Here is a 55936-nt window from a genome sequence, read left to right on the forward strand (position 1 = left end):
GCGAACGCGAAGACCCGGGCGGAGATCACCCGGACCGACGCGAGCGTGGATCAGGTGGCCCGTTGCCTGCAGATCGCGGAGAAGCTGGGCAAGGAGCCGGGGCTGTGCATGGGTAACTCGGTGTCCTTGACCCGCCCGGTCGAGACCGGGCAGGCCAAGTAGAGAGCACCGGGCAAGAACGGGTCAGCGCACCCGGACCCGGACCGAGTCGAGGGCGGGCGTCTGGTTGGCGCGCTGCATCATCGGGATGCGGTGCGAGCCGTCGCCCGCCCAGGACGAGCACTGGAAGGTGCCGGACTGGGCGAGCCCGGGCACCTGGATGGTGATGGTGTCGGGGGCGTTGTTGCCACGACCGTCCTCGGTGGCCACGAAGAAGCCGGGGACCGGGTCGGGCGCGGGCGCCTGGTTGGTGCTGTCCAGGATCCGGCAGGCGGTGTGGAAGTGGCCGCGGGTGATGCCGTTCTGCAGCACCGAGCTCTCCACGTAGTAGCCGCCCTGGCCAGCCGCGAGGAACCGGTCCCGGATCAGGTTGCGGGTGCTGACCTTGATCTGGAACGGCTGGTTGCGGTTGACCTGGCTGGGCGCCGAGGTGATCAGCAGCGTGGCGTTGCGGTTGGCGTTGGCGACCTCACCGAACTCGGTGGAGACGCACTTGTTGCCGGTCTGGAAACCGTCGTGCGCCGGCAGGTTCGACGTGTCGCACGTGTCGGTCAGGATGCCCAGGTTGTTGCCGGGCTCGGCGGCCGCCGGGGTGGTCACCACCGGGACCGCGCCACCGTTCTGGTTGAGCGAGCAGGTCGCCAGGCCGGCCGCGTTCAGGTCGGGGCGGGCGGCGTTGCGGGAGATCGCCGTCTCGATCCGGCTGATCGCGGCGAGCCGCTTGTCCTTCAGCGGGCCGAGGATCGCGTTCTGGATGAACTGCGGCCCGCCCTGCCCGACGGTGGCGGCGATCCGGTTGTTCGCCTCGTTGATCTGCTGGTCGAGCAGCTTGAGGTTGTTGTCGACCTCGGCCTGAGCCTGCGCCGGAACATTGACCTTGATGTAGACCTGCGGACAGTTGACGGTCGGAACGGCGGCCTCGGCAGCCGACGCGATACCGATCCCGGCACTCACCATGGTGGCGGCGAGTCCGGCGGTGATGACAAGTTTCCGGCGCATGACCTGCTACTTCCCGATACGCGATGGGCTGCTTCTCCCCTCCATACGGGAACGCTCCCAGGCTGGATCAAAATCGGTCGGAAATTTCATGCCGCGAGTGCCTCGGTGGGTGCCAGCCGGGCCGCCCGGATCGCCGGGTAGAGACCGGCGACCGCCCCGATCAGCAGGGTCGCGCCCAGACCGCCGGCCACCGCCCACAGTGGTACGACGGCCGGCCAGCCCTGTGCCGCCGCGTAGATCAGGGTGACCCCGAACCCGGCCAGCACCCCACCGGCCCCGCCGATCACCGACAGCAGCAGCGACTCGGCGACGAACTGGACCCGGATCTGCCCGCGGGTGGCGCCCAGGGTGTGGTCGCGCTGATCGTGGTGAGCGCCGCCGCGATCGCGCTGGGCTGGCTGATCGCCGGGCGGATGCTGCAGCCGCTGCACCAGATCACCGCGACCGCCCGGCGCATCGCCGAATCCCCGGCCGCCGACCGTGGGCTGCAGGAACGCATCGCCCTGCACGGGCCGAACGACGAACTCAAACAGCTCGCCGATACGTTCGACCTGATGCTGTCCCGGCTCGACCAGTCCCTCGACGCCCAGCGCCGGTTCATCGCCAACGCCTCGCACGAGCTGCGCACCCCGCTCACCCTCAACCGGACGCTGCTGGAGGTGGCTCTCGAACCCGAGACGGCCTCCCCTGAGGTACGCCAACTCGGGTCGACGTTGCTGGCCATCAACGACCGGCACGGCCGCCTGATCGACGGACTGCTGCTGCTCGCGCGTTCGGACCGGGAGGTGACCGAGCGGTCGTACGTCGATCTGGCCGACATCGTCGACCACGTAGCCGTCGCCGACGTCGTGCAGGTGCGCACCGAACCCGCCGAGGCGGCCGTCCTCGGTGACCCGGTGCTGCTGGAACGGCTGGTGCAGAACCTGGTGGAGAACGGGATCCGGCACAACGTCCCGGACGGCTGGGTGCAGGTCACCTCGCGTACCCGGCCGGACGGCTGGGTCGAGTTGCGGGTCGCCAACTCCGGGCCGGTGGTGCCCCGGTACGAGGTGCCCGGCCTGTTCGAACCGTTCCGCCGCTACCGCACCGACCGCCTGGCCGGGCCGGGCGCCGGTCTGGGCCTGTCCATCGTCCGGGCCGTGGTCGGCGCCCACCGGGGCCGGTTGCAGGCCGACGCCCGGGACGAGGGTGGCCTGGTCATCACGGTGCTGCTGCCGGCCGCCGGCTGAAAACCGCTGCTGCCCGCCGCAGGCTGAAAACCGCTGTCGCCGGGCGGCCCGGAACTGCGACGATCGCCGGCATGGCGCAACCGGGCGGAGTGCGGATCGGCTGGGCGGACCTTCCCGGCCCGGTCCAGCGGGACATCGAGCAGATCATCGGCGGTGGGCCGATCGTGGCCGCCGACTCCCAGGCCGGCGGGTTCTCCCCCGGCACCGCCGACCGGGTCCGCACCGCCGCCGGGGCACGGGCCTTCGTCAAGGCGGTCACCCCGGCGCTGAACGAGCAGTCCGCCGAGCTGGCCCGGCAGGAGCTGCGGATCACCGCCGCGCTGCCCCGGCACACCGCGGTGGCCCGGGTGCTGGGCGGTTTCGACACCGGCGACTGGGTGGTCCTGGTCCTGGAGGACATCGAGGGCAGTCATCCGGCGGTCCCCTGGGTGGTGCCGGACATCAAGGCCGCCGCGACCGCGTTGCGGGGCCTGGCCGGGGTGCTCACCCCGGCGCCGGTGGCCGGTTTGCCGACGGTGGTGGAGAAGTACGGCGAGGAGTTCTCCCGCTGGGACGACCTGGCCGCCGACGTGCCGGACGACCTCGACCCGTGGGCGGTGGCGCACCTGGACCAGCTGCGGGCCGCCGCCGGACGGGGCGTGGCCGCGCTGTCCACCGGCGCCACCCTGGTGCACGGCGATCTGCGCGCCGACAACATCCTGGTCCGGGCGGACGGCAGCCTGGTCCTGGTCGACTGGCCGCACGCCTGCGTCGGCCCGGCCTGGACCGATGCGGTGCTCCTGGCGATCAACGTGATCGTGCACGGCGGTGATCCGGCCCCGCTGCTCGACGGCGTCGACCCCGGCATCGTGACAGGCGTGCTGGCCGGGGCGACCGCCCTGTTCCAGCACCGCTGCCGGCAGCCACCCCCGCCCGGCCTGCCCACGGTCCGCGCCTTCCAGCGTTTCCAGGCCGACGCCCTGCTCCCCTGGGTGCGCGGCGCCCTGTCACGCGGCTGAACCACACCCGGCACTGTGCCGTAACAGTTACGGGGTTGACCGGTAGATGGGACCTCAAGCACACCGCACCGGGCCCGGCACGCAGGAGGACTAAGGTCTGATTTGCAATTGGCGGCCCGGGCGCCCAACCGAATCATGGAACGGAAGATGATGACCGACCAGCCCAAGGTGCGAGTCCTGCTCCTGGAGAGCATCCACCCCGACGCGGTTACCCGCCTCGAGGAGGACGGTTTCCACGTCGAGTCCCTGCGCAACGCCCTCGACGAGGTCGAGCTCGTGGAGCGCATCTCCGGAGTCCACCTGCTCGGTATCCGGTCCAAGACACAGGTGACGGCGAAGGTCCTGGAGGCCGCCGACAAGCTCGTCGGCATCGGCGCGTTCTGCATCGGCACCGACCAGATCGACCTGGCCGCGGCGTCGGCCGGCGGTGTCGCGGTCTTCAACGCCCCGTTCTCCAACACCCGCTCGGTGGTGGAGCTGGCGATCGCCGAGATCATCGCGCTGACCCGGCGGCTCACCGAGAAGAACGCCTCGATGCACGAGGGTGTCTGGGACAAGTCGGCCGACGGCGCCCACGAGATCCGCGGCCGCCGCCTCGGCATCGTCGGTTACGGCAACATCGGCACCCAGCTGTCGGTCCTCGCGGAGAACCTGGGCATGTCGGTCTCCTTCTACGACACCGCCGACAAGCTGGCGCTGAGCAACGCGCACCGCTGCGCCAGCCTGGACGAGCTGCTGGAGTCCAGCGACATCGTCACCCTGCACGTCGACGGCCGTCCCGGCAACGCGGGTTTCTTCGGCGCCGAGCAGTTCGCCAAGATGCAGGCCGGCAGCCTCTTCCTGAACCTGTCCCGCGGCCTGATCGTCGACCACCTGGCCCTGCGCGACGCGCTGAAGAGCGGCCGGCTGGCCGGTGCCGCCGTCGACGTGTTCCCGAAGGAGCCGAAGGGCCGCGGCGACGAGTTCCTGTCCGAGCTGCGTGGCCTGCCGAACGTGATCCTCACCCCGCACATCGGCGGTTCGACCGAGGAGGCCCAGTCCGACATCGGCGGCTTCGTGGCGAACAAGCTGGCCAAGTTCGTGACCGAGGGCAACACCACGCTGAGTGTCAACCTGCCCGGCGTGACCCTGCCCGACCTGCCCGGCATGCACCGCATCGTGCACATGCACAAGAACACCCCGGGTGTGCTGGCCCAGGTCAACCGGATCCTCGCCGAGCACAACGTCAACGTCGAGGGCCAGATGCTGAGCACCCGCGGTGAGTACGGGTACCTGATCACCGACATCGCCCGCGGTTACCCCGACGTGGTGCTGGACCAGCTCCGTTCCATGGAGCAGACCGTCCGCCTGCGTGTCCTGAACTGATCTTTCGATCCGAAAAGGGGCCCCTCGTCGAGGGGCCCCTTTTCGGATGAGATCAGGACGGCGCCGAGGTCTCCACCTTCAGCAGGGTGACCGGCGCGACCGCGTCCACGTCGTAACGGTTCCCGCTGGTCCAGTCCTTGGGCGTCAGGGTCGATCCGGGCGGCACATCCTTCAGCGTCTTGGAGCCGGCGGTCACCGACGACGCGCCGCCGCCCACCTTGATCCGCACCGGGCTGCCGGTGGGCGCCCGCAGGATCAGCTCCTCGATCCCGCCGGTGATCCGCATCGGCACCGTGCCGGTGGCCTGCGCCAGGTTCATCTCGGCCCGCCGGGTGCCGCCGACCAGCTCGATGCCCTTGATCCGGCCCTGGGTGAGGTCGACGATCCGCTCGGCGGAGTAGCCGGAGAACCGGATGGTCCACCGCACCTTCGCGGACAGCACCACCTCGATCTCGCCACCGCTTCCGGCGGCGTCCCGGTTCAGGTCCACCCGCAGCCGCTCGTCCTGCACGTCGGCGCTGGGCCGGACCCCGCTGCCCTCGGGCGAGCTGACCCGGTACAGGTCGTCGCCGAGGTCGTCGATCCGCAGCCGCACCCGGTCGGTGGCGGCCATCAGCTCGAACGTCGCGATGTTCACGTCGTTGATCGGCCCGCTGACGACCTGCTGGTTCCCACCACCGCCGCCGAGCATGCCGGCGATCTGGCTGTTCTCGCCGGAGTAGTAGATGACGCCGGTGACCGCGACGACGGCCAGCGCCACGATGCCGAGCAGCGCCATGCCCGCGGTGACCACCCGGGACTGCCGGCGAGGCGGCGGGCCGGCCGGCGGCTGCGGCGAGTCGCCGAACACCACCGGTCCCCCGGGCTGTCCGGGCGCGCCGGTGGGTGCCTGCCACGACCCGCTCGGGTCGTTGCCGTCGGTCCACAGTGGGGCCGGTGCCGCCGAGGGCGAGCCGGCGTCGAACGTCGAGGACGGCCACGGCACTCCGGCGCCGGACGGGCCACCCGAGGAGGGGTACGCGCCGGCCGGTGAGCCGGGCGAGAAGGACGCGGCCGGGGACCAGCCGTCGGCGCCGCCGGTCCCGTTGCCGGACTTGCGGACGATCGGCAGCTCCTCCGAGGCGGGCTCGGCCCGGCGGCGCAGCTCGCCGGTACCGGACTCGAGTGATCCGCGCCCGGTCCGCCGGCCGGTGTCGGCCCCGTCCTCGTCGGCGAAGGAGGAGATGTTGCCGGTGGTGCTCCGCCGGGCCGGGAAGGCGCCGGAGGCCGCGGTCAGCGACCCCAGTCCGCCACCGGCACGGCCGCGCGGCTTCGGCATGTTCCCGGTGTCGTCGCTGACCCGCCGGATGCTGCCGGTGTCCTCGGCACGGCGCGAGGCCTCTTCGGTGAGACGCCGCAGAGTGCCGGTGTCGTCGCTGACCCGGCGCATGCCGCCGGTGTCCTCGGCGGCGCCGGCTCGCCGCACTCTGGCGGTGTCGTCGCTGTCCCTCGGCATGCTCCCGGTATCGCTGACCCGCGGCATGCTCCCGGTGTCCTCGCCACCACGGCCGCGGCCCGGCCGGGCCCCGCCGATCGGCCCGTCGCTGAACCCGAACGAGACACGTCCCGGCCCGGCGGGCGAGGCCGGCCCGAACTCGGGCGGCGACGACACCGGTTTGGGCCCCGCCGGAGGCGCCGACGACGGCCGCGCGACCGGACTGGAAAGTGCGGAAGGTGAAGAAAGAGATGAAGAGGCAGAAGACGCGGATGGTGCGACGGGTGAGGAAAGCGCCCCGTCCCCCGGCTGATCTCCTCCGCCGAACCAGGCGACCGGCTCCCCGCCGACATCCGGTCGATTGGCCTGCGGCCGGCGTCGCGGCAGCCGTCCGCCCGGCGGTTGTTCGCCTGGTTCGGACGTGTCGCCGACAGCGGCGGTACGGTCCACGTTTCCTCCCTGCAGCGCACCCACGGTGTGTCCCCCGGGAGGAGTACGTAAGGAACTGCTTCCCGGATGAGTGATCGGAGATTTACCGCGGGTCAGGCCGGACCAATCCGCGCCGGGTGGCGATGGCGACCGCCTCCAGTTGGCTGTGCGCCCCCAGTTTGGCGAGCACCGCCTTCTGATATCCGCGGCAGGTGTGCACGCTGATGCCCAGCCGGCGGGCCACCGCGCGGGCGTCCAGACCGGCCGCCATCAGCTGCAGGACCTCGTCCTCGCGGGCGGTGAGACCACCCGGGGCCAGCACGTTCCCCCGCTGGCCGGCGACCGGTGGGGTGGTGCTGCGCAGCAGCCGGGCGAGGATGTCGGTGGAGACGGTCATGCTGCCGCGGTGGGCGGTGCGCAGAGCATTGAGAACGTCACCGAGAGCGCCGTTCTTGGAGATGAAGCCGGCGGCCCCGGCGGTGGTCGCCCGCCGGACGAGGGTCTGGTCCTCGCTGGCCGTGAGGATCACCACACGGGAGTCGGGCTGGCGCACCCGGATCAGCTCGGCGATCGCGATGCCGTCGGCATCGGACAGTTCCGGGTCCATGACGATCACGTGGGGCGACAACTCGGCCGCGAGGCGTATCGCCTCGGCGCCGGTGCCGGCGTACCCCACACAGTGCAGATCGGGCTGACCTGCCAGAGCGTGTCCCAGGAGTTCGGCGAAGGTCTGGTGACCGTCGACGACGAGCACAGTGATCGTCTCGCCGCTGTTCATACGCCACCCTTTCTTCTCCCGCCCACGACGGGCTCCGCGCAGTCTAAGGATTACCCGACGAACTGCCTTCCCTACCAACAGGCTGCCCACCGGAACGGCCGACGGCCGGTTGCCTCCGAGTGGACGTGATGACCAGTCGTTCGGCCGAGACACCCCCTCGCTTTGGGTCTTGTCGGCACTGTCCACCGGGCAGCACAGTTCTCGATCATGCACGACATCCAGCTCTTCGGCCGCCTTGAGGTCCGCACCCGTGGCATTCGCCTGACCGGTGACGACCTCGGTGGCGCGCGTCCCCGGCAGCTCCTGGCACTGCTGGCCCTGCGGGGCGAGTGGTCGCTTGTGGAGCTGGCCGGCACGCTGGGTGTTCCCGCCGACACGGTGAAGCACGATCTGGGCATTCTCCGCGAGCACCTGGAGCCGGGCGTACGCCGCCGGGACTCGGTGGTCGCCACCGGGCGGGGCCGGGCCCGGCTGCTCGCCGACCGGGTGCACGTGGACACGGCCACCTTCGATCAGCTGCTCGCCACCGCTGCCGGCCGTCCCGCCGCCCGGGCCGCCCGCCCGCTGGCCGCCGCCGCCTTCCTGGCGTCCCGGCCGCTGCTGGAGGACGAGGACGCCCCGTGGGCGGCCGAGGCCCGCGCCGAGTACCGCGCGAAACTGATCATGGCGGGTGACCCTCAGCCGATCGGCTGAGCCCCGCGACAATCGTGGGGTGCTGCCCACTGCCCTGACTCCGGTGCCGTTCGCCCCGGAGATCTCCCTGTTCCTCGTCACCGCGCCGGTCGGGCTCTTCGAAGTGACCGGCGGTGACTTCCACAGCGATCAACCGCCGCCGTTCTGGGCCTTCGCCTGGGCCGGCGGTCAGGCGCTGGCCCGCCACCTGCTGGACGATCCGTCGCTGGTGGCCGGCCGGCGGGTGCTGGACGTGGCGACCGGCTCGGGGGTAGCCGCGGTCGCCGCCGCGCACTGCGGCGCCTCGGCGGTCGCCTGCACCGACGTCGACCCGGCCGCTGTCGAGGCGGCCCATCGCAACGCCTCCGCCAACGGCCTGTCGCTGGCCGCCCGGGTCGACGACCCCGACGTGGTGCTGGCCGGCGACGTCTTCTACAGCCCGATCGTGGCCCCGAAGATGGTCGCCACCCTGCGCGGCTTCCGGAAGAACGGCGCGACCGTGCTGGTCGGCGACCCGGGCCGGGGCTTCTTCCCTGAGCGCCTGTTCGAGCTGGTCACCGAGTACACCGTGCCGGTCCCGGCCCATCTGGAGGAGACCGAGGCGCTGCCCACCGGCGTCTGGCGGATGAAGTAGCAATCCAGATGCATTCATCAAGCAACAAGTTGTACGCTACACGCATATCTGACCGGAGGCCCATCGTGCACGAACAGCAATCCACCCGGCTGGCCGAGGAAATCACGCGGTTGGTCCGGATGGGGGCGCGATTCCGGGGCATGCTCAAGACCGGGGACCTCGGTGCCGAGTTCTCCGCGTTGATGCTGCTACCGCCGTTGCGATCGATGGGCCCGATGCGAGTCACCGACCTGGCCGAGATCAAAGGGGCGGATCCGTCGACGGTCAGCCGTCAGGCCGCCCAGTTGGTGAAGGCGGGGCTGGCCCGCCGGGAGGCGGATCCGGCGGACGGCCGCGCCTCCCGGCTGGCCGTGACCGAGGCCGGGGTGGCCGCGTGCGAGCGCGTCCGCACGGCCCGGGTGGCGATGCTGTCCCAGGTGCTGGCGGACTGGCCGGCCGACCGGGTCGGCGCGTTCACCGATCTTTTCGAAGAGTTCAACGACGCGGTCGAGGCGCACCTGCGCTCCGACCCACCCCCACGGGAGACTTCGTGAGCCACCCAGCCCCACCGGCGCACGCGCCGGTGGAATTCACCCACCGCCAAATCCTGACGATCCTCGGCGGCCTGATGATGGGCATGTTCCTCGCCGCGCTGGATCAGACGATCATGGCGACCGCGACCCGGACCATCGCCGACGACCTGAACGGCTTCAATCTGCAGGCCTGGGCCACCACGGCATTCCTGATCACGTCGACGATCGCCACCCCGCTGTACGGCAAACTGTCCGACATCTACGGCCGGCGTCCGTTCTTCCTGCTCGCCATCGGCATCTTCATCGTCGGCTCGCTGCTCTGCGGCTTCTCCGACAACATGTGGCAGCTGGCCGCCTTCCGGGCCATCCAGGGTCTCGGCGCCGGCGGTCTGATGTCGCTCGCGCTGGCCATCATCGGTGACATCGTCCCGCCCCGTGAGCGCGCCAAGTACCAGGGCTTCTTCCTCGCCGTCTTCGGCACCGCGAGTGTGCTCGGCCCGATCATGGGCGGTTTCTTCGCGGGCGCCGACGAATTGCTCTGGACCGACGGCTGGCGCTGGGTGTTCTTCATCAACGTGCCGATCGGCCTGGCCGCGATGGCCGTGGTCGCCAGGGTGCTGCACCTGCCGCACCACCGGGTCGACCACCGGATCGACTGGCCCGGCGCGGTCACCCTGGTCGTCGCCCTGGTGCCGCTGCTGACCGTGGCCGAGCAGGGCCGGGAGTGGGGCTGGGACTCGACCCGCTCGATCGCCTGTTTTGTGGTCGGCGCGATCGGCCTGGTCGGTTTCGTGCTGGCCGAGCGGGCGTACAAGGACGAGGCCCTGCTGCCGTTGACCCTGCTCGGCAAGCGGACCGTGGCGGTGGGGGTGACCGCCAGCACGATCCTCGGCATGGCGATGTTCGGTGGCCTGATGACCGTGCCGCTCTACCTGCAGATCGTGAAGGGCTCGACGGCCACCGAGGCCGGCCTGCAGATGATCCCGTTCGTGCTGGGCATCATGACCGGCTCGATCATTTCCGGTCAGCTGATCTCGCGTACCGGCAGATACCGGATCTTCCCCATCGTCGGCAGCGTCTTCATGGTGGCCGCGCTCTTCCTGTTCTCGCTGATCGGCGCGGACACCCCGCTGTGGCAGACCATGCTGGTGATGGTCCTGATGGGTCTCGGCCTGGGCGGCAACATGCAGCCGATGATCACCGCCGTGCAGAACGCGGTGTCACCCCGGCAGATCGGCACGGCCACCGGCGCGGTCACGTTCTTCCGCTCGATGGGCGGCACGCTGGGCACCGCGGTGTTCCTGTCGGTGCTGTTCAACGTGCTGCCGGCCAACATCGAGAAGGCGTACACGACGGCCCAGGCGACTCCGGCGTTCCAGCAGGCGCTGGCCGCCGATCCGGCCCAGGCGCAGATCCTGTCCACGGCCACCAGCGGCGCCGGCCTGTCCGACACGTCGTTCCTGACCAAGCTCTCCGACGCGGTCTCGCACCCGTTCAAGGTCGGTTTCGCCGACAGCGTGCACGTGGTCTACCTGATCGCCTTCTTCATCATGATCATCGGCCTGATCGTGGTCTTCTTCCTGCCCGAGATCCCACTGGCCCAGCGGTCCGCCCAACAGGCCAGAGCCGCCGAGGCGGCCGAGGGCCAGATCTAAGGGCCGATTGCGGGGGTACGGGGAACCGGGCCCCGTGGTTTCTCCGTGGGGCGAAGTAGCGTGGCGGCATGGCTGTTGTGAAGATCAACGCGATTGAGGTTCCCGAGGGCGCCGGCCCCGAGCTGGAGAAGCGGTTCGCCGCCCGCCACGGCGCGGTGGAGAACTCGCCCGGTTTCCTCGGCTTCGAGCTGCTGCGCCCGGTGGCCGGCGAGACCCGCTACTTCGTCTACACCCGTTGGGAGACCGAGGAGGACTTCCAGAACTGGTCGAACGGCCGCGCCAAGGAGGCCCACGCCGGCGAGCGGGCCAAGCCGGTCGCCAGCGGCGCCAGCCTCCTGGAGTTCGAGGTCATCCAGTCGGTCGACAAGCCGAGCTGAATCCGGCACGCCCCACGGCGAGGCGGCGGGCGGAGAGATCCCCGCTTCCTCGCCGTTCCCGTGCCCGCGGGTGGGTCACTCGGCGTTGCGGGCGGCGGCCGTCACCAGGCGGGCGGCGATGGTGCCCCGGTCCAGGCCCAGGCGCTGGGCGCTCTCCTGGAGGACGGCGTAGGCCTCCTGCACACCGCAGCCGCGCTGGGCGATGATCACGCCGACCGCCCGGTCCACCTCGGCGCCCTCGGTCAGGGCCTCGCGCCGGCGCAGTTCGCCGAGGAGCACCTCGGCCTGCCCGGCCAGGGCCATCGCGGTGACCATCACCTCCGGGTCCAGGTCGCCGGGCCGGTCGGGGTAGACGCTCACCGCTCCGACCGCGGTGCGCCGCACGTCCAGCGGGATGGCGGCGACCGCGCGCAGGCCGTCGGCGCGGGCCGCGTCCCACAGCTCCGGCCACCGCTGGTCGGCGGCGAGATCGGCGGCGGTGACCACGGTGCGGGTGCGGGCGGCTTCGAGGCCGGGGCCGCTGCTGTCCGCGTACTGCAACCGGTCGAAGGTCTCGCCCGCCGGCCCGGCGGCGGCCTCGGTGAGCGGTCCGCCCTCGCCGATCAGCACGACGGAGCAGCGCACCACCCCGGGCAGGGCGGCGGTGGCGGCGGCGAGCCGGTCCAGAGCCTGAGTGAGGGAGTCCGCGGCGAGCAGGCGGACGGTGAGCTCGTGCAGGTGCCCGGCGATCTCCACGGGGTGCGGCCCGGCGGCGGGGCCGGGCGGGGCGGCGTGCCGGGCGGGACCACCGCGCTGACCGGAGCGCCGGCCGGAACCCTTGCCGGAGCGTTTGCCGGAGCGACGGGGAATGACCGGTGAGGTGGCGCCGTCTTCAGGGGTGCGCCGGGTCAGCCGGGCGCCACGCTGCGCGGCCGGGACTCGCCGTTTCGGGGCAGACACCCGACGGATATTGCCACGTCTATCCGCAATCATGCGCGATCATGTGCCCCGATCGGGGGGTGTTGACCGGATAAACCTCGATCCGCGACATTCACCACGTTGCGGAAAGTACTGCGCCGCCCCTCGGAGACTCCCGAGAGGCGGCGCGAATGCCGGTGTGCAGGTCGCCTCGCGGCGAGTGGCTCAACACGGCTCCAGCCGAACGGTATTCCGTGCAGGCGTTGAGTGAGGCCCGGGGACACTGGGCACACCGGCATTCGTTCACAACCGTCGGCACCGGCCCACGATTCCGTAAGGCCTTGTGACGTGAGTTACACCATGCGTGATGCCCTGATCAGGACGGATCGAACCCGCCGGTACGCTCAGGGCATGAAGGGGCTGTGGACTCCGGCGTGGATGGCCCGCCATCTGCTCGCGCTCGCGATGACCGCGACCTGCCTCGCGCTGGGGTGGTGGCAGTTCAGCCGCGCCGCCGACGGCAATTCGATCAGCTATGGCTACATGTTCCAGTGGCCGGTCTTCGGCGGTTTTGTGGTCTTCATCTGGGTCCGCGAGATGCAGCTGGCCCGCCGTAAGGCCGCCGGGCAGCCGGTGACCGAGCCCGAGCCGGCGCTCCGGGCCGGCGCCGTCGAGCCGGGCGCGCCGGTGACCCTGGGCCGCCCGGTCCGGGTCGCGGTCGCCCGCCCGGAGGAGACCCCCGATCCCGAGCTGGACGCCTACAACGACTACCTGGCCTGGCTCGCCGCCCACCCGGGTGCCGGGCCGTCCGACTATCCGGGCCGCGTCCCCCACAAATAAAGCAAGAAGGAGTCACCGACCGTGCAGGGAGCCCTCACCCGCTACCGGATCATCGCCTGGATCGTCGGCGTGGTCCTGATCGCCCTCGTCGTCGTGGGCATGCCGTTGAAGTACGGCCCCACCGACAACCCGATCGTGGTCGAGACGGTGGGCCCGTTCCACGGTTTCCTCTACATGGTGTATCTGGTGCTCACGTTCGACCTGTCGCGTCGTGCGAAGTGGGATTTCGGCCGGATGATCCTGGTGATGCTGGCCGGCACGATCCCCTTCTTCTCGTTCTGGGCCGAGCGTCAGGTGACCCGGAAGTGGATCCCGGTAACCGAGCCGGCACTGAGCGAATAGTCCGGAACATGAGTCCGGAATAACGCTCCGGGGGCGACAGATAACGGGCCGTTATCTGGATTAAACACGCAAGACCGGCCATTGGTAAAAATCACTCGCCAAGGTCTTGATTTCTTTTCTTCCGTCGATAGGTTAATGCGGTTGGTCCGGTCCGCAGCCACAACCCCTCGGGTGGCGCCGGCCAACGCCGCCGATCAATACTTGGCGATCCGCCGTCCTGACCCCCGGGGCGGCGGTCGTTTCGTGATCCGGGCCGGGACAGCCGACGTGGACAGGGCCTCTCTTCCAGCCTCACCGTCCCGCCGACCCGGTGGGCGGCCAGCGGAAGAAAGGCCCCTGACCCAGTGCCACACCCCCGAAACAGGTTCCGGGCGCTCGTGGTCGCGATGACGGCGTTCGCGATCACCGTCTCGGGCGGGACGGCTGCACACGCCGCTCCGACCGAGAAAGAGCTCAAGAAGAAGATCGAGGTGGCCTCGGAGAAACTCGAGGACATCTCGGAGCAGTTCAACAAGGTTCGCCTGGACATCAAGAAGACCAAGGCCGACAGCGTCAAGCTGGAGGCCTCCCTGAAGCCGGCCCAGGCCGCCCTCGACGAGGCCAAGGCCAAGGTGGGCACCATCGCCACCACCGAGTACATGCAGGGTCGCACCGGCCCGCTGACCGTGATCGTGAGCGGTGACTCGGAGAACCTGATGGAGCGCCTGGCGTTCCTGGAGCAGATCCAGCGCACCAACCAGCAGGACATCGACACCTTCAGCGAGACCACCCAGTCGTTCGCCGACCGTAAGGCGGCGCTGGCGAGCACGCTGAAGAAGCAGCAGGCCCAGTCCACCGAGCTGGCGGCGACCGAGAAGAAGTACAAGACCGATCTCGCCGATCTGTACGAGATGCGGGAGACCGTCTACGGCAGCCCCACCGAGGGTGGCAGCGGCGGTTCCTACACCGGCAAGATCCCGACCATCGCCGGTTCGGCCGGTGTGGCGGTCACGTTCGCGTTCAAGCAGATCGGCAAGCCGTACGGTTTCGGCGACGCGGGCCCCAGCTCGTACGACTGCTCGGGTCTGACCTCGCGGTCCTGGCAGGAGGCGGGCAAGTCGCTGCCGCACAACGCCGCCGCGCAGTACAGCGCCACCGCGCGGATCAGCAAGGCCGACCTGAAGCCCGGTGACCTGGTCTTCTACCGGAACAACGCGCACGTCGCGATCTACGTCGGCGGCGGCATGATCATCGACGCGCCGTCGGCGGGCCGGGACGTGCTGCACCGCACGATGAACATCATGACCCCGAACGGCTACGGCCGGGTCAAGTAGCACCCCGGGTGCGTTCCGGTTCGATCGGACCGGAACGCACCGCCAGGAAGTCCCGCACCACGAAAAGGCCGGCGCCCCCGGATCGGGGGCACCGGCCTTGATCGTTTCAGCGGCCGGATCAGGCGGCCTGCAGGCCCTCCGCACGGGCCAGCTCACGCAGCCGGCCGAGCGCCTGGATCTCCAGCTGGCGGATCCGCTCCCGGCTGAGCGAGAAGCGCGACGCCACCTCGGTCAGCGAGTGCTCGCGGCCGTCCTCCAGCCCGTACCGCGCCCGCATGATGCCGGCCGAACGGTCGTCGAGGTGGTTGAGCAGGCCCTCGATGCGCTGGCGCTCCAGGGCGTTGAGGACGATCTCCTCGGGGCTCGGGGCGTCGCTGTCGGCCACCAGGTCACCGAGGTTGGTGTCGCCGTCGTCGCCGACCGGGGTGTCCAGCGAGACGGTGTCCTGCGCCCAGCGGGTCAGCTCGTTGACGCGTTCGACGGTCACGCCCAGAGCGGCCGCGACCTGCTCCGGCTCCGGGTCGCCGCCCAGCTCACGAACGAGCTGGCGGGTGACGTTACGCATCCGGTTGACGTCCTCGACCAGGTGCACGGGGAGCCGGACGGTGCGCTCCTGCTGGGCGATGGCCCGGCTGATCGCCTGCCGCACCCACCAGGTGGCGTAGGTGGAGAACTTGTAGCCGCGCTCGTAGTCGAACTTCTCGACCGCGCGGACCAGACCGGTGTTGCCCTCCTGGATCAGGTCCAGCATCGGCATGCCGGACCGGACGTAGCGGCGGGCGATGGACACGACCAGACGAAGGTTGGCCCGGATGAACAGGTCCTTGGCCTTCTGGCCCTCGGTGACGAGACGTTCCAGTTCCTCCCGGCTGATGCCGCGCCGGATCTCGCCCGTCTCGAGCAGGTGCTCGGCGTAGAGGCCGCCCTCGATCGCCTTGGAGAGTTCGACCTCACGTGCGGCGTCCAACAACGGCGTCCGGGAGATCTCGTGCAGGTAGACTCCGACGAGGTCGCGCTCTTCGGCAACCTGATCGGTACGCATCACGGTGCTCTTCTCCACGTTGCCCACGGTCCCCTCATTGCCGTCACTAACCCTGTTACGGGCATTACCTGCGTCCATCAGCCCTCTCCCGTAACGTCCGCAGCTCGTGCATTGCGGTTGCTGACATCCACATAACAAATTGCTAGTCGGACTGATTCCGTCCGGTGGGTCGAAAGTGTCACGAATGCCTGGGTGGTACCTGAGAGCCCAGTGCGCGATCCCTGAGTGCGGCATCTTCGCGACCGTCGTGCTGACGGTCGGATACCCTTTGCGCGACTCATAACACCATCGGCCTCTCATCGTCACAGCGACGGGCATCACCCTGGGCGACGCGATGTCCGTCACCCCCGAGTACGTGTTTCGTGCCCGTGGGGTTCATGTGCAGCATCGGCCGAACGACAAGAGGCCTGAAACAAACGCCCCGCGAAAAGATCCGGATTCCGTGGGTGGAACCGGGGCCATCGGTCACAATGCGCCCTGTCACTCCACACTTCACTCGCCCACTCGGGTGACGCTGCGTGGACACGGAACATTCCCAGGTGGCGGCCCGGCCTCCCGTCGAGTGAGGAAGAGCACATCCACGACGGTGTGACAGGCTGCACGTCATGACCAAGACAGCTCTCGTCACCGGCGGTGCCGGCGGGCTCGGCTCCGCCACGATCGACGCTTTCCTGGCCGCCGGCTGGCGCGTGGTCGCCCCGGTGCGGCCCGGCCGGCAGAGCGCGGTTCCGGCCGGCGCCGTCGCGGTCGCGGCCGATCTCACGGTGGCGGCCGACACCGCCGCCGTGGTCGCCGAGGCGGCGGGCGACCCGGACCGGCCGCTGCGGGCGGTGGTCAACCTGGTCGGCGGATTCGCCGCGGGCGGGCTGATCGCGGACACCCCGGTCGAGGACTTCGAGGCGATGCTCGCGATGAACCTGCGGCCCACCTACCTGACCACCGCGGCGGCCCTGCCGCACCTGATCGGCGCCGGCGGTGGCTCGGTGGTCTGCGTGTCGTCCCGGGCCGCGGTCTCGCCCTTCCCCGGCGCGGCCGGTTACGTGACCGCCAAGGCCGCGGTGCTGGCGTTCGCCGCCGCGGTCGACGTCGAGTACCGCAAGCGGGGCGTGCGCTGCAACACGGTGCTGCCCAGCGTGATCGACACCCCGGCGAACCGGGCCGCCATGCCGGACGCCGACCACGGCCGCTGGGTGAGCCCGGCCGAGATCGCCGCGACGGTCCTCTTCCTCTGCTCCGACGAGTCGGCCCGGGTCAGCGGGGCACGGATCCCGGTTTACGGTCAGGCCTGACCGGCTTCCAGCTCGGTACGGATCGCCTTGGTGACCTGCTCCGGGGTGCCGTTGGCGTCGATCACCACGAACCTCGGGTACTCCGGGAGGGCGCGGTAGGCGGCGTCGGCGGCCATCAGGTAGTCCATGGTCTCGGTGTCGTAGCCGCGCCGCTCGATCCGGTCCTGGGCGACCTCGGGGTCGACGGCCAGGAAGAACATCACGTCCGGCTGCGGGAACAGGCGGTAGGCCAGCCGGGCCCGGCGGATCGCGGCCGGCCGGGCGCCGTGGGCCCGCAGACTGGCGAACTGGCACACCGCGTACCGGTCCATCACGGCGATCTCCCGGGTCACGGCCCGGCGCAGCAGGGTCCGGACGATCGCGAACCAGCGCAGCACCGACTCGACGGCGAGCGTCCCGCGACGGCCGAGCAGATCCTCGGCGTCGGTCCGGCCGACCATCACCGCGATCCGGCCGAACCAGTGCCGCCCCCCGGCGTTCTGCCGGTACACGGCCGGAAACCCGGCGGCTGCCAGCTCAGCGGCGACGGTGCGGGCCTGGGTGGTCTTGCCGGAGCCGTCGATACCGACCAGTGCGATCGTGCGCGGCATCCGGCTGGGATATCGGGGGGCCGAAACCGGTTGGGACTGCGCCATGAGAGCCATACCAACCAACGGTAACGCCCGTCTGCACATTGCGTTCCACGGCGAAGGACCGATTCAGTCCCCCAGAATGAGCCGAGGGGGTTCAAGGCGCCGCTGCTCCGGGTAGTCGTGAACGAATCAGACACGGACAGGAGGGTCGGCATGCCACACCGTGTGGACGAGGGTTTGGCCATCACCTTGAAACGGGTCGCGTCGATTCTCAAGGGCGCGGACATCCCCTTCGCCCTGGGCGGGAGCTTCGCCGTGTACGCCCGCGGCGGTTATTCCAGCGATCACGACGTGGACTTCCTGATTCGCGAGCAGGACAAGGAACGGGCTCTGCAGGAACTGTCGCAGGCCGGCTTCCAGACCGAACAGCCACCGGAGGACTGGCTGGTGAAGGTCTTCGACGAGGGCCGGATGGTGGACCTGATCTACCGGCCGGTGGAGTCGCCGGTGGACGACGCGACGCTCGCGGACACCGATCAGATCTCGGTCGAGGCGATCTACATGCCGGTGGTCTCGGCCACCCGGCTGATGGTCCACAAGCTGCTCAGCTACAGCCAGCACTACTGCGATTTCGCCACCGGGCTGCCGGTCGCCCGGTCGTTGCGCGAGCAGATCGACTGGGAGCGGGTCCGGCGGGAGACCGGCGACTCGCCGTACGCGGAAGCGTTCTTCGTCCTTGTCGACCGGTTGGACGTCGTGCCGCACCCGGACGGGCGGGAACTGAGGGTAGGGGGATGAGATGACTGTTCAATTCGATCTCGAAGCCGAGATCCAGCGCCTGCTCACCGAGCACGATCGCATCGCCGAGCAGGGCATCACCGTGCACCGCCGGGAGAACGTGGTGGTGCTCGGCGGGGAGGTGGAGAGCGCCGAGCGGCGCGACGAGATCTGCCGCCAGATCACCGGGCGGTTCCCGGAGATCGAGATCACCTGCGACATCGGCATCACCCGGGCGCAGGCGCCGAGCGAGGTGGAGGAGATTTCATGATCCGGATCGCCGCCGTGGGCGACGTCCACGTGGACAAGGACGTGGTGGGCCGCTACCGGCCCGCACTGGAACAGCTGCCGGACCGGGCCGACGCGCTGCTGATCGCCGGGGACCTGACCCGGCACGGGACACCCGACGAGGCGAAGTGCTTCGCCACCGAGTTCGGTGGCCTGGCCGTGCCGGTCGTGGTGGTGCTCGGCAACCACGATCACCAGAGCGACCAGCAGCAGCAGGTCACCGAGGTGCTGACCGACGCCGGGATCACCGTGCTGGAGTGCTCCTCGACGGTGCTGGAGATCAACGGGCACCGGCTCGGGATCGCCGGCGCGAAGGGGTTCGGCGGCGGGTTCGCCGGGGCGTGCGCCAGCAACTTCGGCGAGCGGGAGATGAAGGACTTCGTCGGGACCACCGAGGACATCGCCGACCGGCTCGGCGAGTCGCTGCGCTCGGTGCGGTGCGACGCCCTGGTGGCGCTCACCCACTACGCGCCGGTGCCGGAGACCCTGGCCGGGGAGCCGCTGGAGATCTACCCGTTCCTGGGCTGCTACCAGCTCGGCAATGCGATCGACTCGGCCCCGACGGCGCTGGCCCTGCACGGGCACGCGCACCACGGTTCGGAGCGCGGGCGGACACCCGGCGGGGTTCCGGTCCGGAACGTCGCGCACCCGGTGATCAAGCAGGCGTACAACGTCTACCAGTTGCTGTCCGAAACAGTGGATTCTCAACTCGTACCGGCGTAAATCAAGGTTTCCGTTTCGGAGGGTCCGGGTATCGACTGGACATGGACCTGTTGCTCTGGATTCTCGCCGTTGTTCTCGTGGTCGCCGGTGTTCTCGCTCTCTTCCGGCGGCAGATCCTGTGGGGCGTTGTGCTGATCATCGTGGGTCTCCTGGTGGGTCCCGGCGGCGTCAGCATCTTCACCTGATCCCCCAGCCGAAACCGCTGTACCGACCCTGAACCGGGGTCGCCGCGGGCGCGTCCGATGCGGACTCGTCCTCGGTGACTCCGGTTCCTCCTTTTCCGGCTTCTCTTTCGGGCCCCGCCGGCCTTATCTTTCGGGCCCCGCCGCACAGAACGTGCGATGTACCGTCGCTGATATCTGACTCAATCCCGGCGTGGCCGACGTCCATCACTTCACCTACGGTGTCTACAACCCGATAGCCGCATATCTTCTGGCGTTTCTCGGTTCCTTCCTCGGTCTGCTCTGCGCCGGCCGGGCCCGGGACGCGCGTACGCGCAGCCGCCGCAATCGCTGGCTGCTGATCGGCGCCTTCTCCATCGGAGGCGGCGGGATCTGGCTGATGCACTTCTCCGCGATGCTGGGATTCGACGTCCCGGACAGCCCGGTCCGCTACCACCTGGGACTGACCCTGCTCAGCCTGGTGTTCTCGGTGCTCACCGTCGGGGTGGGGCTGATGGTGGTCGGGCACGGCCGCCGCGGGGTGGGCAAGACCCTGGCCGCCGGGTTGATCACCGGTGGCGGCGTGATCGCCATGCACTACACCGGCATGGAGGGGATCCGACTGTCCGCGGAGGTCCACTACTCCCCGGTGCTGGTGGCCGCCTCGGCGCTGATCGCGATCGCGGCCAGCACCATCGCCCTCTGGTTCGCCGTCTCGGTGCGCGGCTGGGCCAAGGTCACCGCGGCCGCCGCGGTGATGGGCGTCGCGGTCTGCGGGATGCACTACACCGGGATGGCCGCCATGTCGATCGAGCTGCATCCGGCGGGCGCCCCGCAGGCGGACGGCATCCGGCCGCTGAACATGCTGGTCCCGATCATCCTGATCACCACGGCCACCATCGTCGGGGTGGCGCTGAGCGCGCTGCAGGCGATGACCGAGGAGGAGTTCACCGACGGCGCCGGCACCCCGAAGCGCGGGGTGCACGCCGAACCTCCGCAGCCGTGGACGCTGAAGCAGCCGTCGGTGGGTGCCATCCGGCTCAGCCCGGCCGCCCGGGCGGTGGCCACCGGCCGGATCACCGGCGGCCGTCCCTCTCCCGGGCCACGTCCCGCGGTCCGGCCGTCACCCGCACCGGCGCCGAACGCGCCACCGGCCACATCCGGGAGCTGATCGAAACCCATCGCGACCGTTGATCCGGTATATCTGATCGGCATGGCACCACGGATGCTGCTCTCGATGCCACTGCACGCCATCACCGAGGTGTACGGCGAAGCCGGCCTACGTGACCGATTCGCTCTGGAACTGGAGTCCTTCGACAGCGACGAGCGCAAGACCCTGACCGAGGCACTGGAGCTGGCCTCCGCACTGCACGCCGACGACCGCCGGGTCCGCGAACCCTACGTGAACCATCTGCTCCGGGTGGCCATCCGGATCATCCGCTACTACCAGGTGCGTGATGTCGACGTGCTGGTCGCGGCACTGTTGCACGACGCCGCCGAGGACCACCCGGCCGAACTGGGCGGGGTGGACCCGGGCGGCTCGCACACCGAGATGACCGAGGCCGCGCTGGCCGAGCTGGCCCGGCGGTTCAACCCGCGGGTGGCCGAGCTGGTCCGGTCGGTCACCAACCCGGAGTACGACCCGGAGCGGGACCGGAACGAGCAGTACCGCACCCATGTGGCGGAGAAGCTGGAGCGGGATCCGTGGGCCCGGGTGATCAAGATTTCGGACTTCACCGACAACGGGGTCGGCGTGATTCACACCACGCTCGACAAGGCGTACCGGTCGGCCGGCAAGTACCGCCCGCTCGTCCCCACGCTGCGTGAGCTGGTCGGACGCCCGGACACACCGCTCTCCACCCAGGCCAAGGAGCACATCCTGGACCAGCTCGACCTGGCCGAGGAACGATTCGCCGCGATCCTCGACGGGTGACCCTCGAGGTCGACCTATCGTGGGGCCATGCCTACTGACGCCTGGTGGCGGGACGCTGTCATCTACCAGATCTATCCCCGGTCGTTCGCTGACGGGAACGGTGACGGCATGGGCGATCTGCCCGGCATCACCGGACGACTCCCGCAGCTACGGGAGCTGGGTGTCGACGCGGTGTGGCTCTCGCCGTTCTACCCGAGCCCGCAGCACGACGCCGGTTACGACGTGGCCGACTACCGCGGGGTGGACCCGAGGTTCGGTTCGCTCGGGGACGCCGACAAGCTGATCGGCACCGCCCACGACCTCGGTCTCAAGGTCATCGTCGACCTGGTGCCGAACCACACCTCCAGCGACCACGTGTGGTTCCAGGCCGCGCTGGCGTCGCCGGCCGGCAGCCCGGAGCGGGCGCGCTACATCATCCGCGAGGGCAAGGGGGACGAACCGCCGAACTCGTGGCAGAGCGTCTTCGGCGGCCCCGCGTGGCACCGGCTGCCGGACGGGCAGTGGTACCTGCACCTGTTCGACGTCTCCCAGCCCGACCTGAACTGGGACCACCCGGAGGTCCGCGCCGAGTTCCTGGACATCCTGCGGTTCTGGCTGGACCGGGGCGTGGACGGCTTCCGGGTCGACGTGGCGCACGGTCTGATCAAGGACGCCGACCTGACCGACTGGAGCGCCCCCTCGGTGATCCTGGGCGGGCTGGACCCGGTCGGCCCGCCGCCGCCGATGTGGGACCAGGAGGGTGTGCACGAGATCTACCGGCAGTGGCGTGCCGTCATGGACGAATACGACGGCGGCCGCATCCTGGTCGCCGAAGCGTGGGTGCAGCCCGAGGAGCGGCTGGCCCGCTACGTGCGGCCGGACGAGATGCACCAGGCGTTCAACTTCCCGTACCTGGAGGCGCCCTGGCTGCCGGCCGAGCTGAAGGCGGTCATCGACTCGTCGCTGGCCGCCAACGACGCGGTCGGCGCGACCACCACCTGGGTGCTGTCCAACCACGACGTGGTCCGGCACGCCTCCCGGCTCGGCTTCGCGCCCGGTTCGAAGCGGGTGCCCGGCATCGGCATCGGCGACCCGCAGCCGGACCAGGTCGTCGGCCTGCGCCGGGCCCGGGCGGCCACCCTGCTGATGCTCGGCCTGCCCGGGTCGGCCTACCTCTACCAGGGTGAGGAGCTGGGGCTGCCGGAGCACACGCTGCTGCCCGACGAGTACCGCGAGGACCCGGCCTGGGAGCGGTCCGGGCACACCGAGCGCGGGCGGGACGGCTGCCGGGTGCCGATCCCGTGGGAGGCCGACGCCCCGTCGTACGGGTTCGGCCCGGCCGACGCGAGCTGGCTGCCGCAGCCGACGATCTGGGCCGAGTACGCCCTGGACCGCCAGGTGGACGTGCCCGGCTCGACCTACGAGTTGTACCGGGCCGCGCTGGCCGCCCGGCGCGACCACGAGCTGGGCTCCGGTGAGCTGGTGTGGCTGGCCAGTGACACCGACGCGCTGGCGTTCCGCAACGGCGAGGTGACGGTGGTGACCAACTTCGGGGCCGAGCCGGCCGCGTTACCGGACGGCGCCCGGGTCCTGCTGAGCAGCGAGCCGCTCGACGCCGACGGCCGGATCCCCACCGACGTCACCGTCTGGGCCGTCTTCTGAGTCCTGCTTCTCGGCGACCGCCAGCAGGGCGGCGTGCGTGTCCTCCATGTCCCGCGCGACCGTCCTGCTGGCCAGCCAGTACATGATCCCGGTGGGGATGAAGAAGAACTGGAAGGCGGCCAGCCCGACCGCGTAGTTGAGCGGTGGCGGGAAGGCCGCGGCCAGGCTGCCGAAGGCGACCGCGACCAGCACGTTGCCACCGGCCCGGCCGGCGCCGTTGATCAGGTTGCCGAGGCTGTAGACGGTGCCCCGGTGCTGCGGCGGGTTCACGTCGGCGATCATCGCGAACCAGTTCGGCGAGTTCGCCGACGTCAGGGCCAGCGCGAACACCGCGATGACCAGGCAGATCCCGACGGTCGGCTCGGTGACCAGGTTGCTCAGGACACCCCGGATCACCTCGCCCGTCCCGGCGCCGTCCGGCACGGTGATCGTCATCGGGACGAAGAACAGGACCACGTAGAACGGCACGGCGGCCAGCACACCGACGGCGGCGACCAGGGCCCGGCCCCTCGGCGTACGCCGCTGCAAACGGTCCCCGACCAGGCCGCCGAGGATCGACAGGGCCGCCCCCAGCTGGAAGATCGTGGCGAAGACGCTGCCGACCAGGACCGCCGTGCCGACGCTGTACCCCTGGTCGAGGGCGCGCTCGCGGAACAGCACCGGCAGCCACACCAGTGATCCGAAGGCGATCTGCGCGGTGCCGCCCTGCAGGATCAACCAGACGTTGGTACGCCGTTTGAGGATGACCGGGATGTCCTCGTGCCGGATGCGCTCGTCGTACTCGACCCCGGCCAGCTCCGGCTGGCTGTCACCGCGGGGCACGTCGTAGGTGAGCAGGTACGCGACCGTGGCGATCAGTCCGGCCGCCGCGGTCACCAGGAACGGGCGGCGCCAGTCGTCGTGCCCGAGGATGCCGCCGACCAGGGTGCCGGCCAGGGTGCCGACGCCCTGCGAGAGTCCCCAGAAGCTCATCACCAGGCCCCGGCGCCGGGGCGAGATCAGGTCGCTGACCACCGCGAAGCTGACCGAGGCGACCCCGCCCAGCCCGAACGCGGCCACGATCTGCGCGACCAGGAACCATCCGTAGCTGCCGGCCAGCCCGGAACCGGCGGTGCCGGCCACCCAGAGCACGGTGCCGGCGATCAGCACCGGTTTGCGGTCGGTGCGGTCCCCCACGTACGCGAAACCGATCGCCGCGACCGCGCTGACCAGGAACATGATCGTCGTCGCCAGGGCGATGTGCCCCTCGCTGACCCCGAGATCACCGCCGATGCTGCCGTAGAGCGGTGGGACCAGGCCGATGGCCACGTTGTCCAGGGCGGCCAGGATCACGAAGACCACCACGCTGTACACGCGGTGCGCCGGACCGCCCCTGCCCATCACGCGGTAGAGGTTATCCGCTGAACGGCTCCCCCAACCGTCCCGGGATCACCGGAGACGGCTGGAGGAGCCGGTGGTGGCGCGCGTCAGCGGGTGCGGTCGATCACCGCGTGCTGGGCGGCCGCGTACTGCTCGCGGATCAGCGGGACGCTCGCGTCCTCGTACACCGCGGGGCTCGCCGCCGACCAGGCCGGCGGAGTGTCGCCACCGAGGGCGACCCAGGCGGCCTGCCGGGCCGCGCCGTCGGCGACGTACTCGCCGGGCGGCGGGACCAGGACCGGCTTGCCGAAGAGCGCGGGCGCGATGCGGCGGACCGCCTCGCTGCGCGCCCCGCCACCGACCAGCACGATCCGGTTCGCCTCGGCGCCGGTCGCGGTCAGGGCGTCCAGGCCGTCGGCGAGCGCGCAGAGCATGCCCTCGACGGCGGCCCGGGCCAGGTGGGCCGGGGTCGACGTCCTGAGGGTGAGCCCGTGGACCGCGCCGGTGGCGTCCGGCCGGTTCGGGGTGCGCTCCCCCTCCAGGTAGGGCACCAGGACCAGGCCGTCCGCACCGGCCGGCGCCGACAGCGCGAGCTTGGACAGCTCGTCGTGGTCGACACTCAGCAGCTTGGTGGCCGCGTCCAGGACCCGGGCCGCGTTCAGCGTGACCACGATCGGCAGGAACCGGCCGGTGGTGTCGGCGAAACCGGCCACCGTTCCGGACGGGTCGTTCGGCGCGGCCCCGGACGAGGCGAAGACCGTGCCGGACGTGCCGATCGACACGATCACGTCGCCGGGCAGCGCGCCGGTGCCGAGGGCGGCCGCCGCGTTGTCACCGGCGCCCGGGCCCAGCGGGGCGCCGTTGGGCAGGTGCCCGGCGATCCCGGTGGGGCCGAGCACCTCGGGCACGATCAGGTCCCGCCCGAACCCGAGTTCCAGCAGGTCGTGCCGGTACTCGTTGGTCTTGGCGGACCAGTAGAGCGTGCCGCTGGCGTCGCTGCGGTCGGTCTTGATGTCCCGGATGTCGGTCGAGCCGGACAGTTTCCAGGTCAGCCAGTCGTGTGGCAGACAGACCGCGGCCACCCTCGCCGCGTTCTCCGGCTCGTTACGGGCCAGCCAGCGCAGCTTGGTCAGGGTGAAGCTGGCGACCGGCACGATGCCGACCGCGTCCGCCCAGGCCGCGCCGCCGCCCAGCTCGGCGATCAGGTCGGCGGCCGCGCCGGCGCTGCGAGTGTCGTTCCACAGCAGCGCCGGGCGGACCACTTCACCGAATTCGTCGAGCACGACCATGCCGTGCTGCTGCCCGGCGACCGAGGCCGCGGCCACGTCGTCCAGGCCGCCGGCCTCCTCGATCGCCTGCTGGAGCGCGGTCCACCAGGCGTCCGGGTGCACCTCGGTGCCGTCCGGGTGCGAGGCACGCCCCTGCCGGACCAGTTCCCCGGTCTCGGCGTCGCGGATCACGACCTTGCACGACTGCGTCGAGCTGTCGATCCCGGCAACGAGTGCCACGGTCAGCGCGCCCGGAGCAGGTGGTCGATCGCCAGCTGGTTGAGCTTGACGAAGCCGAAGCCCTTGGCGCCGACGGCGTCCGCGTCGTAGTCCTCGAACGCGCTCTTGTCGTTGAGCAGCTCCTGGTAGCCCTCGCCCGGGTTCAGGGTCGGGGTCCGCAGCTCGGCGACCTTGGACTCGGCGAGCGCGGCCTGCACCTCGGGGTCGGCACGGAACGCCGCGGCCCGCTCCTTGAGCAGCAGGTACATCCGGATGTTGTCCTTGGCCGACTCCCACACGCCGTCGAAGTCCTCGGTACGCGACGGCTTGTAGTCGAAGTGACGCGGGCCGTCGTACGCCGGGGCGCCGTCCGGGCCGTTCTCCAGCAGGTCGACCAGGGAGAACGCGTTGAGCAGGTCGCCGTGACCGAAGACCAGGTCCTGGTCGAACTTGGGACCGTGCTGGCCGTTGAGGTCGATGTGGAACAGCTTCTTGTGCCAGAGCGCCTGCGCGATGCCCTGGGTGAAGTTGAGGTTCGACATCTGCTCGTGGCCCGTCTCCGGGTTGATACCGAACAGCTCGGAGCGCTCCAGCTCCTGCACGAACGCGATGGCGTGGCCGGCGGTCGGGAGCAGGATGTCGCCCCGGGGCTCGTTCGGCTTCGGCTCGATCGCGAAGCGCAGGCCGTAGCCCTTGTCCTCGGAGTACTGCGCGAGCAGGTTGAGGGCCTCGCGGTAGCGGTCGAGGGCGGCGCCGACGTCCTTGGCCGAGTCGTACTCGGCGCCCTCGCGGCCGCCCCACAGCACCAGGGTCTTGGCGCCCAGCTCGGCGCCGAGGTCCATCTGGCGCAGCACCTTGCGGATCGCGTAGCGGCGGACCGAACGGTCGTTGCTGGTGAAGCCGCCGTCCTTGAACACCGGGTGGGTGAAGAGGTTGGTCGTCACCATCGGGACGATCAGGCCGGTCTCGTCGAGCGCCTTCTTGAACCCGGCGACGATGCCGTCCCGGGTCGCGGCGTCCGAGCCGAACGGCACCAGGTCGTCGTCGTGGAAGGTAATGCCGTACGCGCCGATCTCGGCGAGCTTGTGCACCGCCTCGACCGGGTCGAGCGCCGGGCGGGTGGCGTCACCGAACGCGTCGCGCGCCTGCCAGCCCACGGTCCAGAGACCGAAGGAGAACTTGTCTTCGCGTGTGGCCTGGAGCGACACGGGTTACCTCCACGAAACGGTGTGTAACGACGGGGATTTGTTTAGTGGTTGAATTATTTGACTCGCGTATGGCACTGTCAAGGGCGTGTTGACCGCCCCGACCACGCCGGTGCGACAGGCGAGCGTCCGCGCCCATAATCTCGCGCTCGTGCTGCACACCGTGGCAAACGGTGCGGATCGGCCATCCCGGGCAGCCGTCGCGGCGGCCACCGGGCTCACCCGCGCGACCGTTTCCGCCCTTGTCGACGATCTGGTCGCCGGTGGTCTGCTGGTCGAGGTCGCCCCGCCGCCGCGGACCGGGGCGGGCCGTCCCGCGGTCGGGCTCGCCCTCACCTCCACCGGCCCCGCCGGGCTCGGGCTGGAGATCAACGTCGACTATCTGGCCGCCTGTGTGGTCGATCTGACCGGCACGGTCCGCCACCGCTACGTCGAGCACGCCGACCAGCGTCCCGCCGATCCGGAGCGGTCCCTGGCCGCCCTGGGTGGGCTGGCCGCCCGGGCCCGCGGCGCCGCCGAAGCCGACGGCCTGACCGTGACCGGGGCCGCGCTCGCCGTGCCCGGCCTGGTCACCGACGGCCTGGTCCGGGTCGCGCCGAACCTGGGCTGGCAGGACGTGGACGCGGTCGCCGCGCTGCGGGCCGTCCCGGAGCTGGCCGATCTGCCGGTGACCGTGGACAACGAGGCCAACCTGGCCGCTCTGGGCGAGCTGGGTGCGACAGGCGGAAACCCTACTTTTCTGTACGTCTCCGGCGAGGTCGGCATCGGGGCCGGGCTGGTTCTCAGCGGCGAGCTCTACCGGGGTGTGCGCGGCTGGAGCGGCGAGATCGGGCACGTCACCGTCTACCCGGACGGGCGGCCCTGCCGCTGCGGCGCCCGCGGCTGCCTGGAGCAGTACGCCGGGCAGGAGGCCCTGGAGCACGACGTACCGCTGGCCGCGGCGGCTCTCGGGATCGCCCTGTCGGTGGTGGTGAACCTGCTCGACGTGCCGGTGATCGTGCTCGGCGGGGCGTACGTCCCGGTCTTCGCGGCGCTGCGCGAGGGCATCGGGGTCGAACTGCGCCGGCGGGTGCTGACCGCCGGGCTGGCCCCGGTCGAGCTGCGGTCGGCGGAGCTGGGCGCGGACGCGGCGATGCGGGGCGCGGCCGACACGGTGCTCCGGGTGGTCCGCGAGGACCCGGCCGCCTGGCTGCGCCGCGGCGCCTGAACCGGTTCCCGCGACGACGACGGCCGCCGCCCCGGGTGGGGACGGCGGCCGTGGTGCGCCTGGTTCAGAGGGTCACTTCACGCCGGTACGCGTGCCGATCGCCTGGGCGAAGATCGAGGTGATCGTCGTCGGGTCCTTCGCGATGAAGACACCGACGTTCTTCTCGTCGACCTTCTGGATCTCCTTCAGCTCGTTCGCGTCGGCACCGTCCCCGATGCCGATCAGGATCACCCGGATCGGCTTGGTCGGGTCGATCTCCTTCCCGAACGCGTCCAGGAACTCGTCCCGCTGGATGCCCTCGGCGAACTCGTTCTGGCCGTCGGTGAAGAGGATGACCGAGTTGATCTTCCGAGGCGCCCAGTCCTTCTTCACGTGCTTGTAGCCGGCCAGGAGGGTGGCGTACAGACCGGTGCCGCCGTCCTTCTTCGGGTTCAGCTTGTCGATCGACTGCTGCAGCTCGAAGCGCGAGGTGCTGAGCGACTTGATCGGGACGATCTGCTTGTACGGCAGCGCGCCGTTCTCGTTGGTGGAGAACCGCCACACGCCGACCGACCACTTCTCGCTGAACAGCCCGAGGCCGGTCCGCGCGGCGCCCTGGGTGACCTCGGCGCGGGTCTTGTTGTTCGCCGTCGGCACCGGTTCGAGCATCGAGCCGGAGGTGTCGAAGATGGTCAGGGCCCGGCCCGGCGTGGTGATGGCGATCCAGCTGCCGACCACGGCGCTGAGTGCGGCCCCGGTCTCGGCGGCGGCCGCGGTGCCACCGCTCGCCGACTTGGTGGCCGAGGCGGTGACGCCCGGCGACGCCTGCGGCGCGCCCATCGGGGCGGCGAAGCTGGCGCCGTACGAGCCGTCCGGAACCCGCAGACCGGTGGCGGCCAGCGCGTCCTTGGCGGCGGCCGTGGACAGCTGCGCGAGCAGGCCCTTGGCGGCCGCCGACTTCTGCTGGTCGACCACCTGCGGCATGATCGTGAACGGGTAGTCCATCGGCGCCGGGCTGGGGTCCAGGTACATCGCGGCGAGCTGCACGGCCGGGCGCTGGGCGTTGTACTCCACCACGTCCGCCTCGGAGACCGGGGCGAGGCTCACCGAGTCGGTGCTGCCGATGTCGGCCTCCGACTTGGGGAACTTGGCCATCAGCTCCTGGCGCAGGTTCGACTTGTTGTTCGCCAGCACGGTCAGCGCCCGGGTCTTGTCCTGGTTCGCCGCGGCCGACGAGGTGCCGACCGACTGGCTGATCGCCAGGAGACTGGTGAGACCGGACGAGTCCATGGTCGGGTTCATGATGCCGACCGACAGTGGCTCGTCGGACTTGAAGTTGCTGAGCAGCTGGGTCCAGCCGATCTTCTTGTTCGGCCAGCCCAGCTTCTCGGCGATCGCCTCGGGCGCGGCCAGCACCAGTGGGCTCTGCGCCACCGAGGTGACGTTGCTCGGCAGGAAGCCGGCGGCCTCGGTCTGCAGGCGCAGCAGCCAGGTCGAGGAGTCGGGGATCCACACGTCGGGGACCTGGACGGCGTCGGGCGCCTTGTCCAGGCCGGCGAGCGTGACGGAATGGTCACGGGAGACCGCGCCGGCGATCGTCGCGGAGTTCGCCTCGCTGACGGCGACCGCGACACAGGTGCCGTCGACCTCCCCGCCTGCTTGGCGCCACTGGGCGACGACCTGATCGACGGCAGGCTTTATCTCGGGAGAGGCCGCGACGGTCAGGGGCACCGACCCGGTGCACCCGGAATCGGAGACCTGCTGATAGCCGAGGTACGTACCGGCGACGACGACAACCAGCGCCATCGCACCTCCGACGACGCTGGCTCCCTTTGAATTGAAGTTTCTACGATGGCGGCCAGACACGCGATCAATAGTGCGCATGTCCGATGCTGAATGCCATACACGTTCGGCCGAAAATTACTCAGACTGACGCTTCCGGATCTCGAAACTTCGGAGAGTAGTCGCGCGGTCTCGATCGGTGCAGGGCGGAACAGGTGGCGCGTCAGGTTGCGTCGCTTACGTCACCGACGCGCCACAATGTCCGATCTCATCTATGACCTGATCATCGGCGGATTCCACCGGAGCAGGCAGGTCGGCGTCGGCTCTCCGGTCGGCTCACCCTGGAGACCGGGGATGCCGGTGTCCGGATCGATGCGGAAAACGGTCACGTTCTGTGAACGTTGGTTGGTCACGTACAGGTGATCGCCCAGCAGGATCATGTGCCGCGGCCAGACCCCGCCGGTGGGCACCTCGGCGATCAGCGTCGCGCTCTCGCCGTCCCAGGCGAACGTCGAGACGGTGTCCGGGCCGCGGTTGGCGACATAGACGAACCTGCCGTCCCGTCCCGTGGTGATCTCGGACGGGTAGACCGGCCCCGGCAGCGTGCTGGTCGCGGTCCCGCCGTGCGGTTCGAGCGTGGGACCACCCGCCGGGCGGTACCAGGAGAGCGCGCCGCTCAGCTCACCGACGAGGAGCAGCGCCCCGTCCGCCGACCGCAGCAGGTGCCGCGGGCCGGTGCCGGGTTCCGCCGTCACGGCGACCTCCGGGGCGCCGAGCCGGCCCGAGTTCGGGTCCAGCCGGGACCGCCACACCCGGTCCGATCCCAGGTCGGAGATCAGCACGTCGGGGCCGTTACGGTCCGGAACCACCTGGTGCGCGTGCGGCCCGGCCTGTCGCTCGGTGTCCGGGCCGGAGCCGGTGAGAGTGAGCAGGTCGCTGCGCTCCCCGGGGACGCCTTCGGCGTCGAGTGGGTGTACGGACACCGATCCGCTCGCGTAGTTCGCCACCACCAGGTGCCGGGCGTCCGCGGTGACCGCGAGATGGCAGGGATCCGACCCGCCGGTGGGGAACGTCGCCAGCGGGACCAGCGAGCAGTCCGGCGCGACCGAGAAGGCGGAGACCGTGCCCTGATCCAGTTCGTTCACGGCGTACAGCACCGGAAGGGTGGGGTGCTGGGCCAGGAAGGACGGGGAGGGGGTGCGGGCGACCAGCCCGAGGCGGGTCAGCTCACCGGTGTCCGGATCACGCCGGACCAGTGTGATGCCGTCCCCCTCGCCCCCTTTGTCCCCGGTGTAGCAACCGACGAAGACATATTCATGGCTCGAACCCATGCGCCGATCCCACCACAGAACGGTGGGATCACAAGCCAGCACACCGCCGGTGGCATCGCGGACCCCCGTCTGACCCGCGATGCCACCGGCGGCGTGCTCCGCCGGCGTCTCAGCTCTTGAGCAGTTCGTAGACGTCGGCCGGCGCCTTGACACCGTCCGCCGGGGCCTTGACCGCGGCGGCGCTGCCGTACTGGTCGTAGGTGACCCGGTAGGTGGCGGCCTTGGTCGTACCGGCCGCCGGGATCTCGACCACCGCGGTCCCGACCCGCCCCTGGGCGTCCACGGTCACCGTCAGCGGCACCTGCTTGGCCTGCTCGCCGAGGGCGGTGAGGGTCTTCTCCTCGACGATCTGTGCGGCGGTGGTCCGGGTCAGGTCGGTGGTGCCGGTGAACGTCCCGGAGCCGGACTCCTTCAGATCCGAGGCGGCCAGCAGCAGCGACCCCACGAACCCGGGATCGGTCTCACCGTCGTAGACCAGCTCCTCGGCGTCCTTCTCCGGAAGCTTGGTCAGGTCCAGCTTCATCCACTTCTTCGGCACCTTCGGCAGGCCGATGCCCTCCGGCGCGCCGTCGAACGACATCCGGGTCCAGGCCTGGTCGCCGATGACCATCAGCTTCATCGAGAAGGTGAAGTCGCCGTCCGGGACCTCCTCCTCGATCTCCTGGGTCCACGACTTGTTCGGGGCGTCCACCACTCCGGAGATCGGCTGCACGCCGCCCTTGATCGTGTAGCGGAACACCGGGGTGTCGTCGGCCGGCAGCGCGTCGGTCAGTTTCGCGACCGCGGAGACCTCCTCGGCCACGTCCTGGACGGCGCCGCAGGCGGCCATCAGGGAACCGGCGATCAGGAGGACACCGGTGCTCGCCAGGCGCTTGGTGAAAACGTTCATCGTTTCGTCTTTTCTCGTGAGGCCGGTGATGCGTTGATGGACAGAGCCTCCTGACGACGACTGCCGATGCGCTGCGGCTATGCTGCCGTCGGCTGCGGTTCCACTGCCGCCGGGAGAAACTGCTGGTCAATGGGGGTGTACGGGGTGACCGACCCGGCGCGGTTCGAGTTGCTGGGAGCCGTGCGGGCGTTCCGGAACGGGCATCAGCTCGACCTCGGCCCCGCCAAGCAGCGCGCCGTCCTGGCCGTCCTGCTGCTCAACCTCGGCCGGCCGGTGCCGACCCACCGGATCGTCGACGCGGTCTGGGGCGACGACCCGCCGGAGAACGGGCCCAACGTCGTGCAGAAGTACGTGGCCGGACTGCGCCGGGTGCTCGACCCGGACCGGACCCCGCGCACCCCCGGCGAACTGCTCGCCCTCACCGACGGCGGCTACGTCCTGAGCACCGGCGCGCTGGACACCGAGGAGTTCCGCAACGGGCTGGCCCGCGCCGACGCCGAACGACGGGCCGGGCACCTGGAAGAGGCGGCCCGCGTCGCGCGTACCGCGCTGGATCTGTGGCGGGGTGAGGCTCTCGGCGGGCTGACCGGGCCGATCTTCGAGGCCGCCCGCACCCGGCTGCACGAGGAACGGGCCGGGGCGTGGGAGCTGTGGGCCGAGATCGAGCTGTCCCGGGGCGGCTTCGCCGGGCTGGTGACCGAACTGTCCCGGCTGGTGGAGGAGTTCCCGCTGCGTGAGGGCCTGCGGGCGCAGCTGATGATCGCGCTGTACCGCAGCGGGCGGCAGGCCGAGGCGCTCGCCACGTTCCGCGACGCCCGTGAGTACTTTCTGGACGAACTCGGCGCCGAGCCGGGTGAACGTCTCCAGGAGACCCACCGCCGGATCCTGCGCAACGAGCCACCGGCGGCGCCCGCCCCCGAGCCGGCGCCGGTCGCCCGGCCGGTGTCACCCCCGCCCGTCCCGGAACGGCCCTGGTCACCGGCTCCGGCGCTGCCGTCCTGGGGCCACGGTGTGCCGCTCGGGCCGCGCCGCGCCGAGAACGTCTGGGCCGAGACCATCCTGGCCGCCCTGGTCCCGCTGATGACCTGCTCACTCGGCAGCTGGGGTTACTTCGTCTACGCGACGGTCCAGCGGCGCACCGCCCGCGAGCTGATCACCGCGATCGGCTACCTGTTCGCGGTGCTGGCGGTGGTGGCCCTCTGGCTGGTCGACCCGAGCGCGCCGAACGCCGACATCATCTCGGACGCCGAAGCCTTCGGGATCATCCTGGCCTTCCTGGTCACCGTCCTGGCCTCGGTGCACGGGGCGGTGCTCGCCCATCACCCCGGCGACAGCGCGCACGCCCGGCGCCAGCGGCGGATGGCCCGGCAGTACACCGCGTTCAACCCGGCCGCCGCCCGGCACCACGCGATCGGGCGCCCCGACCTGGCCCGCGGTTACGACGACGGCGGGCTGATCGACCTCAATCACGCTCCCGAGCAGGTCATCGCCGGCCTGCCCGGGATCAACCCGATCGAGGCACACCGGATCGCCGTCGACCGGTACGAGAACGGGCCCTATCAAAACCCCGATGATCTGGTACGCCGGGGCCTGGTCACGCCGAGGGCGGTCCGCAGACTGGAATCCTGGCTGATCTGCGTACCGCCCGCACTGTCCTAACGGCGGCCGGCCGAGGCCAGCTGACGCCGGGCGACGTACTCCACCAGCTCGATCAGCACGTTACGGGCGGCGACCTGGTCGCGGGCGTCGAACAGGACGACGGGCACACCCGGGTCCAGGTCCAGGGCCCGGGCCACCGCGTCCGGCGCGAACCGGTGCTGGGTGTCGAAGCAGTTCACCGCCACCACGAACGGCGTACCACGCTGCTCGAAGTAGTCGATCGACGGGAAACAGTCGGCCAGCCGCCGGGTGTCGGCCAGGACCACCGCGCCCAGCGCCCCCTGGGACAGCTCGTCCCAGAGGAACCAGAACCGGTCCTGCCCCGGCGTGCCGAACAGGTAGAGCTGCAGATCCTCGGTGATCGTGATCCGGCCGAAGTCCATGGTGACCGTGGTGGTCTTCTTCGCCTCCACACCGGACACGTCGTCGGCGCCCTCGGCGCCGGTGAGGACCTCCTCGGTCTGCAGCGGCCGGATCTCACTGACCGATCCGACCATGGTGGTCTTGCCCGCCCCGAACCCCCCGGCGATGAGGATCTTGAGAGCGACGGGAATGCGCGACGATCCGCCGTTGCGGTCAGAGCGCACGGAGTCCATTGACAACCGCCTTGAGTACGTCGACGTCGTGCGGCTGCGAGGCAGCCGGAGGTTCGTACAGCGAGATCAAACCCGCTGAGCGTAGATCACCGAGGAACACCCGGATCACGCCGATCGACAGGTCGAGCTGAGACGCCAGCTCGACCACGGAGATCGGCTCCCAGGCAGCAGCCACGATGGCATGGTGCTCCGGCTGCAACTGCTGACCCGAGGTGAGGTCGGGGACCGTCGCCACGACGAACGCGACCAGGTCGAAGTCGCAGTCCGCCGGGGCGACACGGCCCTGGGTCATCGCATACGGACGAACCACCGGCCCCGCATCGTTGTCCAGCCAATCGTGTGGGGTCATACGCGGCTGCTCAGAAGACGTCGGACGGCGTCAGCACCGACCGTTCGGGGGCTGCCATGGTCTGGCCGACCCGGGTGACCAGCATCGCCATCTCGTAGGCGATCAGGCCCAGGTCCGCGTCGGCGGAGGCGAGCACGGCCAGGCACGCGCCCTGGCCGGCGGCGGTGACGAAGAGGAAGGCCTCCTCCATCTCCACCACCGTCTGGCGGACGGCGCCCGCCTCGAAGTGCCGGCTCGCGCCCTTGGCGAGACTCTGGAATCCGGCCGCCATCGCCGAGAGATGCTCCGCGTCCTCGCGGATCAGTCCCGCCGAGGCGCCGAGCATCAGCCCGTCGGCGGAGAGCACGACCGCCTGGTTGGCGGTCGGCACCCGTTCGATGAGGTCGTCGAGGAGCCAGGTGAGGTTCGCGCTCTGCTTCGTCTGTGCCACTTATGCGTCCTTCTCCAGCAAGAGGTTCTCCCCGGGTCCATCGACGTGGTCGCCGTCCACGCCGGCCTCCGGCCCGGATGGTGCTTTCTCTCCCGTCCTCACGGAGTCCGCACGGGCGGAGTCCCCGAGAGCCGGGAAACTGACGGTAGCGGCATCGTCGAACGACGCGCCGACAGGCTCGGCGGCGTGTCCGGATACCACGGACTCCTCGCGGGCCGCGTCCACGCGACCACGCCGAGTGCCGCTCTGTAGTGCGCTCATCAAGCTGCGGGCCTGCTCCGGGCTGCGGGCCGGGCCGGTCGGCTCGGGATCCACCACCACCTTGCGCAGCTGCGGAGCGAGGTTCGCCTGCCGCACCCGCCGGGGCAGGCCGTCGTCACCGATCGCCTCCGGAGCCGGCACCTGATCCACCGGGACCGGTGTCGCCTGTTCCACCGGGACCATCGGCGCCTGTTCCGGTGCGGCCGGGGCCACCGGTGCGGCCGGGGCCGAGTTGCGCGGCACCGACCGGGACGGTTCTGCCGCCGGCAGGCCCGCCGCGATCTCGCCCAGCACGGACAGGTCGAACGTCTGGTCCGGGGACGGGCCGAACTCGGCCGGGAACACCGTGCCCGACCGCCGGCCGGTCACCTCGCCCTGCGGCTCCGGTTCGGTCACCTTGCGGGTCCGCTTGCGCTGGACCAGGCCCTCGGCGCTCAGTTCGGCCGCGACCGTGCTCGGCGCGGGGCCGGACAGCTCGGTAGCCGTCCGCTGTGGACCGGAGATCACCGGCACGTCCATCGTCGCGCCGTTGACCAGGGCCGGGGCCTCCTCGATCGCGGTCCGGGCCCCGTTCATGCCGATCGGCTGCGGTTCCGCGCTGCCCGGCCACTGGGGCGCCGGCGGCGTGCCACCGGACGAGTCGCCGGACGGGCCGCCCGGGACGATCGCCACCAGCTCACCCGGCACCAGCACGATCGCGGTGATCCCGCCGTACGGCGAAGTCCGCAGTGAGACCTTGATGTTGTGCCGGTGGGCGAGCTGCGCGACGACGAACAGGCCGAGCCGGGCACTGTCCGCGGGGTCGAAGTCCGGCGGCTCCACCAGCCGCCGGTTCGCCGTCTCCATCGCGTCGTCGGCCATGCCCAGGCCGCGGTCCTCGATCTCGATCGCGTAGCCGTTCGGCAGGATCTGACCGCTGACCTGCACCCGGGTGTGCGGCGGGGAGTACGACGCGGCGTTCTCGATCAGCTCGGCGAGCAGGTGGATCACGTCACCGACGGTCCGGCCGACCAGCGCCGCGGTGGAGACCGTGCGGATGTCGACCCGCTTGTAGTCCTCCACCTCACTGATCGCGCCACGGACCACGTCGATCACCGGCACCGGGTTGCGCCAGCCGCGACCGGGGGCCGCACCGGCCAGGATGACCAGGTCCTCGGCGTGCCGCCGCATCCGGGTGGCCAGGTGGTCGACCCGGTAGAGATCCTCCAGCTCCTGCGGATCGGTCTCGCGCCGCTCCATCTTGTCCAGCAGCGACAGCTGACGGTGCAGCAGCGTCTGGCTGCGCCGGGCGATGTTGAGGAACACCTCGTTGATGCCCCGGCGGACGTTCGCCTCCTCGATCGCCGACAGCACGGCGGTCCGCTGCACGTCCCGGAACGCCCGGCCGAGCTGGCCGATCTCGTCCTGCCCGTACTCCAGCGGTGGTGTCTCGGAGTCCACATCGACGGTCTCACCGTGCCGCAACCGCCGCACCACCGACGGCAGCCGGTCGGAGGCCAGCTCCAGGGCCTCGCGCCGGAGCCGGATCAGGCGGCCCACCAGCGACCGGCCGAGCCGCACCGAGACGTAGACCGACAGGCCCAGGGCGACCAGGCCGAGCAGGGCGGCGGCGACCAGCCGGGCGACGATGTCGATGGCGAGCGGGGTGGCGTCCTCGGAGATCTCGTCGACCACCCGCATCCCGAACGACCGCAGCTCCTGCGCGACGTAGTCGTAGGTCGGCTGCCAGTCCTCCCCGGCCACCGGCGGCGCCCCACCGACGTACCCCTGGGCCAGCATCTTCTTCTTCAGGATGTCGAGCTCGATGAAGCTGGAGTTGGTGATCAGGCGGGAGTAGTCGCCCTGCGCCTCCTCCGGCAGGTCCGCGACACCCGAGCCGATCAGGTAGTCGGCCGTGCCGATGGAGAGGATCACCTGGTCCCGGACCGCGGCGTCGATGCGGCCCTCGGCGTTGGCGCCGGCCAGCAGGGCGTCGATCCGGCTCAGGTGCTCCAGACCGCGGAACGCCGAGATCAGGCCGCGGCTCTCCCGGTCGACCCGCTCGTGGAAGAAGACCGCGGCGGTACGGGACACGTCGAACGCGGCGTCGATGATCCGGTCGTACGACTGGACGGTGTAGAAGTAGCTCCGCTTGCGCTCGTCCACCTCCGCCCGGATCTTCGGCAGCTGACCGATCTCGGCCAGCAGGCCCTTGACCCGGGCCGCGACCTCCTCGTTCGGCTCGGCGTCACCGGCCGACCGGCGGAACTCGGCGATGATCTGGTCGGTGGTGGACCGCTCCCGGTCCAGTTCGGGCTTCGCCGGGCGGGTGGTGGCCTGGTAGATCGCGGAGAAGTGCCGCTCCCGCTGCAGCTGGGAGATCAGCCGGAAACCCGGCTCGCCCAGCTTCACCACCGAATCCCGGGCCTCGATCAGGTTGATGGCGGGACCGGCGGTGACCACGGTAGCGAAGACCCAGAGCGCGAGCACTGCCGTGAGAGGCACCGCGACCATCGCAATGATCTTCGAACGGATCGACCAGTTACGGCTCTTCATCAAGCTCCGCCCGAGGGGTTCGGCAGGAAACGATCAGCGTGTCTGCCCGGTCACCGGTCGACAGGTGGGGGAACGACCGGCATGTTCATGACAAGCGCTTGCAGGAGAATACGTAATGACGTCCGTCTCAGCTAGTTCCCAGCCCGGCCGGATCGCCCCCCTCCCTCCTGTTTGTCCAGCCAGAACGGCTCGCGATCTTTTTGAGAGATCGTCGGGCTTACGACAGTGCGGGGCCGGAGTCTGTCCGAATCACACCCTGGCGCGCCTTTATCCGCGGAAGGGGATTGGCGCACGGTACGGGTTGGGAATACAGGCGGTGGAAGAAGGAGGAACCTGATGTCCCCCACCGCCACCATCATCCTGATCGTCGTCGTCCTGCTGTTACTGGCCGCGGCCGTGGTCGGTGTCCAGGCCGCCCGGCGCCGCCGGCTGCGCCAGACCTTCGGCCCCGAGTACGACCGCGTCGTCGCCGACACCGGCAGCCGCTCCGAGGCCGAGAAGGAGCTGCTCGAACGCACCAAGCGACACGCCCAGCTGGAGCTCACACCCCTCTCCGCCGAGTCCCGGGCCCGCTACGCCGCCGCCTGGGAAGAAGTCCAGATCCGGTTCGTCGACAACCCCGGCGAGGCCGTCGCCACCGCCGACGAACTGGTCACCCGGCTGATCGCCGAACGCGGCTACCCCACCGGCGACTACGACGAGCGGCTCGCCGACCTCTCCGTCGAACACGCCGCCACCCTGGAGCACTACCGCGACGCGCACGAGATCAGCCGCCGCAGCAAGGCCGGTGAGGCCGCCACCGAAGACCTGCGCCAGGCCCTCGTTCACTACCGCGCCCTCTTCGCCGAACTGCTCGGCGAGAACCCGGTCGGCCACACCACCACCCCCACCGAACCCACCAGCCGCTGAGGAGTCCCCACCATGCGCTTCTTCTCCAACGAGGCCAAAGACGAGAGCGACGAGAAAGAGACCACCGGGACCTCGGTGCCGCAGCAGCGGGCCGGATCGCCGTGGCAGCACCCGGAGCCGGGCACGGCCGCCGCAACGCCGGCCGGCACCGATCCGGACCGGACCGTGGCCTTTGCCGACGGGACGCCCCGGACCGAACCGGTGCAGGTCAACCCGGCTCCGGACAAGGACGGGGTTGATCTCGCCCTGGAGGACCGGGACGATCCTCATGCGACGCAGCCTCTGCGGACCGGGGCCGGGGAGCCTCGGCATGCCGCGGACAAGGACGGGATTCCGGACGGGCCGTCCGACACGACCGGCTCCCGGGACCACGATCGCGATCTCGACCACGATCTCGACCTCGACAAGACCGGCTCTCGGGACCACGACCTCGACAAGACCGGCTCTCGGGACCACGACCTCGACAAGTCCGACACCCGGGATCTCGACCTCGACAAGTCCAGCTCGGTGGATCTCGACAAGTCCGACTCGCGGGACTTCGACAAGTCCGGTTCTCGGGACTTCGACAAGTCCGACTCCGTCGACTCGTTCGACAACGCTGCGGACCAGCCGGGTGACTTCAGCGAGACCTCGAGCAAGTCGGACATTTCTGATTTGTCCGACAAGGAGGGTGACCTCGATCGGCCCGACGCCAAGGCCGACGAGCCTCTGATTCCGGCGGCTCCCGCGACTCCCGCGTCCGAGTCCACCATCTCCGGACCGGCGCCGTTCTTCCCGTCCTCCGACACCCAGCCGCTGCGGGACCGGTGGCGGGACGTGCAGCTCCGGTTCGTCGACGACCCGAAGGGCGCGACTTCCGACGCCTCCGGCCTGGTCGACGAGGCGGTCGACAAGCTGGCCAAGGCACTGCGTGATCACCGGGGCTCGTTCGCCAAGGGCACCGACGACACCGAGGCGCTGCGGGTCGAGTTCCGCAGCTACCGCGACATCCTGGACCGGCTGCTCGGCCTCTGACCGGTCACCCGAAACGTCTCCGATCGGTCGTACAAAAAATCTCTGACCGGTCGCACGGTTCGTCTCTGATGGGTCGCACGGAACGCGAAAGGGGAGCCTCGGCTCCCCTTTCTCATTGCCTCACCGCACTTCGTCTTTCGCGCCGGGGGGCCTCACCGCGCTTCGCCTCACCGCGCTTCGCCTTCCGCGCCGGTGGGCCTTACTGCGCTTCGATCTGGGCCGGTGGCGGGCTCGGTGAGAGATCGGGCTCCGGGCCGCCGGTGCTCGCCGACGGGCTGGGGCTGCCGGAGGTGGAGGCCGACGGCGACGGGTCGCCTGCGGACGGTTCGACCGAAAGGGACGGTTCGATCCGCGGCGGGGTCGACGGAATCGTCACCACCGGCACCGGAATGGCGGTGGCCGAGGTCGCCGGAGACGGTCGCGACGAGGCGGAGGGAGAGATCGAGGGACTGCGCGGTACGTACGTGTAGGTCGGGAACGATTCGTCGTCGTCGGTCATGTCTCCGGCGCCGGAGCCACCGAAGTCCATGTCCACACCGGGGAACTGTTCATCGACCGGGGCGGGCCGCTGCCCGGGGCCGAGATCGGCGTGACCGAGCTGTGCGCCGAGCCAGAGCGCGGGGCCGACGCCGACCGCCACCATCGCCCCGAAGAGTGCCAGTGGACCTCGTTCCATTTCGGTCCCTCCCCGCTTCCGAGACGATCGTCGCTCTTCACCCGGGACGTCTGCTACCCATTCCCGATGTGGCTGAAGCGAACAATCACTGAGGTTATTGTGACCCAAAGTGACGTAGCGGTTGCGGATTCGTCGGACTGTCGACTGGTGTCACTTTCGGGTACGTGAATGCACCCTTGACAGGTTCAGCCCGTCACCACATCGATTCGATGGGAACCGTTCCGGGGCCCGATCAGCGGGTTCCGGCCAGAAAATTGACCGTCTCGTCCCAGGCGGCCCACCCGCCGGGCAACTCATCGGCGTCGAGCGCGGGCCGCAGCGTCAGATTCCCGCCACCCCGGAGCCCCAGCACCCACCCCTTACGCATCCCCGGCAGAGCGGTGACCCCGGAGACGTCCCCGAACGGCACGAACCGCCCCCCACCTGGCAACACCGAGGCCACAGTGGACGCCGCACCCGACGAGGCCGGAGCCGACCCTCCAGCGGCCTCCGCACCTCCGGCATCACTGAAGAACGACCCGGGCGTATCCGAGGAAGCCTCTGCCCTGCCCGAAGGGAATCCCCCGGATGCTCCGGTGGAGGAACCGGACGCGTCTCCAGAAGCGCCTGCCGTACCTGCGGAGGTACCAGACGCACCTACCACCGTGCCCGCAGGGAAACCGGACGCGCCTCCAGAGGCGCCTACCGCGCCGACCGAGGGTGCGGACTCGGCGGCAGAAGACCCGAGCCCCGCCTCATCCTCACTGGCGGAGGCCGGCGGCTCGGCCTCGGAGTCTTTTCCTTTCCCGTCATCGGCCGCGGGCCGCGCCGCGTGCCGGCCCGTGGATCCGGCCGGAGCCCGAGCCGGGAGCACGGCTCCGGCGGGCACCCCGTCGGCCGCGATCCGGGTGAGCCGCCGCTTCGCCTCGTGCCCCCGATTGCGAGGCAGACCAGGGACCAGGAGCAACCCGAGATCAGTGATCAGTACGTCGGTCCGCTCCCCGTCCGCGGACAGGTTGACCAGCCCACCGAGCACCTGGGCCCGAGCCGACCCCGGATCAGCCGCCGCCGCGGTGAGATCCACCCCGGCCTCGATCAGATAGGCCCGAACCGCCTCGGTGGTCTCCGGATCGGCGGCCGCCGAAGCCAGCTCGGCAAGATCCAGATAGCCGCCGTCGACGGCGACCACCTCGGCCGCACCGGTCCAGCTGTGCCGCCAGCGGGCCACCCCGCTACGCAACGCCGCGAGAGCCAGCATCAGCGCCAGAAGTTCGACGACCCGGGAGGCGGCTTCTTCCGGCGGAGCGTCCGGAAAGACCGCGGCGGCAACCGCACGCAGCCGCCCGTCCGCGGCAAGGGTGAGCAGATGCCCGGCGTCCGGCACGGTCTCCCCCAGCGACCGGGAGATGGCCGCAAGAGCAGCCTCCCCTTCCCGCTCCATCTCCGAGGTACGGGCCACACTCAGACACTGATCCCAACTGACCACGCTCCGCCCCCGAGGCGGAAACGCGACGTCCTGAAGAGCCCGCCCCAGCCCCGGAAGATCCGGAACCAACTCGACAGCCTCCCCCACCCCCGCACCCGCGCCGTTGCCAGCACCGGCACCCTCCGCCGCCGCCGGGCCTGCGGGCAACGGCTCGTTGTCCACAGGCAATGCCCCTTGGCTTACGGACACCGCACCCTCACTCGCGGACACCGCCCCCAAGCCCCCGGGCCCCACCTGCGCATTCACGGATGACGCCGCCGTCGCCCCAGGCATCCCCTGCTCGTTCGAAGGCGCCGCCCCGCTCGCAGACACAGGGTTATCCACAGAGGACGCCTCCGTCTCGTCCGTGAGGGAGAAAGATGAAGGCACCCCGGGGGCAAGGTTGTCCGACATCGAGGAAGAGGAGGTGGAGCGGCCAGAGGAGGGAATGGCAAACCCGTCGAACGACGGCGAACCCTCTGCGGCCCCAGCGGACGAGCCAGTCCCGAAAGACGAAGCCGAGCCGGTGCCCGACGCTGCCCCGAAACCGAAATCGGAACCAGCAGCGGCACCGGCACCGCCAGCAGCCACGACCCGACCGGTAGCGGTCCTGGCATGGCCCATGAAGATTCCGGTCGGGTCGGTGGCGGCGGCCTCGGCACCGCCGCCACCGGCGGAAGGAGCGGCGCTGCCGGCGGAAGGAACGCCGCTGCCGGCGGAAGGTTCGGCGCCTCCCGCGGCGGTACCAACTCCCGGCCCGGCAGCGCCGCCGGGGGCCGCGGCGTGGGCCGCGACGCCGGGGGTGGTGGCGTGGGGCGCGATGCCGGGGGTGGTGGCGTGGGGCGCGATGCCGGGGGTGGTGGCGTGGGGCGCGGAGGCGCCGGGCGATGTCGGGGTGGGGGTGGCGGAGGCCGGGGCGGCGGGGGTGGATTCGGCTGTGGCCAGGGGGGTCAGGGCTGCGATTCGTTCGGGCATCGGGGGGTGGGTGTCCCAGGGGCCTGAGGGTTCCGGGTCTCGGGCTCGCAGCATCGTCATCTCGGTGGTTCGGGCTGCCAGCACTCGGAGCAGGCCGCCGAAGACGTCGTCCGGGACGTAACCGGCCTGCCAGCCGGGGCCCACGTACTCGGCGTGGAACAGTCGCTGCATGCCGGCCAGCGCGGGCAGGTCGCGGAGGGCGGCCAGGGTCGCGGCGGCTCCGGCGTGGGTGGCGGCGATGCGGTCGGCGGCGAATTCCTGTTCGCGGCTGAACGGGGCGTCGATCCGCCGGTAGAAGCCGGCGTAGGCGCGCAGTGCCGCGCCGGCCAGGTTCCGCCGCCGGATGCGGGGGACGATCCGGCCGACGGCGACCCGGCCGCGGTAGGCGAGCGGCGCCCACCGGCTGAGCGCGCGGGAGCCGTGGGCGAGTTCGTGGGTGACGATGGCGCGCAGCCGGTCCGGTTCGAGGGCCTGCAGCAGCGGCAGCCCGAGGTAGAGGTCGCGGCGGCCGCCGATGATGCCGAGCATCCGGGTGCGTTCGCCGACGGCGGCGGTGGCGTCGGCGACGACGGTCAGGCCGACGGGGGCGGGTACTCCGGCGGCGGCGGAGGCCGCGTCGACCAGGTTCCACAGGTGCGGGGCCTGGTCGCGGCTCACCGCGACGCCGGCCGGGACACGGTGCCGGGCATGCAGGGCCCGCCACGTGGCGTAACCGAGTGCGCCGAAGGTGGCGAGGCTGAGCGGCACTCCGATCCGGATGGCGAGTGCCCCGGGAAGCGCTTGGAGCACCACCCAGAGCACGAGCAGAACTACGGTCAGTTGCAACCCGACAACTGCCAGGAATCCGGCCAGCGCGATCACCGACCGTGCCGCGGACGGCGCACCCTTGCTCAAGCCCGCACTCCTCCCCCACCCGCTACCTGCGTGCTGCCGTGTGCGCCATTCGCACGCACCGGCACGAGCACGAAGCGGGCCGCCCACCGCGAACGGACCACCCAGCGTAGGGCCAAAACGGTGCGTAACCGTTTCGCGCCCGTGCAGGGGGTTATACGAGCAATATGGCTGACCTCGATCAGACCCTGGCGGTCACTCTCAAGGGTTACGCATGGTTGCCGGATCTTCGCCGACGGTCGGGCACCGGCCCGGTGCGGACGCGGGTTCTGGGGCAGCCCGCGGTGGGCATCTGCGGTTCGGAGGCGGCCCGGTTCTTCTACGAGCCGGGTCATCTGGAGCGGCATTCGGCGCTGCCGGGGCTGGTGGTGCGGACGCTGTTCGGGCGGGGCGCGGTGCACACTCTGGACGGGGCGGCGCACCGGCACCGGAAGGCGCTGTTCACCGCGCTGCTGCTGGACGGCGACGGCGCGGAGCGGCTGGCCGAGTTGGCCGGGCAGGAGTTCGATGTGGCGGCCGCGCGATGGCGGGGTGGCCCACCGGTGCGCCTGCTGGACGAGTCGGCCCAGGTGATCGCGGCGGCGGTGGCGCGCTGGGTGGGCGTACCCGCTGATGATCGTGATGTCGAGGTCCTGGCCCGGGACTGCCTGGCCATGGTCGACGGGTTCGCGACGGTGGGGCCCCGGACCACGCACGCGCTGCTGGCTCGCGCGAGGCAGGAGAAAAGGCTTTCCACCACAATTGCAGCGGTACGCGATAAAACGGTCAGCACCCCAGCGGCTCATGACCGGACGACACGTGCCGACCAGGTCGCCCGGTCTCCGCTGTCGATCGTCGCGAACCACCGGGACGACGGTGAGCTGCTGGATCCGCGGACCGCGGCGGTGGAGTTGCTCAACATCATCCGGCCGGCGATCGCGGTGGCCTGGTTCGTGGCGTTCGCCGGGCACGCGATGGACATGTGGCCCCGGCACCAGTCCCGGCTGCGCGCGGGTGACGACGAGTACGCCCGGGCGTTCGCGCACGAGGTGCGACGGTTCTACCCGTTCGCCCCGTTCCTCGGCGGGCGGGCCACCCGGGATCTGTTCTTCCGGGGTGAGCCGATCCCGGCGGGCACGCTGGTGCTGTTGGACGTCTACGGGCAGAACCACGATCCGGCACTCTGGCCGGAACCGTACGTCTTCGACCCGGGGCGTTTCGTGGATCGGGAGATCGGCGAGTTCGACCTGATTCCGCAGGGTGGCGGCGATCCGCGGTCCGGCCACCGCTGCCCGGGCGAGAAGGTGACGGTCGCGTTGCTCGGCACGCTGGCGAAGCGGCTGGCCGATCTGGATCACTACCTCCCGCCACAGGACACCACGATCGACCTGTCCCGGATTCCGGCACGCCCCCGGGACGGAATCACGCTCGTCGTGCCGGAGGACCGCCCGGCAGAAAAAGCCCCGGCGGAAAAAGCCGCGACAGAAGCCCCGGCGGATGAAGCCACGACAGAGAGCGCCCCGGCGGATGAAGCCGCGACAGAAAGCGCCCCTGCGGCGAATACCCCGGGAGCCCGCCGGGTGAAGACGGCGCTCAGTGCCAGTCGATCTCCGGCGAGCGGTAGAAGTTGACCCCGGCAGCCGTCCAGACCGGCCCGAAAGCGGCGAGCCGTTCCCGGAACGACTCCCAGTCCCGGCTGTCCCGCGGTGACCAGGCCACCTCGGCGACCGCCGGGAGCCGCGGAAACGTCAGGTACCGCACGTCGGCGACGCTGCGCAGGGTCTCCGACCAGAGCGGCGCCTCGACGCCGAGGATCGACTCCTCGCCCACGCCGGGCAGCCGGTCGGCCGGATCCCATTCGTAGGAGCGCCGCACCCCGACGTGCCCGGCCCAGTCGAGCCCGAGCGTGGTGTCCGCGTCGTACTTCATGTCGAGGTAGGTGCGGTCGGCCGGGGAGACGATCACCTTCCGCCCGTCGGCGGCGGCTCGGGCCACCGCGTCGTCGGCGGGTTCGGTCCGCCAGTACTGCACGACCGCGCCCTTCGGCAGGTCGGCGGCGGCGATCTCGTGCCAGCCGATCACGGTCTTGCCGAGGGCGCCCGGGATCGGCAGCACCCGGGCCAGGAACGCCTGGTAGTCGGCGGCGGGTGTGGAGTGGCACTCGTCGCCGCCGATGTGCAGCCAGGGGCCGGGGGTGAGGTCGGCGACGGTCTTCAGCACGGTCTCGACGAAGGCGTACGTCTCCTCCTTGGCCGCGACCAGCGAGGAGTAGCCGACCTCGGCGTCGGTGCGGGGCGCGACCGGGGCCCCGTCGGCGGTGAGTTCGGGGTAGGCGACCTGCACCGCGTTCACGTGTCCGGGCATGTCGATCTCGGGGACGATCGTGACGAACCGCTCGGCGGCGTACGCGACCAGGTCGGCGTACTCGGCGAGGGTGAGGTGTCCCGGTCCGGCCCCGTCGACGCCGGTGCCCGCGCCGCCGCTGATCTCGGTGAGCCGGGGCCAGCCGGGGATCTCCAGACGCCAGCCCTGGTCGTCGGTGAGGTGCAGGTGCAGGTGGTTGATCTTGAACTGGACGAGCAGGTCGATGTGCGCCTTGACCTCGTCGGGTGTGAAGAAGTGCCGGGCCAGGTCGAGCATCGCGCTGCGGTAGGCGTACCGCGGCCGGTCCTCGATGATGCCGCCGGGCAGTTCCGTGCCGAGCTGGCGCAGCGTCTGCACACCCCAGAAGACGCCCTGCGCGCTGCCGCCGGTCAGGGTCACCGACTCGGCGGTGATCTCCAGACGGTACGCCTCGCTCGCCAGCGCCGGGTCCAGCGCCAGCCGGATCGCGCCGTCGTCGGAAAGAGAAAGGCCGTCGTCGGAAAAAGAGAGCCCGAGGTGCGCGGCGACGGCCGACAGTCCCGGCGGAGCGCTCACCGCCGTACCGGAAAGGCCGGGAATGATGGTGAATGTCGCGTCCGGGACCGGCCGCACCGAGGCCGGACGCGGGATAACATCGCCGAGTTGTCTCATCCGCTCGCTCACTCTGAAGAGTCTAAACAGTTTCCTCATGACGATCACCACACGGATTTCCGCAGCCGGTGACGAGCCGGTGCTGCACGATCTGGCCGCCCGGACCTTCGGGCTGGCCTGCCCGCCCGGCACCGCCCAGGCCGACATCGACGAGTTCATCGCCACCCATCTGTCGGTGGAGCGCTTCGCCTGCTACCTGACCGACCCGGGCCGGATCCTGCTCACGGTCGCCGACGGCCCGGAGCCGGTGGGTTATGCGATGCTGGTCCGTGGCCCGATCGCGGATCCGGACGTGGCAGCGGTGGTGGACGCCGCGACGAGCATCGAGTTGAGCAAGTTCTATCTGGCCGCCGAGCGGCACGGCAGCGGCGCGGCCGGTGCGCTGATGACCGCGACGCTGGCCGCCGCCTCCGGGACCGGCGCGGCGACCTGCTGGCTCGGTGTCAACCAGCAGAACGCGCGGGCGGCGAGGTTCTACGGCCGGCACGGGTTCGAGGTCGTCGGGGTGAAAAGGTTCCTGGTCGGCTCCGAGTGGCACGACGATCACATCCGGCAGCGCGCCCTATCCTCCCCGCATGGTGCTGGTACGAGCGGCTCGTGACGAGGACGTCCCGGCGATCCGTGACATCTGCGTGCAGGGCTATCGCAAGACCTATCCGGGTCTGTTGAGCAGCGAGTTCATCGAGCGGATGCTCGACGGGTTCTACACCGCCGAGCATGTCGCCAAGCAGATCTCGGCGGCCCCGCCGGGCTGGCTCGGTTACCAGGTGGCCGAAGAGGACGGACGGGTCGTCGGCGCGGCGGGTGGTGGCGTGATCGCGCCCGGGGCGGGTGAGCTGTTCATGCTCTATCTCGACTTCGGCAGGCGTGGGCGCGGGATCGGCACGCTGCTGCTGGACCGGATCACCGGGCAGTTGCGGGATCTCGGGGTGGCGCAGATGTGGGTGGCCGCGCTGGACGGCAACGAGCTGGGCATCCCGTTCTACGAGGCGCGCGGTTTCCGGAAGGTGGAGCGGCGGCGCACCTACGGCTCGACCGAGGTGGACGATGCCTGGTCGTGGCGGTTCTCCCGGCCGATCTGAGTTTTTGTCATACCCCCTCGATAGGTTCCTGTTTGCGGATCGGCGCCACGGGGGCGCCGATCCGTCCAGAATTGCGCAGCAGCGACTCCCCGGTGTGCCGCACCCGGTCCCGCAGCTCGTCGGGCGATTCCACGGTGAAGGGGACGTCGAGCACTCCGAGCGCCATCACCGGCCAGCCCAGGTCGTCGACGTTCATCCGCAGGCGGCAGCCCTCCGGGGTCGCCTCCACCGCGCCCCAGTTCCCGACGGTCGTCCGCACGGTGTCCACATCGGTCCGGAGCAGGACCGACACCTCGTACCGCTGGGGAATGGTCCGCATCCTGGACCGCAACCACCGCACCGGGTCGCCGCCGGGCAGGTCCCGTGGCCGGAACCGTGCCCCGGTCGGCGCCGGAGCGGTCAGCCGGTCGAGGCGGAAGCTGCGCCAGTCGCCGCGTTCCAGGTCCCAGGCCACCAGGTACCACCGGCGGCCCAGGGAGACGAGCCGGTGCGGCTCGACGTGCCGGCGGGCGGTCTCGCCGTCCCGGGGTGTGTAGTCGAAGCGCAGCCGCTCCTCGGCCCGGCAGGCCATCGCCAGGCTGGTCAGGGTGAGCGCGTCGAGGGCCGGGCCGCCGCCGAGGACGCCCGGTGCGGTGACCGCCTGAAGTGCGTCGATGCGGCGGCGCAGCCGGGGCGGCAGCAGCTGGATCACCTTGGCGAGGGCCCGCACCGAGGTCTCCTCGAACCCGGCGACCGCACCGGCCGCGGCACTGCGCAGCCCGACCGCGATCGCCACCGCCTCCTCGTCGTCGAGCAGCAGCGGCGGCATCGCGGCGCCGGCCTGCAGCTGGTACCCGCCGGCCACGCCCCGCGACGCGTCCACCGGATAGCCCAGCTCACGCAGCCGGTCGACGTCGCGGCGCAGGGTCCGCGGGCTGACGTCGAGGCGGCCGGCCAGCTCGGAGCCCGGCCAGTAGCGGTGTGTCTGCAGCAGGGAGAGCAACCGCAGCATCCGTGCGCTCGTGTTCGCCATGACTTGAGCGTCCTCCCGATTGCGGTCAGGAAATGGCCGCAACGAACCCTAGCCTCGAGACATGATTCAGACGCGAGAGCTGACGAAGCGGTTCAAGGACGTACGCGCGGTCGACGGCTTGGATCTCACGGTGGCGCGGGGTGAGCTGGTCGCGCTGCTCGGGCCGAACGGCGCGGGGAAGTCGACCACGCTGCGGATGCTCACCACCCTGATCCCGCCGACCTCGGGCAGCGCCACGGTCGCCGGGTTCGACGTGGTGCGGCAGCAGCGGGAGGTGCGGCTGCGGATCGGCTACATCGGGCAGGGCAACGGCGCCGGGCACAGCCAGCGCGGCCGGGACGAACTGATCAGCCAGGGCCGGGCGTACGGGATGGGGGTCCGGGCCGCCCGGGCCCGTGCCGGGGAGCTGATCGACTCGCTGGGGCTGGGCGAGGTCGCCGACCGGACCGTCTCCACCCTCTCCGGCGGGCAGCGCCGCCGTCTGGACATCGCGATGGGCCTGATCCACGCGCCGGAGCTGCTCTTCCTCGACGAGCCGTCCACCGGCCTGGATCCGCAGAACCGGGCCAACCTGCAGGAGCACATCGTGCGGCTGCGTGCCGAGCACGGCACCACGATCGTGCTGACCACGCACTACCTGGACGAGGCCGACTCGATGGCCGAGCGGGTGGTGGTGATCGACCACGGCCGGATCGTCGCCGACGACACCCCGCGGCGGCTCAAGGCCGTGCACGTCGGTGACCGGGTGATCCTCGGGTTCGCGTCCGAGTCCGCGGCAATCGAGGCGGCCCGGGAGACCGGTGGCACCCGGCACGGCGCCGAGGTACGGATCACCGGCGAGGACGGGCCCCGGATCGCCGCCCGGTCGGCCGTGCTCGGCCCGATCTCGATCGAGGTCGTCCGGCCCACCCTGGACGACGTCTTCCTCACCCTGACCGGAACCAGCCTGCGCGAAGGTGGCGCGGCCGAACTCGTGGAGGCCCGATCATGACGTCGCTCGTCACCGACACCCGCGTCGTCTTCAGCCGGGAACTGCGGCCGGTCCTGCGGGATCCGTTCTCGGTGATCTTCTCGATGGTGCAGCCGCTGTTCTTCCTCGGGCTGTTCGCGCCGTTGCTGCCCGGGGACGGTTCGCTGCAGTGGTTCGTACCGGGAATCATCGTGATGTCCTGCCTCTTCGGCTCGTCGATGACGGGTTCCAACCTGCTCTTCGAGATCCAGACCGGCTCGCACGAGCGGATGCTCGTCACCCCGCTGCGCCGGCCGGCCCTGCTGATCGGGCGGGCGCTCAAGGAGATCGTGCCGATGTTCGCGCAGGCCGCGCTGATCGTGGCGGTGTGTGTGCCGTTCGGTTTCGAGCCGCATCTCGGCGGGGCGCTGCTCGGGTTGCTCATCCTGGCCGGTTTCTGTGTGGGGCTGGGCGCGCTGTCGTACACGCTGGCTCTCGCCTCGAAGAACAAGGAGTGGCTGTTCTGGACCGTGCAGCAGACCCTGCTCTTCCCGTTGCTGCTGCTGGCCGGGGTGCTGCTCCCGATCGAGAACGGTCCCGGCTGGCTGCAGACCCTTTCCAAGATCAATCCGATGACGTACGTGGTCAGCGCCGAGCGCGCGCTCTTCAGCGGCGACGTGCTGGCCCGCAGCACCCTGGAGGGTCTCGTCGCGGCGGTCGTGGTGTGTGGTCTCGGACTCGCCGTCGGAGTCCGGGCCATGCGGCGCTCCGACTGACCGGGCCCGCTACCTTCTTCACGTGTTCGGTCGTGTGGCAATCAAGAAGCTGGTCGGCACTCTGATCCGGCCGTCCGCGCACGTGCCCTCCCCGCGCTCCGGCAACCCGGACGCGATCGTCGACTGCGCCGTCTACAGCGGCGGGGTGCGGCACGGCGGGTCCGCGCGGCTGTCGTTCCCGGAAGCGGCCCGGCTGGCCCGCCGCCGCCGGGGCGCGTTCGTCTGGCTCGGCCTGCACGAGCCCGACCCGGCCACGATGCGGCCGGTGGCCGAGGTGTTCGGCCTGCACGATCTGCTGGTCGAGCAGGCGGTCTCGGGTGGCCACCGGCCCGGCGTGGAGACTCTCGGCGAGGTGACCCGGCTGGTGCTGCGGACCGCGCGGTACGTCGAGCACGACCGGCTGACCGCCACCTCCGAGGTGGTGGAGACCGGCGACATCACGGTGCTGATCGGCCCGTGGTTCGCGATCACCGTGCGGCACGGGCCGGTGGGGCCGCTGTGGGCGGTGCGCAACGAGCTGCAGAGCCGCCCGGAGGTGCTGCGGCAGGGGCCGTGGGCGGTGGCGTACGCGGTCGGCAGCCGGATGGTGGACAGCTACCTGGACGTGGCCGAGCACGTCGAACGTGACCTGGAACGGATCGAGGAGGAGACCTTCGCCGAGGTGCGCACCTCCGAGTTCGCGCACATCTACCAGCTGAAACGGGAGATGGTGGAGTTCAAGCGGGCGGTGCTGCCGCTGGCCGAGCCGCTGGCGCGACTGCTGGAGTCGGGTGACCTGCCGGACGGGCTGCGGCCGTACCTGCTGGACGTGCGGGGCCGGCAGGCGCGCGCGGTGGACCGGGTGGCGAGCTTCGACGACCTGCTGAACTCGATCCTGCAGGCCCGGCTCGCGCAGATCTCGGTGGATCAGAACCACGACATGCGCAAGATCGCCTCGTGGGCCGCGATCGCCGCGGTGCCGACGGTGATCGCCGGGGTCTTCGGGATGAACTTCGAGCACCTGCCGGGGCTGGATTCGCCGTACGGGTTCGCCGGTTCGATGGTGGCGATGACGGTGCTCGGCGGCGGTGTCTATCTGCGCCTGAAGAAGGCCGGATGGCTGTGACCGTCACAGTCACAGAAAGTAACCGTGACTAACTTCACGGGGCTTCCCCAGGGTTTTCACACACGTCGAAGACCCCCTATATGGTGTGCTCAGTCGCCCTAAAGGGTCTGTCAATCACCGGTACGGCTGGTTGTCACGCCGGAAGGTCGCTGAAGCTCGGGCGTCCCGCCCTAGCCCATGAACACGGCGAGTTACTAGGTTTTCAGACTGCGCCGACCTTTGGGGGGAAATCAGAGTGACGGCAACCCACGCCGCACCGCAGCGGACCGGACCGGAGCCGTCGGGCGGAAGCGGCATCTTCTCGGCTCTCAAGGGCCACGTCGATCTCTTCCTGAACGCCGGCTCTCTGATGGGGACCACCCTCATCACGTCCGCGTTCGGTTTCGCCTACTGGTGGGTCGCGGCCCACCTGGCCCCACAGGCCTCCGTCGGCCAGGCCTCGGCGGCGGTGTCCGCGATGACCCTGATCGGCACCATCGGCATGTTCGGCATGGGCACCATGCTGATCGCCGAGCTGCCCACCATCGCCCGCGGCAAATGGGACCTGATCTCCACCTGTCTGCTCACCGCGGGCACCGTGGCGACCGCCGGCGGCCTGGTCTACGTGCTGCTCGCGCACCTCTGGATCCCCAGCCTGCGGGACGCCCTCGGCGGCGCCCCCGGCACGGTCCTGCTGGTGGCCGGCATCGCGCTGACCGCGATGACGCTGGTCCTCGACGAGGCCATGGTCGGCCTGCTCCAGGGCCCGCTGCAGCTGATGCGCAACGCCTGGTTCTCGCTGATCAAGCTGGTCCTGCTGGGTGTCGTGGCGGTCATCCCGGGTCTGGCGATGACCGGGTCGCTCATCCTGCTCACCTGGGTGGCCGGCATCGTCACGTCGACCGCGATCCTGTTCCGGACGCTGCGCCGGCGCGGCATGATCGACTCGCTGCGCCCCCGTCCCGCTCTGATGCGCGGGCGCGGCCGGGCCGCGTTCGACCACAACCTGCTCAACCTGGCCACCTACCTGCCCCGGGTCACCCTGCCGCTGATCGTCGTCGCGACCATCTCGGAGGAGGCGAACGCGGCGTTCTACACCGCGTTCATGGTGCTGTCGTTCATGGCGATGGTGCCGGGCAACTTCGCGATCACGCTGTTCGCGGTGACCGCCGGTGACAAGAGCGCCCTGCGCAGCAAGGTCCGGGTCGGCCTGGCGGTCTGCCTGGGCGCCGGCTTCCCGGCGTCGCTGGTGGTGTACTTCCTGGCCGAGCCGATCATGGGCCTGTTCGGCGCGAACTACGCGAAGACGGCGGGCGAGGCGCTGGCCATCCTCGCCCTGACCTACGTGCCGTTCGTCTTCCACCACTTCTTCCTGGCGATCTCCCGGGTGCAGGGCAAGTTGCGCGGCGCCGGGATCTTCTCGGTCTTCGCCGGCCTGGCCGAGCTGGGGGCCGCCTGGTGGGCCGGCACCAACGGCGACCTGAACGACCTGTGCACCGCGGTGGCCGTGGTCATGGCCGTCGAGACGGTGCTGATCGCGCCGATCGTGCTGAAGGTCGTCTTCGCCCCCGTCGTCGACAGTTCCGCGGTAGCAGAGGGAGTCACCGTCATGTCCACCACCAGCCTGACCTTGCGCGAGCGCGCGTGGCTGCCGCTGGAGTACATCCGCACCGTCGGACCGCTCGCCGGTGTCGACGCCACGCGGGTGCGCAACGCGCTGATCGGCCTGCACGCCGCCGACCCCACCCACCGGGCGGTGTCCCGGCTGGACCGGTCCGGTTCCGCCTGGCAGCACATGGACGCCGCGTCGTTCCACGCCTACGTGCAGGAGGCGGTGACCGACATCGGTCACGGGCCGGTGGACTTCGACGCGATGACCAGGCACCTGCAGTCCGAGGAACGCGGCCACCACCCGCTGCGGATCCTCGTCGGCGGCGGCTACTTCGCGCTCAAGGTGTCGCACGCCTACGGCGACGCCGGCCCGGTGAACACACTGGTGCACGAGCTGGTCCAGGCGGCGGCCGAGGGGCGCGCGGCCCGGATCCAGCCGTCCGAGCGGCACAAGATGGCACTGCCGGTGGCTTGGTGGAAGCAGTTCGGGTTCAAGCCCGGCCGGTGGAAGGAGGGGCTGAGCTTCGCCCGTCCGCCGCACATCGAGGAGACCCAGGCGCGCCCGTGGCAGGCGAATCTGACCGTGGTCACCGCCCGCTCCGGCCAGGTGCTGGGCGACATGCGGACCTGGCGCGACCAGCACGCCCCCGGGGTCACCACGTCGGCGATCACCTTCGCCGCGTTCACCTCGGCGCTGATCGAACTCGGTCTCAAACCCGACCTTCGCGGCGGTACGTTCCTCGCTGACGCCCGCCGGTATCTGGGCAAGGGCATCAGCATCGACAGCAACTTCTGCATGGGCCCGTTCCTGACCCCGCCGAGCCTCACCGACCCGGTCGCGATCCACCGGACGCTGAAGGCCGAACTGGCCACCGGCCGGATCCTGACGATGATGCTGCTGCGCGAAGGCAAGATCATGCTCACCGGGGCGCCCGGCCTGCCGGACCCGTACCCGGGCGAGGTCAGCGTCGCGCCGCAGCCCCGCCTCACGTTCAGCAACCAGGGCCGGCACGACATGCTCGGTGACCTGCCGTGGGCGGTCCAGCCGGCCGGACGGGTCAACCAGAGCGTGCCGACGCTCAACGGGCCGGAGGGCATCACGCTGACCACCAGTGAGATGAACGGCGTGCTGCACCTGGAGGCGACGTTCCACGCCACCACCTACGACCCGGCCGTCATCGCCCGGGCGCTGGACCTGGTCTGCAGCGACCCGGCCGGCCTGATCATGGCGTACCGCCAGGTCCGGCCGTAGCCCCGCGGGCTCTGCCACACCGGACCTGAGGGCCGGTGTGGCGGAGCCCGGCTCTCCCGGGATCCGCCACCGCCGTTCGAACGCCTGGCCGTCACCGTTGTTCGAGCGCCTGGCCGGGTCACGGGTCCGGCCAGGCGCCCAGCACAACCGCCCGCGACCCATTGTGGTCGGCGGGCGGTTTTCGCATTCCGGATAAAACCGGCATTCACCAGGTCGGACGAGGGCTTCCTGCCGGACGACGGGCTTTCCGGGGGAACATGCCCTGGCCGAAGCTCATGAAGGACCGGGGTGCGCCGCCCAGGCCTTCCCCGAGGGAGCACGCCCTGGCTGACACCTGGAACGCTCACCGCCAGACGCCAGGAACGCCGGCGCCGGGAACGCACCCTGACCGGCACCGGGGATGTGCCGGCCAGGGCCGCCCTGTCCCGAGCCGGTCGCGTCCGCGAACTCCCGGCTCCGGCCCGGACCACCGTGCCCCGGGGCGCCGGGGCCGCCGTGGTCCGGGCCACCCGGGCTGCCGAGTCCGGGACCGCCCGGACCGCTCCGCCCACCCGGGCCGGTTCTACGGCGCCTGAATTCCTCCAGAAGCCGAGTCCACCCGACACATCAGTCGGACCTACGAATCGGACACTATGTGGATTTAACGCGAATACTGGGCCTTTATCCGGCGTTTCGGAGTGAAAAAGGTAATACCAACCGAATGTTTAGTTCGAACCCGCCGAAAAGATGATGTTGGTATGTCCGGCTGAATAGCCCGGGACCGGGTAAAAGACTCCCCATGACGCAGAACACGGCACCCGAGGATCTCGGAACCCCGGTCTCCTACCTGGTCCTGGCGGACGGCACCGCCGTCTACGACCGCTCCGGCACGACCGTGGGCACGGTGGACCACGTGCTCTCCGACGAGCACACCAATCTCTTCCACGGCCTGCTGATCAAGACCGCGGACGGGCACCGCTACGCGGGCTCCGACCAGGTCGACGGTCTGTTCGAGCACGGGGTGATCGTTGCCGAGCCGGCCGAGCGGCTCGCCACCCCGAGTGAGAAAGAGCCCGCCGAGTCGGCTGAGGGCCGCTCGACGGGCCTCCGTCGCGCCTGG

At 70.5% G+C, this 55936-nt stretch carries 52 protein-coding genes and 1 pseudogene (2 of these 53 running past the window's edge); 32 read left to right on the forward strand and 21 right to left on the reverse strand.

Translation table 11 applies throughout. From position 1 onward, the window contains the following. On the forward strand, positions 1-162 hold the end of the coding sequence (locus Aco03nite_RS20280; RefSeq protein WP_203796943.1) for an SPFH domain-containing protein. 729 nt of this gene lie to the left of the window's left edge; 162 of the gene's 891 nt are visible here — the last part of the coding sequence; the start codon falls outside the window, past its left edge; its stop codon occupies positions 160-162. 21 nt (positions 163-183) lie between these two features. Here Aco03nite_RS20280 and Aco03nite_RS53025 read toward each other — a convergent pair whose 3' ends face one another. After that, positions 184-1158, reverse strand: coding sequence for a hypothetical protein (locus tag Aco03nite_RS53025; RefSeq protein ID WP_239145299.1), 975 nt, complete (start codon positions 1156-1158; stop codon positions 184-186). 86 nt (positions 1159-1244) lie between these two features. Then, positions 1245-1508 (reverse strand): annotated as a pseudogene (locus Aco03nite_RS53030) (ABC transporter permease); the annotation flags it as partial. Between the two features lie 63 nt (positions 1509-1571). On the opposite strand from Aco03nite_RS53030, the gene Aco03nite_RS20290 reads away from it, so the two are divergent. The 3 genes from Aco03nite_RS20290 to serA all read left to right on the forward strand — a co-directional run bounded on the left by Aco03nite_RS20290 (position 1572) and on the right by serA (position 4750). Then, positions 1572-2387: a HAMP domain-containing sensor histidine kinase gene (locus tag Aco03nite_RS20290; RefSeq protein WP_239145300.1), complete on the forward strand. Its 816-nt coding sequence runs from the start codon at positions 1572-1574 to the stop codon at positions 2385-2387. Positions 2388-2458: 71 nt separating this feature from the next. Beyond that, positions 2459-3385 (forward strand): aminoglycoside phosphotransferase family protein, encoded by a 927-nt coding sequence (locus Aco03nite_RS20295; protein ID WP_203796945.1) that lies wholly within the window; start codon positions 2459-2461, stop codon positions 3383-3385. Between the two features lie 147 nt (positions 3386-3532). Further along, positions 3533-4750: a phosphoglycerate dehydrogenase gene (serA, locus tag Aco03nite_RS20300; RefSeq protein WP_203796946.1), complete on the forward strand. Its 1218-nt coding sequence runs from the start codon at positions 3533-3535 to the stop codon at positions 4748-4750. 52 nt (positions 4751-4802) lie between these two features. Here the strand turns inward: serA and Aco03nite_RS20305 are convergent, their stop codons facing one another. Both Aco03nite_RS20305 and Aco03nite_RS20310 read right to left on the reverse strand, forming a co-directional pair. Beyond that, a complete protein-coding gene (locus tag Aco03nite_RS20305) occupies positions 4803-6245 on the reverse strand; it encodes a hypothetical protein (RefSeq protein WP_203796947.1) in 1443 nt (480 codons plus the stop codon). 511 nt (positions 6246-6756) lie between these two features. Further along, a complete protein-coding gene (locus tag Aco03nite_RS20310; protein WP_203796948.1) occupies positions 6757-7431 on the reverse strand; it encodes a response regulator in 675 nt (224 codons plus the stop codon). A gap of 207 nt (positions 7432-7638) precedes the next feature. Between Aco03nite_RS20310 and Aco03nite_RS20315 the strand changes: the two genes are divergently transcribed. The 5 genes from Aco03nite_RS20315 (at position 7639) to Aco03nite_RS20335 (ending at position 11281) form a co-directional block, all read left to right on the forward strand. Then, on the forward strand, positions 7639-8124 hold the full coding sequence (locus Aco03nite_RS20315) for a hypothetical protein (RefSeq protein ID WP_203796949.1): 486 nt from the start codon (positions 7639-7641) through the stop codon (positions 8122-8124). 22 nt (positions 8125-8146) lie between these two features. After that, positions 8147-8737, forward strand: a complete 591-nt coding sequence (locus tag Aco03nite_RS20320; RefSeq protein WP_373872621.1) for a class I SAM-dependent methyltransferase — start codon at positions 8147-8149, stop codon at positions 8735-8737. Between the two features lie 119 nt (positions 8738-8856). Next, complete coding sequence (locus Aco03nite_RS20325) at positions 8857-9270, forward strand: MarR family winged helix-turn-helix transcriptional regulator (protein WP_239145301.1); 414 nt, start codon at positions 8857-8859, stop codon at positions 9268-9270. After that, complete coding sequence (locus Aco03nite_RS20330) at positions 9267-10904, forward strand: MDR family MFS transporter (RefSeq protein WP_203796952.1); 1638 nt, start codon at positions 9267-9269, stop codon at positions 10902-10904. The genes Aco03nite_RS20325 and Aco03nite_RS20330 overlap by 4 nt, the downstream gene beginning before the upstream one ends. A gap of 68 nt (positions 10905-10972) precedes the next feature. After that, complete coding sequence (locus Aco03nite_RS20335) at positions 10973-11281, forward strand: antibiotic biosynthesis monooxygenase family protein (RefSeq protein ID WP_203796953.1); 309 nt, start codon at positions 10973-10975, stop codon at positions 11279-11281. A gap of 75 nt (positions 11282-11356) precedes the next feature. Here the strand turns inward: Aco03nite_RS20335 and Aco03nite_RS20340 are convergent, their stop codons facing one another. Beyond that, a complete protein-coding gene (locus Aco03nite_RS20340) occupies positions 11357-12220 on the reverse strand; it encodes a GAF and ANTAR domain-containing protein (RefSeq protein WP_239145302.1) in 864 nt (287 codons plus the stop codon). A gap of 369 nt (positions 12221-12589) precedes the next feature. Here Aco03nite_RS20340 and Aco03nite_RS20345 point away from each other — a divergent pair, with 369 nt between their 5' ends. The 3 genes from Aco03nite_RS20345 (at position 12590) to Aco03nite_RS20355 (ending at position 14673) form a co-directional block, all read left to right on the forward strand. After that, a complete protein-coding gene (locus Aco03nite_RS20345; protein WP_203796955.1) occupies positions 12590-13018 on the forward strand; it encodes a hypothetical protein in 429 nt (142 codons plus the stop codon). A 21-nt stretch (positions 13019-13039) separates the two neighbouring features. Beyond that, the gene (locus tag Aco03nite_RS20350) at positions 13040-13360 is read left to right on the forward strand and encodes a DUF3817 domain-containing protein (RefSeq protein ID WP_203796956.1); all 321 of its coding nucleotides are present in this window, start codon (positions 13040-13042) and stop codon (positions 13358-13360) included. Positions 13361-13746: 386 nt separating this feature from the next. After that, complete coding sequence (locus Aco03nite_RS20355) at positions 13747-14673, forward strand: C40 family peptidase (RefSeq protein ID WP_239145303.1); 927 nt, start codon at positions 13747-13749, stop codon at positions 14671-14673. A gap of 118 nt (positions 14674-14791) precedes the next feature. On the opposite strand, the gene Aco03nite_RS20360 is transcribed toward Aco03nite_RS20355, so the two are convergent. After that, a complete protein-coding gene (locus tag Aco03nite_RS20360) occupies positions 14792-15793 on the reverse strand; it encodes a sigma-70 family RNA polymerase sigma factor (RefSeq protein WP_203796957.1) in 1002 nt (333 codons plus the stop codon). Between the two features lie 527 nt (positions 15794-16320). Here Aco03nite_RS20360 and Aco03nite_RS20365 point away from each other — a divergent pair. Next, positions 16321-17004: an SDR family NAD(P)-dependent oxidoreductase gene (locus Aco03nite_RS20365; RefSeq protein ID WP_203796958.1), complete on the forward strand. Its 684-nt coding sequence runs from the start codon at positions 16321-16323 to the stop codon at positions 17002-17004. Here Aco03nite_RS20365 and Aco03nite_RS20370 read toward each other — a convergent pair. Continuing rightward, a complete protein-coding gene (locus Aco03nite_RS20370; RefSeq protein WP_239145304.1) occupies positions 16995-17594 on the reverse strand; it encodes a dTMP kinase in 600 nt (199 codons plus the stop codon). The genes Aco03nite_RS20365 and Aco03nite_RS20370 overlap by 10 nt on opposite strands. A gap of 195 nt (positions 17595-17789) precedes the next feature. Here Aco03nite_RS20370 and Aco03nite_RS20375 point away from each other — a divergent pair, with 195 nt between their 5' ends. The 7 genes from Aco03nite_RS20375 to Aco03nite_RS20405 all read left to right on the forward strand — a co-directional run bounded on the left by Aco03nite_RS20375 (position 17790) and on the right by Aco03nite_RS20405 (position 23099). Further along, on the forward strand, positions 17790-18374 hold the full coding sequence (locus Aco03nite_RS20375; protein ID WP_203796959.1) for a nucleotidyltransferase family protein: 585 nt from the start codon (positions 17790-17792) through the stop codon (positions 18372-18374). Position 18375: 1 nt separating this feature from the next. Then, positions 18376-18624, forward strand: a complete 249-nt coding sequence (locus tag Aco03nite_RS20380) for a hypothetical protein (protein WP_203796960.1) — start codon at positions 18376-18378, stop codon at positions 18622-18624. Next, complete coding sequence (locus Aco03nite_RS20385) at positions 18621-19364, forward strand: metallophosphoesterase family protein (protein WP_203796961.1); 744 nt, start codon at positions 18621-18623, stop codon at positions 19362-19364. The genes Aco03nite_RS20380 and Aco03nite_RS20385 overlap by 4 nt, the downstream gene beginning before the upstream one ends. A gap of 41 nt (positions 19365-19405) precedes the next feature. Next, positions 19406-19549 (forward strand): GPGG-motif small membrane protein, encoded by a 144-nt coding sequence (locus Aco03nite_RS20390; RefSeq protein ID WP_173476724.1) that lies wholly within the window; start codon positions 19406-19408, stop codon positions 19547-19549. A 190-nt stretch (positions 19550-19739) separates the two neighbouring features. After that, on the forward strand, positions 19740-20696 hold the full coding sequence (locus tag Aco03nite_RS20395) for an MHYT domain-containing protein (RefSeq protein ID WP_203796962.1): 957 nt from the start codon (positions 19740-19742) through the stop codon (positions 20694-20696). 42 nt (positions 20697-20738) lie between these two features. Continuing rightward, positions 20739-21458, forward strand: coding sequence for an HD domain-containing protein (locus Aco03nite_RS20400; RefSeq protein ID WP_203796963.1), 720 nt, complete (start codon positions 20739-20741; stop codon positions 21456-21458). A 27-nt stretch (positions 21459-21485) separates the two neighbouring features. Beyond that, entirely contained in the window at positions 21486-23099 is a 1614-nt protein-coding gene (locus tag Aco03nite_RS20405; RefSeq protein ID WP_203796964.1) for a glycoside hydrolase family 13 protein, read from the forward strand. Here the strand turns inward: Aco03nite_RS20405 and Aco03nite_RS20410 are convergent. The 3 genes from Aco03nite_RS20410 to xylA all read right to left on the reverse strand — a co-directional run bounded on the left by Aco03nite_RS20410 (position 23007) and on the right by xylA (position 27153). Continuing rightward, positions 23007-24479, reverse strand: coding sequence for an MFS transporter (locus Aco03nite_RS20410; protein WP_203797033.1), 1473 nt, complete (start codon positions 24477-24479; stop codon positions 23007-23009). The two genes, Aco03nite_RS20405 and Aco03nite_RS20410, sit on opposite strands and share 93 nt — an antisense overlap. A gap of 86 nt (positions 24480-24565) precedes the next feature. Continuing rightward, positions 24566-25966, reverse strand: coding sequence for a xylulokinase (gene xylB / locus Aco03nite_RS20415; RefSeq protein ID WP_203796965.1), 1401 nt, complete (start codon positions 25964-25966; stop codon positions 24566-24568). 2 nt (positions 25967-25968) lie between these two features. Continuing rightward, positions 25969-27153 carry a xylose isomerase gene (gene xylA / locus Aco03nite_RS20420; RefSeq protein WP_203796966.1) on the reverse strand — a complete coding sequence of 395 codons (1185 nt, stop codon included), beginning with the start codon at positions 27151-27153 and terminating at the stop codon, positions 25969-25971. An 85-nt stretch (positions 27154-27238) separates the two neighbouring features. On the opposite strand from xylA, the gene Aco03nite_RS20425 reads away from it, so the two are divergent. Then, positions 27239-28357, forward strand: coding sequence for an ROK family transcriptional regulator (locus Aco03nite_RS20425; protein WP_203796967.1), 1119 nt, complete (start codon positions 27239-27241; stop codon positions 28355-28357). A gap of 72 nt (positions 28358-28429) precedes the next feature. Here the strand turns inward: Aco03nite_RS20425 and Aco03nite_RS20430 are convergent, their stop codons facing one another. The 3 genes from Aco03nite_RS20430 to Aco03nite_RS20440 form a co-directional block, all read right to left on the reverse strand. Beyond that, positions 28430-30142, reverse strand: coding sequence for a substrate-binding domain-containing protein (locus Aco03nite_RS20430; RefSeq protein WP_203796968.1), 1713 nt, complete (start codon positions 30140-30142; stop codon positions 28430-28432). A 248-nt stretch (positions 30143-30390) separates the two neighbouring features. Continuing rightward, entirely contained in the window at positions 30391-31449 is a 1059-nt protein-coding gene (locus Aco03nite_RS20435) for a lactonase family protein (RefSeq protein WP_203796969.1), read from the reverse strand. A 109-nt stretch (positions 31450-31558) separates the two neighbouring features. Continuing rightward, positions 31559-32338 carry a hypothetical protein gene (locus Aco03nite_RS20440; protein ID WP_203796970.1) on the reverse strand — a complete coding sequence of 260 codons (780 nt, stop codon included), beginning with the start codon at positions 32336-32338 and terminating at the stop codon, positions 31559-31561. Between the two features lie 144 nt (positions 32339-32482). On the opposite strand from Aco03nite_RS20440, the gene Aco03nite_RS20445 reads away from it, so the two are divergent. Further along, a complete protein-coding gene (locus Aco03nite_RS20445; RefSeq protein WP_203796971.1) occupies positions 32483-33997 on the forward strand; it encodes an AfsR/SARP family transcriptional regulator in 1515 nt (504 codons plus the stop codon). Here the strand turns inward: Aco03nite_RS20445 and Aco03nite_RS20450 are convergent. The 4 genes from Aco03nite_RS20450 to Aco03nite_RS20465 are packed head-to-tail and all read right to left on the reverse strand — an operon-like array spanning position 33994 to position 38168. Further along, the gene (locus tag Aco03nite_RS20450) at positions 33994-34593 is read right to left on the reverse strand and encodes a GTP-binding protein (RefSeq protein WP_203796972.1); all 600 of its coding nucleotides are present in this window, start codon (positions 34591-34593) and stop codon (positions 33994-33996) included. The two genes, Aco03nite_RS20445 and Aco03nite_RS20450, sit on opposite strands and share 4 nt — an antisense overlap. After that, positions 34574-34942 carry a DUF742 domain-containing protein gene (locus Aco03nite_RS20455; RefSeq protein WP_203796973.1) on the reverse strand — a complete coding sequence of 123 codons (369 nt, stop codon included), beginning with the start codon at positions 34940-34942 and terminating at the stop codon, positions 34574-34576. The genes Aco03nite_RS20450 and Aco03nite_RS20455 overlap by 20 nt, the downstream gene beginning before the upstream one ends. Before the next feature lie 10 nt (positions 34943-34952). Further along, positions 34953-35372, reverse strand: coding sequence for a roadblock/LC7 domain-containing protein (locus tag Aco03nite_RS20460; RefSeq protein WP_203796974.1), 420 nt, complete (start codon positions 35370-35372; stop codon positions 34953-34955). Then, the gene (locus tag Aco03nite_RS20465) at positions 35373-38168 is read right to left on the reverse strand and encodes a sensor histidine kinase (protein ID WP_203796975.1); all 2796 of its coding nucleotides are present in this window, start codon (positions 38166-38168) and stop codon (positions 35373-35375) included. A gap of 336 nt (positions 38169-38504) precedes the next feature. Between Aco03nite_RS20465 and Aco03nite_RS20470 the strand changes: the two genes are divergently transcribed. Both Aco03nite_RS20470 and Aco03nite_RS20475 read left to right on the forward strand, forming a co-directional pair. Next, complete coding sequence (locus tag Aco03nite_RS20470; protein WP_203796976.1) at positions 38505-39077, forward strand: hypothetical protein; 573 nt, start codon at positions 38505-38507, stop codon at positions 39075-39077. Positions 39078-39089: 12 nt separating this feature from the next. Then, positions 39090-40091: an MSCRAMM family adhesin gene (locus Aco03nite_RS20475; protein WP_203796977.1), complete on the forward strand. Its 1002-nt coding sequence runs from the start codon at positions 39090-39092 to the stop codon at positions 40089-40091. A gap of 199 nt (positions 40092-40290) precedes the next feature. Here Aco03nite_RS20475 and Aco03nite_RS20480 read toward each other — a convergent pair whose 3' ends face one another. Together Aco03nite_RS20480 and Aco03nite_RS53035 are read right to left on the reverse strand one after the other, a co-directional pair. After that, a complete protein-coding gene (locus Aco03nite_RS20480; RefSeq protein ID WP_203796978.1) occupies positions 40291-40767 on the reverse strand; it encodes a hypothetical protein in 477 nt (158 codons plus the stop codon). Positions 40768-40999: 232 nt separating this feature from the next. Next, entirely contained in the window at positions 41000-44080 is a 3081-nt protein-coding gene (locus Aco03nite_RS53035; protein WP_239145305.1) for a M48 family metallopeptidase, read from the reverse strand. A 164-nt stretch (positions 44081-44244) separates the two neighbouring features. Here Aco03nite_RS53035 and Aco03nite_RS20490 point away from each other — a divergent pair, with 164 nt between their 5' ends. Further along, a complete protein-coding gene (locus Aco03nite_RS20490) occupies positions 44245-45687 on the forward strand; it encodes a cytochrome P450 (protein WP_203796979.1) in 1443 nt (480 codons plus the stop codon). Here Aco03nite_RS20490 and Aco03nite_RS20495 read toward each other — a convergent pair. Further along, the gene (locus Aco03nite_RS20495) at positions 45650-47110 is read right to left on the reverse strand and encodes a beta-N-acetylhexosaminidase (RefSeq protein WP_203797034.1); all 1461 of its coding nucleotides are present in this window, start codon (positions 47108-47110) and stop codon (positions 45650-45652) included. The two genes, Aco03nite_RS20490 and Aco03nite_RS20495, sit on opposite strands and share 38 nt — an antisense overlap. Here Aco03nite_RS20495 and Aco03nite_RS20500 point away from each other — a divergent pair. Further along, positions 47109-47672 carry a GNAT family N-acetyltransferase gene (locus tag Aco03nite_RS20500; protein WP_203796980.1) on the forward strand — a complete coding sequence of 188 codons (564 nt, stop codon included), beginning with the start codon at positions 47109-47111 and terminating at the stop codon, positions 47670-47672. The genes Aco03nite_RS20495 and Aco03nite_RS20500 overlap by 2 nt on opposite strands. After that, positions 47647-48153 (forward strand): GNAT family N-acetyltransferase, encoded by a 507-nt coding sequence (locus Aco03nite_RS20505; protein ID WP_203796981.1) that lies wholly within the window; start codon positions 47647-47649, stop codon positions 48151-48153. The genes Aco03nite_RS20500 and Aco03nite_RS20505 overlap by 26 nt, the downstream gene beginning before the upstream one ends. A gap of 7 nt (positions 48154-48160) precedes the next feature. On the opposite strand, the gene Aco03nite_RS20510 is transcribed toward Aco03nite_RS20505, so the two are convergent. Beyond that, a complete protein-coding gene (locus Aco03nite_RS20510) occupies positions 48161-49165 on the reverse strand; it encodes a helix-turn-helix transcriptional regulator (RefSeq protein ID WP_203796982.1) in 1005 nt (334 codons plus the stop codon). A gap of 61 nt (positions 49166-49226) precedes the next feature. Here Aco03nite_RS20510 and Aco03nite_RS20515 point away from each other — a divergent pair, with 61 nt between their 5' ends. The 5 genes from Aco03nite_RS20515 to Aco03nite_RS20535 all read left to right on the forward strand — a co-directional run. Next, positions 49227-50156, forward strand: coding sequence for an ABC transporter ATP-binding protein (locus Aco03nite_RS20515; RefSeq protein WP_203796983.1), 930 nt, complete (start codon positions 49227-49229; stop codon positions 50154-50156). Further along, positions 50153-50890, forward strand: a complete 738-nt coding sequence (locus Aco03nite_RS20520) for an ABC transporter permease (RefSeq protein ID WP_203796984.1) — start codon at positions 50153-50155, stop codon at positions 50888-50890. Before Aco03nite_RS20515 ends, Aco03nite_RS20520 begins: the two co-directional genes overlap by 4 nt. Before the next feature lie 22 nt (positions 50891-50912). Further along, a complete protein-coding gene (locus tag Aco03nite_RS20525; RefSeq protein WP_203796985.1) occupies positions 50913-51995 on the forward strand; it encodes a magnesium and cobalt transport protein CorA in 1083 nt (360 codons plus the stop codon). Positions 51996-52230: 235 nt separating this feature from the next. Further along, positions 52231-54837: a lipopolysaccharide biosynthesis protein gene (locus tag Aco03nite_RS20530; protein WP_203796986.1), complete on the forward strand. Its 2607-nt coding sequence runs from the start codon at positions 52231-52233 to the stop codon at positions 54835-54837. A 778-nt stretch (positions 54838-55615) separates the two neighbouring features. Next, positions 55616-55936, forward strand: the 5' portion of a protein-coding gene (locus Aco03nite_RS20535; RefSeq protein ID WP_203796987.1) for a PRC-barrel domain-containing protein. 24 nt of this gene lie beyond the right edge of the window; only the first 321 of its 345 coding nucleotides appear in the window; it begins with the start codon at positions 55616-55618; its stop codon lies off the right edge, out of view.

This window comes from Actinoplanes couchii (genome assembly GCF_016862075.1).
Lineage (GTDB): Bacteria > Actinomycetota > Actinomycetes > Mycobacteriales > Micromonosporaceae > Actinoplanes > Actinoplanes couchii.

What these genes read in the sequence shown, in the direction of transcription:
- Aco03nite_RS20295 (WP_203796945.1), top strand. Translation starts at nt 2,459, where the DNA reads ATGGCGCAACCGGGCGGAGTGCGGATCGGCTGGGCGGACCTTCCCGGC.
- Aco03nite_RS53025 (WP_239145299.1), bottom strand. Translation starts at nt 1,158, where the DNA reads ATGCGCCGGAAACTTGTCATCACCGCCGGACTCGCCGCCACCATGGTG.
- Aco03nite_RS20365 (WP_203796958.1), top strand. Translation starts at nt 16,321, where the DNA reads ATGACCAAGACAGCTCTCGTCACCGGCGGTGCCGGCGGGCTCGGCTCC.
- Aco03nite_RS20455 (WP_203796973.1), bottom strand. Translation starts at nt 34,942, where the DNA reads ATGACCCCACACGATTGGCTGGACAACGATGCGGGGCCGGTGGTTCGT.
- Aco03nite_RS20335 (WP_203796953.1), top strand. Translation starts at nt 10,973, where the DNA reads ATGGCTGTTGTGAAGATCAACGCGATTGAGGTTCCCGAGGGCGCCGGC.
- Aco03nite_RS20345 (WP_203796955.1), top strand. Translation starts at nt 12,590, where the DNA reads ATGAAGGGGCTGTGGACTCCGGCGTGGATGGCCCGCCATCTGCTCGCG.
- Aco03nite_RS20465 (WP_203796975.1), bottom strand. Translation starts at nt 38,168, where the DNA reads ATGAAGAGCCGTAACTGGTCGATCCGTTCGAAGATCATTGCGATGGTC.
- Aco03nite_RS20440 (WP_203796970.1), bottom strand. Translation starts at nt 32,338, where the DNA reads ATGAACGTTTTCACCAAGCGCCTGGCGAGCACCGGTGTCCTCCTGATC.
- Aco03nite_RS20480 (WP_203796978.1), bottom strand. Translation starts at nt 40,767, where the DNA reads ATGGAACGAGGTCCACTGGCACTCTTCGGGGCGATGGTGGCGGTCGGC.
- Aco03nite_RS20520 (WP_203796984.1), top strand. Translation starts at nt 50,153, where the DNA reads ATGACGTCGCTCGTCACCGACACCCGCGTCGTCTTCAGCCGGGAACTG.
- Aco03nite_RS20405 (WP_203796964.1), top strand. Translation starts at nt 21,486, where the DNA reads ATGCCTACTGACGCCTGGTGGCGGGACGCTGTCATCTACCAGATCTAT.
- Aco03nite_RS20325 (WP_239145301.1), top strand. Translation starts at nt 8,857, where the DNA reads ATGGGGGCGCGATTCCGGGGCATGCTCAAGACCGGGGACCTCGGTGCC.
- Aco03nite_RS20310 (WP_203796948.1), bottom strand. Translation starts at nt 7,431, where the DNA reads ATGAACAGCGGCGAGACGATCACTGTGCTCGTCGTCGACGGTCACCAG.
- Aco03nite_RS20505 (WP_203796981.1), top strand. Translation starts at nt 47,647, where the DNA reads ATGGTGCTGGTACGAGCGGCTCGTGACGAGGACGTCCCGGCGATCCGT.
- Aco03nite_RS20430 (WP_203796968.1), bottom strand. Translation starts at nt 30,142, where the DNA reads ATGGCGCTGGTTGTCGTCGTCGCCGGTACGTACCTCGGCTATCAGCAG.
- Aco03nite_RS20475 (WP_203796977.1), top strand. Translation starts at nt 39,090, where the DNA reads ATGCGCTTCTTCTCCAACGAGGCCAAAGACGAGAGCGACGAGAAAGAG.
- Aco03nite_RS20410 (WP_203797033.1), bottom strand. Translation starts at nt 24,479, where the DNA reads ATGGGCAGGGGCGGTCCGGCGCACCGCGTGTACAGCGTGGTGGTCTTC.
- Aco03nite_RS20360 (WP_203796957.1), bottom strand. Translation starts at nt 15,793, where the DNA reads ATGGACGCAGGTAATGCCCGTAACAGGGTTAGTGACGGCAATGAGGGG.
- Aco03nite_RS20385 (WP_203796961.1), top strand. Translation starts at nt 18,621, where the DNA reads ATGATCCGGATCGCCGCCGTGGGCGACGTCCACGTGGACAAGGACGTG.
- Aco03nite_RS20370 (WP_239145304.1), bottom strand. Translation starts at nt 17,594, where the DNA reads ATGCCGCGCACGATCGCACTGGTCGGTATCGACGGCTCCGGCAAGACC.
- Aco03nite_RS20355 (WP_239145303.1), top strand. Translation starts at nt 13,747, where the DNA reads ATGACGGCGTTCGCGATCACCGTCTCGGGCGGGACGGCTGCACACGCC.
- Aco03nite_RS20510 (WP_203796982.1), bottom strand. Translation starts at nt 49,165, where the DNA reads ATGGCGAACACGAGCGCACGGATGCTGCGGTTGCTCTCCCTGCTGCAG.
- Aco03nite_RS20495 (WP_203797034.1), bottom strand. Translation starts at nt 47,110, where the DNA reads ATGAGGAAACTGTTTAGACTCTTCAGAGTGAGCGAGCGGATGAGACAA.
- Aco03nite_RS20315 (WP_203796949.1), top strand. Translation starts at nt 7,639, where the DNA reads ATGCACGACATCCAGCTCTTCGGCCGCCTTGAGGTCCGCACCCGTGGC.
- Aco03nite_RS20435 (WP_203796969.1), bottom strand. Translation starts at nt 31,449, where the DNA reads ATGGGTTCGAGCCATGAATATGTCTTCGTCGGTTGCTACACCGGGGAC.
- Aco03nite_RS20400 (WP_203796963.1), top strand. Translation starts at nt 20,739, where the DNA reads ATGGCACCACGGATGCTGCTCTCGATGCCACTGCACGCCATCACCGAG.
- Aco03nite_RS20375 (WP_203796959.1), top strand. Translation starts at nt 17,790, where the DNA reads ATGCCACACCGTGTGGACGAGGGTTTGGCCATCACCTTGAAACGGGTC.
- serA (WP_203796946.1), top strand. Translation starts at nt 3,533, where the DNA reads ATGATGACCGACCAGCCCAAGGTGCGAGTCCTGCTCCTGGAGAGCATC.
- Aco03nite_RS20290 (WP_239145300.1), top strand. Translation starts at nt 1,572, where the DNA reads ATGCTGCAGCCGCTGCACCAGATCACCGCGACCGCCCGGCGCATCGCC.
- Aco03nite_RS20470 (WP_203796976.1), top strand. Translation starts at nt 38,505, where the DNA reads ATGTCCCCCACCGCCACCATCATCCTGATCGTCGTCGTCCTGCTGTTA.
- Aco03nite_RS20450 (WP_203796972.1), bottom strand. Translation starts at nt 34,593, where the DNA reads ATGGACTCCGTGCGCTCTGACCGCAACGGCGGATCGTCGCGCATTCCC.
- Aco03nite_RS20390 (WP_173476724.1), top strand. Translation starts at nt 19,406, where the DNA reads ATGGACCTGTTGCTCTGGATTCTCGCCGTTGTTCTCGTGGTCGCCGGT.
- Aco03nite_RS20380 (WP_203796960.1), top strand. Translation starts at nt 18,376, where the DNA reads ATGACTGTTCAATTCGATCTCGAAGCCGAGATCCAGCGCCTGCTCACC.
- Aco03nite_RS20515 (WP_203796983.1), top strand. Translation starts at nt 49,227, where the DNA reads ATGATTCAGACGCGAGAGCTGACGAAGCGGTTCAAGGACGTACGCGCG.
- Aco03nite_RS20500 (WP_203796980.1), top strand. Translation starts at nt 47,109, where the DNA reads ATGACGATCACCACACGGATTTCCGCAGCCGGTGACGAGCCGGTGCTG.
- Aco03nite_RS20490 (WP_203796979.1), top strand. Translation starts at nt 44,245, where the DNA reads ATGGCTGACCTCGATCAGACCCTGGCGGTCACTCTCAAGGGTTACGCA.
- Aco03nite_RS20305 (WP_203796947.1), bottom strand. Translation starts at nt 6,245, where the DNA reads ATGCCGAGGGACAGCGACGACACCGCCAGAGTGCGGCGAGCCGGCGCC.